The organism is Mesorhizobium sp. M1348 (assembly GCF_040317925.1).
Classification (GTDB): domain Bacteria; phylum Pseudomonadota; class Alphaproteobacteria; order Rhizobiales; family Rhizobiaceae; genus Mesorhizobium.
This window is the reverse complement of sequence record NZ_JAMYLH010000011.1, coordinates 1-57671: the sequence shown is the minus strand read 5'-3', so window position 1 is coordinate 57671 and position 57671 is coordinate 1. Positions and strand designations below refer to the sequence as shown.

Annotated in this window: 47 protein-coding genes (1 of these 47 running past the window's edge); 21 read left to right on the top strand and 26 right to left on the bottom strand. The window is 59.9% G+C overall.

The window, feature by feature from the left end; all coding sequences use genetic code 11:
• The 4 genes from NKH13_RS19365 to NKH13_RS19350 all read right to left on the bottom strand — a co-directional run.
• Positions 1–86: the start of a carbohydrate ABC transporter permease gene (locus NKH13_RS19365; RefSeq protein WP_502908344.1), read on the bottom strand. 832 nt of this gene lie to the left of the window's left edge; only the first 86 of its 918 coding nucleotides appear in the window; the start codon lies at positions 84–86; its stop codon lies beyond the left edge, outside the window.
• 19 nt (positions 87–105) lie between these two features.
• Positions 106–1197, bottom strand: a complete 1092-nt coding sequence (locus NKH13_RS19360) for an ABC transporter ATP-binding protein (protein ID WP_352913764.1) — start codon at positions 1195–1197, stop codon at positions 106–108.
• Between the two features lie 49 nt (positions 1198–1246).
• Positions 1247–2758: an arabinosylfuranosidase ArfA gene (gene arfA, locus NKH13_RS19355; RefSeq protein WP_352913761.1), complete on the bottom strand. Its 1512-nt coding sequence runs from the start codon at positions 2756–2758 to the stop codon at positions 1247–1249.
• Positions 2759–2942: 184 nt separating this feature from the next.
• Complete coding sequence (locus NKH13_RS19350) at positions 2943–3869, bottom strand: ArsR/SmtB family transcription factor (RefSeq protein WP_352913758.1); 927 nt, start codon at positions 3867–3869, stop codon at positions 2943–2945.
• Between the two features lie 249 nt (positions 3870–4118).
• Here NKH13_RS19350 and NKH13_RS19345 point away from each other — a divergent pair, with 249 nt between their 5' ends.
• Genes NKH13_RS19345 through NKH13_RS19330 form a run of 4 tightly spaced genes read left to right on the top strand, consistent with a single transcriptional unit; the run spans position 4119 to position 8148 of the window.
• Positions 4119–4997: an ABC transporter permease gene (locus NKH13_RS19345; protein WP_352913756.1), complete on the top strand. Its 879-nt coding sequence runs from the start codon at positions 4119–4121 to the stop codon at positions 4995–4997.
• Positions 4994–5815 carry an ABC transporter permease gene (locus tag NKH13_RS19340; protein WP_352913754.1) on the top strand — a complete coding sequence of 274 codons (822 nt, stop codon included), beginning with the start codon at positions 4994–4996 and terminating at the stop codon, positions 5813–5815. The genes NKH13_RS19345 and NKH13_RS19340 overlap by 4 nt, the downstream gene beginning before the upstream one ends.
• Positions 5816–5837: 22 nt before the next feature.
• Positions 5838–6980 carry an extracellular solute-binding protein gene (locus tag NKH13_RS19335; protein WP_352718041.1) on the top strand — a complete coding sequence of 381 codons (1143 nt, stop codon included), beginning with the start codon at positions 5838–5840 and terminating at the stop codon, positions 6978–6980.
• On the top strand, positions 6973–8148 hold the full coding sequence (locus NKH13_RS19330; protein ID WP_352718039.1) for an ABC transporter ATP-binding protein: 1176 nt from the start codon (positions 6973–6975) through the stop codon (positions 8146–8148). The genes NKH13_RS19335 and NKH13_RS19330 overlap by 8 nt, the downstream gene beginning before the upstream one ends.
• A gap of 19 nt (positions 8149–8167) precedes the next feature.
• On the opposite strand, the gene NKH13_RS19325 is transcribed toward NKH13_RS19330, so the two are convergent.
• The 10 genes from NKH13_RS19325 to NKH13_RS19280 form a co-directional block, all read right to left on the bottom strand.
• Complete coding sequence (locus NKH13_RS19325) at positions 8168–9145, bottom strand: branched-chain amino acid ABC transporter permease (RefSeq protein WP_352718037.1); 978 nt, start codon at positions 9143–9145, stop codon at positions 8168–8170.
• Position 9146: 1 nt separating this feature from the next.
• A complete protein-coding gene (locus NKH13_RS19320) occupies positions 9147–10034 on the bottom strand; it encodes a branched-chain amino acid ABC transporter permease (RefSeq protein ID WP_352718036.1) in 888 nt (295 codons plus the stop codon).
• 7 nt (positions 10035–10041) lie between these two features.
• Positions 10042–10752, bottom strand: a complete 711-nt coding sequence (locus NKH13_RS19315; protein WP_352718035.1) for an ABC transporter ATP-binding protein — start codon at positions 10750–10752, stop codon at positions 10042–10044.
• Complete coding sequence (locus NKH13_RS19310) at positions 10745–11518, bottom strand: ABC transporter ATP-binding protein (RefSeq protein WP_352718034.1); 774 nt, start codon at positions 11516–11518, stop codon at positions 10745–10747. Before NKH13_RS19310 ends, NKH13_RS19315 begins: the two co-directional genes overlap by 8 nt.
• Positions 11519–11529: 11 nt before the next feature.
• Positions 11530–12738, bottom strand: a complete 1209-nt coding sequence (locus NKH13_RS19305; protein ID WP_352913749.1) for an ABC transporter substrate-binding protein — start codon at positions 12736–12738, stop codon at positions 11530–11532.
• A gap of 332 nt (positions 12739–13070) precedes the next feature.
• A complete protein-coding gene (locus NKH13_RS19300; RefSeq protein WP_352913746.1) occupies positions 13071–14057 on the bottom strand; it encodes an ABC transporter ATP-binding protein in 987 nt (328 codons plus the stop codon).
• Positions 14054–15076: an ABC transporter ATP-binding protein gene (locus tag NKH13_RS19295; RefSeq protein ID WP_352913743.1), complete on the bottom strand. Its 1023-nt coding sequence runs from the start codon at positions 15074–15076 to the stop codon at positions 14054–14056. The genes NKH13_RS19300 and NKH13_RS19295 overlap by 4 nt, the downstream gene beginning before the upstream one ends.
• Positions 15066–16040, bottom strand: a complete 975-nt coding sequence (locus NKH13_RS19290) for an ABC transporter permease (protein WP_352913740.1) — start codon at positions 16038–16040, stop codon at positions 15066–15068. Before NKH13_RS19290 ends, NKH13_RS19295 begins: the two co-directional genes overlap by 11 nt.
• A complete protein-coding gene (locus NKH13_RS19285; RefSeq protein ID WP_352913737.1) occupies positions 16040–17068 on the bottom strand; it encodes an ABC transporter permease in 1029 nt (342 codons plus the stop codon). The genes NKH13_RS19290 and NKH13_RS19285 overlap by 1 nt, the downstream gene beginning before the upstream one ends.
• Positions 17069–17175: 107 nt before the next feature.
• Entirely contained in the window at positions 17176–18849 is a 1674-nt protein-coding gene (locus NKH13_RS19280) for an ABC transporter substrate-binding protein (RefSeq protein ID WP_352913734.1), read from the bottom strand.
• 299 nt (positions 18850–19148) lie between these two features.
• Here NKH13_RS19280 and NKH13_RS19275 point away from each other — a divergent pair, with 299 nt between their 5' ends.
• From NKH13_RS19275 to NKH13_RS19235, 9 genes are all read left to right on the top strand, one after another.
• Positions 19149–19874, top strand: a complete 726-nt coding sequence (locus NKH13_RS19275; protein ID WP_352913731.1) for a helix-turn-helix transcriptional regulator — start codon at positions 19149–19151, stop codon at positions 19872–19874.
• A gap of 170 nt (positions 19875–20044) precedes the next feature.
• On the top strand, positions 20045–20944 hold the full coding sequence (locus NKH13_RS19270) for a proline iminopeptidase-family hydrolase (protein ID WP_352913728.1): 900 nt from the start codon (positions 20045–20047) through the stop codon (positions 20942–20944).
• Positions 20945–21045: 101 nt separating this feature from the next.
• The gene (locus NKH13_RS19265) at positions 21046–21306 is read left to right on the top strand and encodes a hypothetical protein (RefSeq protein ID WP_352913726.1); all 261 of its coding nucleotides are present in this window, start codon (positions 21046–21048) and stop codon (positions 21304–21306) included.
• A gap of 191 nt (positions 21307–21497) precedes the next feature.
• A complete protein-coding gene (locus NKH13_RS19260) occupies positions 21498–21746 on the top strand; it encodes a hypothetical protein (RefSeq protein WP_352913723.1) in 249 nt (82 codons plus the stop codon).
• Positions 21747–22039: 293 nt separating this feature from the next.
• Positions 22040–24778: an AMP-binding protein gene (locus NKH13_RS19255; protein ID WP_502914574.1), complete on the top strand. Its 2739-nt coding sequence runs from the start codon at positions 22040–22042 to the stop codon at positions 24776–24778.
• Positions 24775–25758, top strand: a complete 984-nt coding sequence (gene nadE, locus NKH13_RS19250) for an NAD(+) synthase (RefSeq protein WP_352913966.1) — start codon at positions 24775–24777, stop codon at positions 25756–25758. Before NKH13_RS19255 ends, nadE begins: the two co-directional genes overlap by 4 nt.
• Before the next feature lie 3 nt (positions 25759–25761).
• A complete protein-coding gene (asnB, locus tag NKH13_RS19245) occupies positions 25762–27783 on the top strand; it encodes an asparagine synthase (glutamine-hydrolyzing) (protein WP_352718019.1) in 2022 nt (673 codons plus the stop codon).
• Positions 27783–29336, top strand: coding sequence for a class I adenylate-forming enzyme family protein (locus tag NKH13_RS19240; protein ID WP_352718274.1), 1554 nt, complete (start codon positions 27783–27785; stop codon positions 29334–29336). Before asnB (NKH13_RS19245) ends, NKH13_RS19240 begins: the two co-directional genes overlap by 1 nt.
• A 56-nt stretch (positions 29337–29392) precedes the next feature.
• Positions 29393–29659, top strand: coding sequence for an acyl carrier protein (locus NKH13_RS19235; RefSeq protein ID WP_292653750.1), 267 nt, complete (start codon positions 29393–29395; stop codon positions 29657–29659).
• A gap of 83 nt (positions 29660–29742) precedes the next feature.
• Here the strand turns inward: NKH13_RS19235 and NKH13_RS19230 are convergent, their stop codons facing one another.
• Positions 29743–30435, bottom strand: a complete 693-nt coding sequence (locus tag NKH13_RS19230; protein ID WP_292653749.1) for a N5-glutamine methyltransferase family protein — start codon at positions 30433–30435, stop codon at positions 29743–29745.
• Between the two features lie 406 nt (positions 30436–30841).
• Between NKH13_RS19230 and NKH13_RS19225 the strand changes: the two genes are divergently transcribed.
• Both NKH13_RS19225 and NKH13_RS19220 read left to right on the top strand, forming a co-directional pair.
• On the top strand, positions 30842–32593 hold the full coding sequence (locus NKH13_RS19225) for a type I secretion system permease/ATPase (protein WP_352718016.1): 1752 nt from the start codon (positions 30842–30844) through the stop codon (positions 32591–32593).
• A 242-nt stretch (positions 32594–32835) separates the two neighbouring features.
• Positions 32836–34134, top strand: a complete 1299-nt coding sequence (locus NKH13_RS19220; protein ID WP_352913715.1) for an HlyD family type I secretion periplasmic adaptor subunit — start codon at positions 32836–32838, stop codon at positions 34132–34134.
• A 60-nt stretch (positions 34135–34194) separates the two neighbouring features.
• On the opposite strand, the gene NKH13_RS19215 is transcribed toward NKH13_RS19220, so the two are convergent.
• From NKH13_RS19215 to NKH13_RS19190, 6 genes are all read right to left on the bottom strand, one after another.
• The gene (locus NKH13_RS19215; RefSeq protein WP_352718013.1) at positions 34195–35457 is read right to left on the bottom strand and encodes a polysaccharide biosynthesis/export family protein; all 1263 of its coding nucleotides are present in this window, start codon (positions 35455–35457) and stop codon (positions 34195–34197) included.
• Complete coding sequence (locus NKH13_RS19210; RefSeq protein ID WP_352718012.1) at positions 35444–36718, bottom strand: hypothetical protein; 1275 nt, start codon at positions 36716–36718, stop codon at positions 35444–35446. Before NKH13_RS19210 ends, NKH13_RS19215 begins: the two co-directional genes overlap by 14 nt.
• On the bottom strand, positions 36715–37719 hold the full coding sequence (locus NKH13_RS19205; RefSeq protein ID WP_352718011.1) for an SDR family NAD(P)-dependent oxidoreductase: 1005 nt from the start codon (positions 37717–37719) through the stop codon (positions 36715–36717). Before NKH13_RS19205 ends, NKH13_RS19210 begins: the two co-directional genes overlap by 4 nt.
• Positions 37720–37793: 74 nt before the next feature.
• A complete protein-coding gene (locus NKH13_RS19200) occupies positions 37794–38468 on the bottom strand; it encodes a sugar transferase (protein ID WP_352467096.1) in 675 nt (224 codons plus the stop codon).
• Entirely contained in the window at positions 38465–39601 is a 1137-nt protein-coding gene (locus tag NKH13_RS19195) for a DegT/DnrJ/EryC1/StrS family aminotransferase (RefSeq protein WP_352467095.1), read from the bottom strand. The genes NKH13_RS19200 and NKH13_RS19195 overlap by 4 nt, the downstream gene beginning before the upstream one ends.
• Positions 39602–39647: 46 nt before the next feature.
• Positions 39648–40370 (bottom strand): nucleotidyltransferase family protein, encoded by a 723-nt coding sequence (locus NKH13_RS19190; protein ID WP_023675619.1) that lies wholly within the window; start codon positions 40368–40370, stop codon positions 39648–39650.
• Between the two features lie 512 nt (positions 40371–40882).
• Here NKH13_RS19190 and NKH13_RS19185 point away from each other — a divergent pair.
• Positions 40883–41560, top strand: a complete 678-nt coding sequence (locus tag NKH13_RS19185; protein WP_352467094.1) for a LuxR C-terminal-related transcriptional regulator — start codon at positions 40883–40885, stop codon at positions 41558–41560.
• 181 nt (positions 41561–41741) lie between these two features.
• On the opposite strand, the gene NKH13_RS19180 is transcribed toward NKH13_RS19185, so the two are convergent.
• Positions 41742–43481 (bottom strand): sensor histidine kinase, encoded by a 1740-nt coding sequence (locus NKH13_RS19180; protein WP_352467093.1) that lies wholly within the window; start codon positions 43479–43481, stop codon positions 41742–41744.
• Positions 43482–43768: 287 nt separating this feature from the next.
• On the opposite strand from NKH13_RS19180, the gene NKH13_RS19175 reads away from it, so the two are divergent.
• The 5 genes from NKH13_RS19175 (at position 43769) to NKH13_RS19155 (ending at position 49721) form a co-directional block, all read left to right on the top strand.
• On the top strand, positions 43769–44479 hold the full coding sequence (locus NKH13_RS19175) for a helix-turn-helix transcriptional regulator (RefSeq protein ID WP_352467092.1): 711 nt from the start codon (positions 43769–43771) through the stop codon (positions 44477–44479).
• A 279-nt stretch (positions 44480–44758) separates the two neighbouring features.
• The gene (locus tag NKH13_RS19170) at positions 44759–45841 is read left to right on the top strand and encodes an NAD-dependent epimerase/dehydratase family protein (protein ID WP_352913963.1); all 1083 of its coding nucleotides are present in this window, start codon (positions 44759–44761) and stop codon (positions 45839–45841) included.
• Between the two features lie 445 nt (positions 45842–46286).
• Positions 46287–47537, top strand: coding sequence for a lipopolysaccharide biosynthesis protein (locus NKH13_RS19165; RefSeq protein ID WP_352913709.1), 1251 nt, complete (start codon positions 46287–46289; stop codon positions 47535–47537).
• On the top strand, positions 47534–48577 hold the full coding sequence (locus tag NKH13_RS19160; RefSeq protein ID WP_352913706.1) for a glycosyltransferase family 2 protein: 1044 nt from the start codon (positions 47534–47536) through the stop codon (positions 48575–48577). Before NKH13_RS19165 ends, NKH13_RS19160 begins: the two co-directional genes overlap by 4 nt.
• Before the next feature lie 97 nt (positions 48578–48674).
• On the top strand, positions 48675–49721 hold the full coding sequence (locus tag NKH13_RS19155; protein ID WP_352718007.1) for a class I SAM-dependent methyltransferase: 1047 nt from the start codon (positions 48675–48677) through the stop codon (positions 49719–49721).
• Positions 49722–50014: 293 nt separating this feature from the next.
• On the opposite strand, the gene NKH13_RS19150 is transcribed toward NKH13_RS19155, so the two are convergent.
• The 4 genes from NKH13_RS19150 to NKH13_RS19135 are packed head-to-tail and all read right to left on the bottom strand — an operon-like array spanning position 50015 to position 56702.
• Entirely contained in the window at positions 50015–52228 is a 2214-nt protein-coding gene (locus NKH13_RS19150; RefSeq protein ID WP_352913703.1) for a GumC family protein, read from the bottom strand.
• Between the two features lies 1 nt (position 52229).
• Positions 52230–54224 (bottom strand): asparagine synthase (glutamine-hydrolyzing), encoded by a 1995-nt coding sequence (gene asnB, locus NKH13_RS19145; protein WP_352913961.1) that lies wholly within the window; start codon positions 54222–54224, stop codon positions 52230–52232.
• Positions 54225–54228: 4 nt separating this feature from the next.
• The gene (locus NKH13_RS19140; protein WP_352718005.1) at positions 54229–55485 is read right to left on the bottom strand and encodes an O-antigen ligase family protein; all 1257 of its coding nucleotides are present in this window, start codon (positions 55483–55485) and stop codon (positions 54229–54231) included.
• Complete coding sequence (locus NKH13_RS19135) at positions 55482–56702, bottom strand: glycosyltransferase (protein ID WP_352913700.1); 1221 nt, start codon at positions 56700–56702, stop codon at positions 55482–55484. The genes NKH13_RS19140 and NKH13_RS19135 overlap by 4 nt, the downstream gene beginning before the upstream one ends.
• Positions 56703–57671: the final 969 nt, after the last annotated feature.

Below are 57671 nucleotides of genomic sequence, written 5' to 3'. Positions count from 1 at the left end.
ACGAAAATGAAATTTCGCCATTGCGGCGCATAGATGTCGGCGGTAGGGGCTCTGACGCCGACAGCAAGCGTCGCGGTCGGGGACATCGCCAGCCGGTCAGCCATCTCAGGCCTCCCTCGCATGCCAGGCGCGGCCGGTCTCGTTGAACAGATGCGATTTCTGGCCGTCGAAGGCGAGCCCGATTCTGTCGCCGACGGCGACGCGGCTGTTGCCGGAATCCGAGCCGACGATCTGCTGGCCATCGCCCAGCCGCGCGTAGATCAGGGTGCGTTCGCCGAGCCGCTCGAGCACATCGACGACGCCGTCGGCATTGCCCTGTCCGGCCGCAACGATGCGCACGTCTTCTGAACGGATGCCGAAAGTGTAGTTGCCGTCGGTCAGTTGGCTGGAGGCGATCTCGGTCTGCACCGAGACGCCGTCCGCAAACCTGGCCGTGGCGTTCTCGCCGGATTTGTCGAGCGTCGCATCGACGAAGTTCATCGCCGGCGCGCCGACGAAACCCGCGACGAATTTGGTCGCCGGGCGCTCGTAGATCTCCATCGGGGTACCGATCTGGTCGATCTTGCGATTGTTCATGACGACGATGCGGTCGGCCAGCGTCATTGCCTCGACCTGGTCGTGGGTGACGAAGATCATCGTCGATTGCAGCCGCTGGTGAAGCTGGGCAAGCTCGATGCGGGTACGGGTGCGCAACGCCGCATCGAGATTGGAGAGCGGCTCGTCGAACAGAAAGGCCTTCGGCTCCTTGACGATCGCACGGCCGATGGCGACGCGCTGGCGCTGACCGCCGGAGAGCTGGCCCGGCTTGCGATCGAGCAGATGCGGCATTTCCAGGATGCGGGCGGCTTCGTTGATGCGCGCCTCGATGACCTTGCCTGGTACGCCGATATTCGCAAGCCCGAAGGCCATGTTGTCGCGCACCGTCATATGCGGATAAAGCGCATAGGACTGGAACACCATCGCAATGCCGCGCTTGCCCGGCGGCAAATGATCGATGCGCTCGTTGTTGATGGCAATCTCGCCGCTATCGACAGCTTCGAGCCCGGCGATCATTCGAAGAAGCGTCGATTTTCCGCAACCGGACGGCCCTAGGAACACGATGAATTCGCGTGCCCTTATGGAGAGCGACAGATGCTCCAGCACCGTCATGGCACCGAACTGCTTGCTCACGTTCCTGATCTCGATATCGGCCGTCACGTCGACGCTCCTCCTCAGCGTTTGCGCTTTCTCGATGATCCGCCTGAACTCAGAGCCTCAGGCGTATGACCTGGTAGGAATAGGCCGGCAGCGACAGGCTCAGCTTGCCGCCGACGAGCGAGGCGCCCTCACCCTTCCTGGGGCCGACATTGCCAGGGTTTTCGGCCGAATTGACGGCTTTCAGATCGGCGTGTGCCATCACCTGGTGATCGACGATCTCCGCCGCGCCGAAGCCGGTGAGGTCGACCACTGTTTCGATTGCCTCGCTCGAATGGCGGTTGACGGCAAAGAAGGTGACGTGGCCGGTTTGCCTGTCGTGCACGCCGGCAACATCGACATAGGCGACGTCGCCCGCAACGGCGGATTTGTAGGTCGGGCTTTCCACCTTGAGATCCAGCGCATTGCCGCGGCCATAGCTAGAAGCAAACAGATAGGGATAAAAAATCGTCTGCCGCCATGCCGGGCCATTCGGAACGGTCATGATCGGCGCGATGACATTGACCAGTTGTGCCAGGCAGGCGATCTTGACGACATCGGAACGGCGGATGAAGGTGTTGAGGATCAGGCCGACCTGCAGCACATCCTCGAAATTATAGATGTCTTCGAGCAACGGCGGGGCGAACGGCCAACCGTCGCTGCCGCCGAGTATTTTCTTGTCCTGCTCCTTGGAATGGTACCAGACGTTCCATTCGTCGAACGAGATGTAGACCTGCTTGTTGGAGCGCTTCTTGGCCTTGATATAGTCGATGACGCCGGCGACCGAGACAATGTAGCCGTCGAGCTTTTCGCTCATGGCGAGATAGTTCGGAGCGTCGTTGGCTTCGTTGTCGAAATACATGTGCAGCGAGATGTAGTCGACCTCGTTGTAGGTATGGTCGAGAACCGTCGCTTCCCATTCAGGGTAGGTCGGCATCTTGGCATTCGAGGAGCCGCAGACCACCAGCTCGAGTGACTTGGAGAAGGCGCGCATGGCCTTGGCCGTCTCATGCGCCAGGCGGCCATACTCGTCCGCGGTCTTGTGGCCGATCTGCCAGGGGCCATCCATTTCATTGCCGAGGCACCAGAGCTTGACGTCGAACGGCTCCTTGCGGCCGTTGGCGATGCGCTTGTCGCTCCATTTACTGCCGCCGGGATGGTTGGCGTACTCCAGAAGGTTGCGGGCTTCGTCGAGGCCGCGCGAACCGAGATTGACGGCAAGCATCATCTCGGTGTTGGCGCAGGTGCACCAATCGGCAAATTCATGCAGGCCGACTTCGTTGCTTTCCGATGTGTGCCAGGCAAGGTCGAGGCGGACTGGGCGCTGTTCCTTGGGGCCAATGCCGTCTTCCCAATTGTAGGCCGAGACGAAATTGCCGCCGGGATAGCGGACGATCGGAACATTGAGTTCCCTGACGAGATCGATGACGTCCTGACGCATGCCGTTGGCGTCCGCTGTCGGATGGCCGGGCTCATAGATGCCGGTGTAAACTGCCCGCCCCAGATGCTCGATGAAGGATCCGTAGAGCCTCGGATCGATTTCCGAGACAACATAATGCGGATGAGCCGTAACGGCTGCCTTCATGCATTCCTCCCATCGATATCACAAACGATGATTTAAATCATCTTGCCCGATATCAAAGCGGGATTGGCAGCCCTTCGTCAAGCCAAAATACCCAAATGTAGGACAATTAGACGAACGCTTTGGCACAGCAGAAAGCTAGCTAATTGAAATTGCTAAGTTATCTTCAGAACCCGGTTTCATGATATCAACCAGTTTTGATCCTGAGCAGGATGTCCTGATCGTAATTTCCAAAGCCCTTGCCGAAAATGTTGATCCCGCCGGGGCGCTTGGCGTCGTCCTTGACGCCGATACGGATGCGGATTGAATGATGGCTCTTCAGATCGAGTGCGGCGAGGCCGGTTTCGGAAATCCTGAGGCCGTCGACATAGGTGCCGTCATTGGCAATTCGCCAGTTCTTCAACTTGCCGTATTGCGAGCCCTTGAGCTTCCACCAGGAGGGCGTGAAGACGCCGCGCTTGTCGCCGAAATCCCCCGGCGACGTCCAGGTGCCGACATCGACACCATTGATTGTCAGCGTAATGTCCGAGGGCCAATCGGCGCTGGTGCCCGGCACTTCCGAGGACAGCTCTATCGCCACTTCGAGTCCGGTGATCTCGGCATTGGCGAGCTTGGCATTGTTGGGGAACTGGTATTCGACAAAACCGCGCGTGAACCATAGCAGACCGGCTTTCATGCGGTCCGGATCGAGGAAAGTGTTGGGAACATCGAGCAGACCGATGATGCCGTCCGGCGAGCAAAGGCCGCAGGGCGCGGTAACCTCGAAGCCGGTGTAAAGCCCGATCGGCATCGACACTTCGATCGCGTCGTTCTTGACCGCACGATATTCGCTCTTGAACACGACGAGCACTTCTTCGGCCGTCGGATAACAGATTTTCTGACTGCCTTTCTTCGCTTTCAGATTCTCGGTGCGGATCAGCCCCGCATCCTCCAGCACCTGGATGTTTGTCGAGACGGTCGACTGCGGCAGCGACAGCACGGCGGCGATTTCGTTGACATTCATCGGCCCCTTCTCATGCAGCAGTTTCAGCATCGAGATACGCGCCGAGGAGGCAAGCCCCTTGAGCACGGCAATGCCTTCCTCAGGTTCAATCACCAGAAAATTGCGACTCATGAAATTGCCCGGCCCATGTAAAATCTATATCCGAAATTAGCCTGTATATCGGGAAATCTGATTTAATCAATGTGCAGGCGGAACGCCGGGCAATTTGTTGAATCCGGCAGGGCGAGGGTCGCGCGGTGGCCCTGCACAGAATTTGTGCAGGAGCCATATGCAGAGTGGACACCTGAACGCCGATCGCCCAATCTAGTCCGGAGCCGAGCCCGGTGATGGCGGCTTGCACATAAAGCGGTTGGACGGGTCGTGACCAAAGGGTGGAAATTATACGATCAGCGACTGGCCTGGGTCCTCGTCGCGCCTGTGCTTTTACTGCTTACCCTGCTCCTGCTGCTGCCGATCGCGATGATGACGGTCTACACGTTTTTCACCTTCGTCACCGCGGGGGTGGAGTCGGCGGTGCTGACCTTCGACAACTGGAAGGAATTCCTCACCGACAGTTACTATCACGGTTTTCTTTGGAAGACCGTTCGCGTCGGCGCCATCACCGCTGTGATCTGCGCGATCCTTGGTTATTTCCCCGCCTATTTCATCTGGGCCACGACCTTCAGGCACAAATGGCTGCTGTTGCTGCTGCTCATCGTGCCGTTCTGGATCAGCTTCACCATCCGGACGTTCTCGTGGATCCACATCCTCGGCGAACAGGGGCTGATCAACGTCCTGCTCATCAGGCTGGGCGTCATCAACGAGCCGTTGCCGATGCTCTACACCGAGGGCGCCGTCATCATGGGGCTGCTGCATTTTCTGCTGCCCTATATGATCCTGAACGTCTATGTCAGCCTGGAAAGCATCGACCGCACGCTGATCGCCGCCGCCCGCTCGATGGGCTGCACCAGCGCGCAGGCGTTCCGCGAAGTGACCCTGCCGCTATCGATGCCGGGGCTGGGCGCCGGGCTGCTGCTCTGCTTCGTGCTGGCGGCCGGCTCCTATGTGACGCCGCAGCTGCTCGGCGGAAGCCGCGACGCGCTGTTCGGCAACTTGATCTACGACACCATCATGGGGCAGCTCAACTGGCCGATGGGCGCAACGCTTTCCATCGTCCTGTTCGTCCTGCTCGGCGCGGCCGCGGCCGCTTACAGCCGCTATATGGGCCTGTCGCAGATCATGAAGGGTCTCAGTGCATGAGAGCGGATCATCCCGATCGCGAAGGCAAATGGGCGTGGCGGCTGACCGGCGCGATCACGGTGTGCGTCTATGTCTTCATGTTCGCGCCGATCATCGCCACGGTCGTGCTTTCCTTCAACGCCTCGATGTTCGGCGGCTTTCCCCTCACCGGCTTCAGCCTGCGATGGTATGAGAAGCTGCTCACCAACGAGCCGGTTCTCGACGCCTTCCGGACATCGATGTGGATTGCCCTGGTGACGGCGACGGTGACGACGCTGCTCGGCATCATGGCGGCATTGGCGCTGGTGCGCTTCGAGTTCCGTGGCAAGCAGGCGATCAACACGCTTGTCATTCTTCCCGCGCTGGTCCCCGAAACGATACTCGGCGTCGGCCTGCTGGTCATGATCAAAGCCGTCGACCAGCCGCGCAGTATGACGCTTCTGGTGCTCGGCCACATTCTGCTCACGCTCCCCTACGTGGTGCTGATCGTCCAGGCGCGCATGGTCGGCATTAAACGTTCCTATGAGGAGGCGGCACTGTCGCTCGGAGCGCCGCGTGTGTCGACATTCCGCGAAATCACGCTGCCGCTGCTCATTCCCGCAGTGCTTGCCAGTGTTCTGCTCGCTTTCACCATTTCGTTCGACAACACCTCGGCCAGCCTGTTCTGGCGGCCGGCGGGCGTCGAGACCATGCCGACGCAAATCCTTTCGATGCTGAAGATCTCGATCAGCCCCGAGGTGAACGCGCTCGGAACCGTCATGATCCTTTTGACGGTCGGCATTCCCTTGGCTGGCGGGCTCATCCTGCAAAGCCTGACCTGGTTCAAGGCAGGCAAGTGAAAATGAAAATGGGAGAATGGAAATGAAACTGACAACCACCAAACGACTGGAGAGGCTCAACGAACGCTATGCCAATGGCGACATCAGCCGGCGATCATTCCTGACGCTGACGGCCGCCGCTGCCGCCGCCACCGGGCTTTCCCTGCCCTGGATGGGACGGGCGCTGGCCGCGGTTTCGGAAGTGCGCTTCGACGGATGGGGCGGCGTGGTGCAGGAGGCGATCGACAAGTACGCGTTCCAGCCTTACACCGCCAAGTCCAAGGTCAAGGTCGTCCAGGGCACCTTTGGCGACGAGAACGAGATCATCACCAAAATCAAGACCTCGAAACCAGGCGACTTCCAGATCGTCCATTCTTCCGGCGTCAACTACTACATCAAATACGTCAATGGCGGTTTCAATTCGGAGATCAACGAGGCGAACATTCCAAACATGGCGAATGTGCTGACCGCCATGATCGAGCCGTTCCGCAAGATCACGCCGAAGCTGTCGGCAGTGCCATATGATTACGGCACCACCGGCATCGCCTACAACAACAAGGTCATCTCGCCGGAGGAAGCCAAAGAAAAGGGCGCCAACCTGCTTACCGACACGAAATATGCCGGCAAGATCGGCGGCTACGCCGATATGACGACGCGCGTCTGGTATGCGGCGCTGCAGACGAAACAGGACCCCAACAACATCCAGGATATGGATGCGGTCTGGGCCAGGGTTCGCGAGACCCGCGACCTGGCCAAGAAATTCTGGAGTTCCGGCGCGGAACTCATGGACCTCCTGTCGCGCAACGAGATCGTCGTCACCGACGCCTGGTCCGGACGTGTCGCCGCCCTGCAGCAGCAGGGCCAGCCGATCGGCTATCTCGACCCTGCCGGCTCATACGCATGGATGGAGGACATGCTGGTGCTCAAGGGATCGCCCATGGCCGAATGCGAGGAGTTGATCAACTTCATGCTGGATCCGGCCACGTCGATCGCCGTCGCCGAGGGCCAGAACTATCCGCCGTCCCTTGACCCCACCAAGGTGAAGCTGACCGATAAGATCGCCGCGCTTCCGGCCTTCGACCCGACCGGATCGATGAAGTCGCTGACCTTCGCCGATCCGCTCTACTGGGCGAAGAACGAAGACGCCTGGACCAAGCAGTGGGACAGGGTGTCGAAAGGTGCATGACGACAACAGCCACGACCATCAGCCCCGGCCGGCTTCGGCCGGGGCTGCTGGCGACCCGCTCGCCCAGAGCGAGCGGCAGCCGATAGGAAAGCCTGCGGTCGAGTTTCGCGACATTGATATTTTCTACGGCAAGTTCGCCGCTGTGCGCGATTTTTCACTGGCGATCCGCAAAGGTAGTTTCGTCACCTTGCTGGGGCCGTCCGGGTGCGGCAAGACGACGATCCTGCGATCGATCGCGGGCCTGGTCGACATCTCCAGTGGCCAGATCTCGATCGGCGGAAAGCGGGTCGACGACATCCCGATCTACAAGCGCAACATTGGTCTGGTGTTCCAGAACTACGCGCTCTTTCCGCACAAGAACGTCTTCGACAACGTCGCATTCGGCCTGAAATACCGAAACGTGCCGAAACCGGAAATCGTGCGCCGGGTCAAGAAGGCGCTGGATATGGTGCGGCTGCCCGGCAGTGAGACAAAGCTGCCCTCACAGCTTTCGGGCGGCCAGCAGCAACGCATCGCACTGGCCCGCGCCATCGTCTTCGAGCCGGAAGTACTGCTGCTGGACGAGCCCTTGTCGGCGCTCGACGCCAATATGCGCGAGGACATGCGCGTCGAGATCAAGAAAATCCAGAGGGAGACGGGCATCACCGCTATCTTCGTGACGCACGACCAGGAAGAAGCCTTGTCGATGTCCGACCACATCGTCGTGATGAACGCCGGCCTGATCGAGCAGATCGGCTCCCCCGCGCAGGTCTATGACCGGCCGGCCACCGCATTCGTCGCCAATTTCCTTGGCAAGGCCAACATGCTGCCCGGCAGCGTGACGGTGATGGACGGCAAGATGGCGATGATCGCGCTGGCCAGCGGCCATGTCGTAAAGGTGGCCGCGCCGAAGGCGCTCGCGACCGGCAGCGCGGTCACCGTCGTCGTTCGCCCGCAGAAGCTTACCGTCGGTACCGCCGGTGCTGCCAACAGGCTGGCGGGACGGATCGTCTCGACCTCCTATCTCGGCGGCAATGCGGTCTACGAGATCGACATCGGCGCCGGCACGCAGGTGCGCGCCAACACGTTGATCGACGGCCAGCCGCTGCGTGAAGGCGAAACGGTCGATGTCTGCTTCGACCCGCTGGGCTGCGTGCTTCTCGACGCGCAAGGCTTACGCATCGCCTAGCGAGGCGGAACTGAGCCGTTCAGTCTTTCGCGTCACCCTTTGGCCCGAGAAACCGCGCATAGACCTCACCGACAATACCGCGCCGGAAAACCAGCACGCAGACCATGAAGGTCAGGCCGGTGGCGATGGTCACCGGAAAACTCGAGGTGGCGAGCGTGTTTTCCAGGCCGACGACCAGACTGGCGCCGATGATCGGCCCGACCATAGTGCCGATGCCGCCGAGGAGCGTCATCAGAATCACCTCGCCCGACATCTGCCAGGTGACGTCGGTGAGCGTGGCAAACTGAAAAACGATCGCCTTGAGCGCGCCGGCCAGCCCGGCCAATGTCGCCGACATGACGAATGCCGCCAGCTTGTAATTGGCAACGGAATAGCCGAGCGAAATGGCCCGGCTCTCGTTTTCCCGGATGGAACGCAGGATCATGCCGAAAGGCGAGTTGATGATGCGCCAGATGGCGAACACGCCGATCAGGAAGACTGCCAGCACGAAATAATAGATGTTGATCGATACGTTCAGGTCGAGCATTCCAAGCAGCTTGCCACGCGGCACGCCCTGGATGCCGTCCTCACCTCCGGTGAACGGCGCCTGCACGCAGAAGAAGAAGAACATCTGCGACAGCGCCAGCGTGATCATGGCGAAATAGATGCCTTGCCGGCGGATGGCAAAGAAGCCCATCACAAGGCCGAGCAGCGCGGCTCCCAGGACACCGAGCAGGATGCCCGCTTCCGGCGGCCAGCCCCAGACCTTGACCGCGTATGCGGTGAGATAGGCCGCCCCGCCGAAGAATGTCGCATGGCCGAAGGACAACAGCCCGGTGTAGCCGAGCAGAAGGTTGAACGCGCAGGCAAACAGCGCAAAGCACAGCATCTTCATCAGGAAGATCGGATAGACGAAGAAAGGCGCCACCAGCAGCGCCAGGATGCCGAGCCCCACCAGCGTCCATTCAAGCCATACCGAACTTTTGACGCGCGTCTCGCGAAGTGAGAGTTCGGCCATCTCAGGCATCCCTTCCGAACAGGCCGGCTGGCCGGACCAGAAGCACGATCGCCATGATGACGAAGACCACCAGATTGGAGGCTTCGGGATAGAAAACCTTGGTCAGGCCTTCGGCGAGGCCAAGCATGTAACCGGTGACGATCGCCCCGAGGATCGATCCCATGCCGCCGACCACGACGACGGCGAAGACGACGATGATGAGGTCAGATCCCATCAGCGGGCTCACCTGATAGATCGGCGCGGCGAGAACCCCCGCAAGCCCGGCAAGAGCGGCGCCGAGGCCGTAGGTGAGAGTCAGCAGCAACGGCACGTTGACGCCGAAAGCCTGCACCAGGCCGGGGTTCTCCGTTGCCGCGCGCAGATAGGAGCCCAGTCTGGTCTTCTCGATCAGCGCCCAGGTGACGAAACAGACGATCATCGAGGCGACCACCACCCAGCCGCGGTAATTAGGCAGGAACATGAAGCCGAGATTGGTTCCCCCGGAGAGCAGCGGCGGCACGGAATAAGGACTTCCCGATACGCCATAGTAGTAACGGAACACCCCTTCGAGCACGAGCGCGAGGCCAAAGGTGAAAAGCAGCCCGTAGAGCGGGTCGATGTCGTAAAGCCTCGAAAGCGCCAGGCGCTCGACCACGACGCCGAAGCAGCCGACGATCAGCGGCGACAGGATCAGAGCCGGCCAGTAGCCGATGCCGAACCGGGTGAGAAGCAGGTACCCGATGAAGGCGCCGAGCATATAGAGCGCGCCGTGGGCGAAATTGATGACGCGCAACAGGCCGAATATGACAGCCAGGCCCAGGCTCAACATTGCGTAGAACGAGCCGTTGATGAGGCCGACCAGCAACTGGCCGAGGAAAGCCTGAACGGGTATTCCGAAGATCATCGTCATGGCGCCATCATACACCCAGCACTTCATGCAGCAGCGTCATACGATCCGGCAGTTCGCCGACGGGAAAGCCCGCCACGACCTTGCCGTGCTCCATCAGGTAGAAACGGTCGGTGACGCGGCTGGCAAAGCGGAAATTCTGCTCGACCAGCAGGATCGTCATGCCGCGCTTTTTCATCGTCGCCAGCACGTCGCCGATGCGCTGCACGATGACGGGAGCCAGTCCCTCGGTCGGCTCATCGAGAAGCAGCATTTTCACGCCGGTCCGCAGCATGCGCGCGATCGCCAGCATCTGCTGTTCGCCGCCCGACAGCCTGGTGCCGGGGCTGTTGCGTCGCTCCTTCAGATTGGGGAAGAGATCGAATATTTCCTCCACGCTCATGCCGCCCTCAGCGACGATCGGCGGCAAGACCAAATTCTCGTCCACGGTCAATGTTGCGAAGATGCCGCGTTCCTCCGGCACCAGGCCAATGCCTTGATGCGCGGTCCGGTGCAACGGCAGGCGCATCAGATCCTTGTCGTCGAAAAAAATCTGGCCGGTTCGCTGGCGGATCAGCCCGATAATGGCGCGCAATGTCGTGGTCTTGCCGACGCCGTTGCGCCCCAGCAACGTCACGGTTTCACCTGGAAAGACGTCCAGGTCGACGCCGTGCAGCGCATGGCTCTCGCCATACCAGGCGTTGAGGCCGCGGACTGCGAGAAGCGGCGCGGCGTCACTCATCGGCGGTGCCCATATAGGCGATCCTCACCCGCTCGTCGCGGCTGACCGTGGCGTAGTCGCCGGCGGCAAGGATTTCGCCGCGCTGCATGACGGTTATCCAGTCGCAAAGATCGGCTACAACAGTCAAATTGTGCTCGACCATCAGCACCGAGCGCTCCTTGGCGACCGAGCGGATGATGTCGGAAACCGTGCGCACATCCTCATGCCCCATGCCGGCCATCGGCTCGTCGAGCAGCAGCACTTTCGGGTCGAGCGCCAGCGTCGTGGCGATCTCGAGCACGCGTTTCCTGCCATAGGAGAGATCGGCGGCGGGCCTGTTCTTGGCATCGTCGAGGCCGACCGACCGCAAAAGCTCCTCGGCGCGCGGCGTCAATCGATCGAGCGCAGACAGCGAGCGCCAGAACTGAACGCTGAGCCCGCCCGGCCGCTGCAGCGCAACGCGCACATTGTCGAGCACGCTGAGATGTGGAAACACCGCCGAGATCTGGAACGAGCGCACCAGGCCCATCCGCGCGACCTTGGCTGGCGAGGTGCGGGTGATGTCGTGGCCGAGCAGTTCGATCCTGCCGCTGGTCGGCGGCAGGAACTTGGTGAGCAGGTTGAAGACGGTGGTCTTGCCGGCGCCGTTGGGCCCGATCAGCGCGTGGATGTTGCCGTGGTAGAGGTCGAGATCGACATTCCTGACCGCAACGAAACCGGCGAAGTCGCGCCGCAGGCCTCGGGCGGAAAGCACCACCCGCGGCTCACTCGGTTCGGGCGGTTCCATCGGTCCGCCAATCACTCGCCGGCGGTGGGACAGCCGCTCTCCTTGGGGCTCAGAAACGCCTCGTTACCGGGGATCGTGGCGAGCGGTTTGTAATAGTCCCACTCCTTGGTGCTCTCGCTCGGCGACTTGACCTGATAAAGATACATGTCGTGAACCATGTTGCCGTCGGCCTGCACTTTGCCGTTTGCCGTAAAGACGTCGTTCACTGGCATCGCATGCAATTCCTTGGCGACCGCCTCGGTTCCGTCGGTGCCGGCTTTGTCGATCGCCTTTAAATACTGGGTCACCGCCGAATAGGTGGCGGCCTGGATCATATTCGGCATGCGGTTGGTGCGCTTGAAGAACCGCTGGGCGAACTCGCGGCTCTTGTCGTCGCGATCCCAGTAGAAACCTTCGGTCAGCACCACGCCTTGCGCCGCCTCGAGGCCGAGCCCATGCACCTCGGCCAGCGTGAACAGAAGTGCTGCAAGCCGCTGACCGCCCTGCACGATACCGAATTCGGCCGCTTGCTTGGTCGAGTTGGAGGTGTCGAGGCCAGCATTCGCCAGGCCGATGACCTTGGCGCCCGACGATTGCGCCTGCAGCAGGAAGGATGAATAGTCGGTCGAGCCGAGCGGGTAACGCACCTCGCCAACCACCTTGCCGCCATGGCTCTCGACGAACTTTGCGGTCTGCTCCTTCAGCGAATAGCCGAATGCATAATCGACTGTGACGAAGAACCAGCTGTCGCCGCCTTGCTGGACGAGAGCGCCACCGGTCCCCACTGCCTGCGAATGCGTGTCGTAGGCCCAGTGGAAGCCATAGGGCGAGCACTGTTTGCCGGTAAGCTCGGTGGTCGCGGCGCCGGTGACGATGTCGATTTTCTTCTTTTCCTTGGAAATCCCTTGGACGGCGAGCGCCACCGAGGACGTTGTTAGTTCCATGATGGAATCGACCTGTTCGGTGTCATACCACTGCCGCGCAATGTTGGAGGCGATGTCCGGCTTGTTCTGGTGGTCGGCGCTGACGATCTCGACCGGCGCACCTTGCACCTTGCCGCCGAAATCCTCGACCGCCATCTTGGCGGCCTCGACCGACCACTTGCCGCCGAAATCTGCATAGACGCCCGACTGGTCGTTGAGAATGCCGATCTTGACCTTGCCGTCGGAAACCTCGGCGGCTGCGGCAGGCATCGCAGTCGCTGCAAGAAGCGCGGCCGAGACCAGGTACGATATCTTCATTGGTGACTTCCTCCCTTATGATCGACAACCGAGCAACATATCGGCGGCTGCCTGCTGCGGCACGAAAGAGTGGCCTCCCACTTTCCATCCTCTCCGGCGCAAAATCACGCAGCGCTCTACGGCCGCTTATGCCCGTCCCTCAAATCGTAGCATCGCTCGGCAACGCGAGAACAGTTACTTTAGTATTAGGCATTTGCGATGCCGGCCGCGCACCGCCGAAGCGCAACATAGCGTCGGATCGTGCGGCGTCCAGATCGGCCTCTATTCTCGCCGAAGCAACGATTACGGCTGAACGGTCCTGATCCGATATCGCTGACCGAGAATTCCCATCGTCAACCCTCGGCTGGATGATGGCACGCAACCAGGCGGCCCTCGCCAATGCTTTGGAGAAGCGGACGCTCGCTGCGGCAGATCGGGGTGGCAGCTGGGCAACGGGTGTGGAACCGGCACCCGGAGGGTGGGCTCATCGGGCTGGGCAGGTCACCCTTGAGCACCAGCCGGCCGCGCCGCGCCCGGTCGATGCTGGGTACCGGCACGGCGGAACGCAGCGCTGCGGTGTAATGATGTCTGGGCGCCGCAAAGACCTCGTCGGTCGGCCCGCTCTCCACGATCGATCCCAGATACATGACCGCCACACGGCTCGAGATCTGGCGCACGACAGAAAGGTCGTGAGCGATGAACACATAGGTCAGGTTGAACTCCTCGCGCAAGTCGGCGAGCAGATTGACGATCTGCGCCTGGATCGACACGTCGAGCGCCGAGACCGGCTCGTCGGCCACGATCAGCCGTGGCCGCAGCGCCAGCGCGCGGGCGATGCCGATACGCTGACGCTGGCCGCCGGAGAATTCGTGCGGATAGCGCGATGCGTGCTGGGGCGACAAGTCGACCCGGCGCAGAAGGTCGGCCACGCGGTCCGCCATTTCCGATGTCGAGAGGCGTTCATGGATGCGGAATGGATCGGCCAGCAGATCGCCGACCCGCCGGCGCGGATTGAGCGAAGCGCTGGGATCCTGAAAGACCATCTGCATTTGCCGCCGCAGCGGACGGAGCTGGCCCTGGGATGCGTCGCTGATATCGCGGCCCTCGAATTCCAGCGACCCCGAGCTGATTTCGGTCAGGCGCACCAGACACCGGCCAAGCGTGGACTTGCCGCAACCGGACTCACCGACGATGCCGAGCGTTTCCCCGGGCCAGATGTCGAGCGACACCGTATCGACCGCATGCACCGTCCGGCGCTGCGCCGGAAAGATCGAGCGGCCGACGCTGTAACGTTTCGACAGATCGCCGGCGCGAAGCAGCGGGCGCGGCACGGCATTCATCGTTGCATCTCCACGCCGCCAGCCCTCTGGGCAGCGAGCTGTCTGCGCGTAGGCTCCGGCAACAGGCAGGCGGCGCGATGGCTCTCGCCTTGCATGATCGGCAGTTGAACCAGACAGGCGTCGTGGCGAAAGGCGCAGCGGGGGCTGAAGGCGCAGCCTTTCGGCAGGTCGGAGAGCGACGGCGGAATCCCCGGGATGGCGGCGAGCCGGGCTGGACGTGGTCCCTCCATCGGCGGGATCGAGCCGAACAAGCCCCATGTGTAGGGATGCAGCGGCGCCCGGAACACGCTGCTCTTGCCGCCCTCCTCGACAAAGCGTCCGCCATACATCACCAGCACCCGGTCCGCGACTTCGGCGACGACGCCAAGATCATGCGTGACCAGGATCACGGCGGAGCCGAACTGGTCGCGCAGTCGTCCGATCAGTTCGAGGATCTGCGCCTGCACCGTAACATCGAGGGCTGTAGTCGGTTCATCCGCGACGAGCAGCGCCGGGTTGCAGGAGAGCGCCATGGCAATCACCGCACGCTGGCGCATGCCGCCGGAAAGCTGGTGCGGGTAGCTGTCGACGACCCGATCCGGATATGCGATGCCGACCGCATCCAGCAACTGCACCGCCCTCGCCCGCGCCGCTTTCGCCGACACCTTTTCATGCGCGCGCACCTGCTCGCCGATCTGATTGCCGATCGTATGCACTGGGGTGAGCGCCGACATCGAATCCTGGAAGATCATCGCGATCTGGCGGCCGCGAATGACATCGAGCGCACGCCGCTTGAGCCCGATCAGCTCCTGTCCCATGAAACGGATGGAACCGGAGACGATAGCGTTGGGGCTGTCGATCAGCCCCATAATGGCGAGCAAGGTCTGGCTTTTGCCCGAACCGGACTCGCCAACCACACCGACGATTTCGCGCTGCTCGACGGAGAACGAAACACCTCCCACCGCGCGCACCAGGCCCTCGTCGCTGCGGAAGGAGACGGTGAGGTCCTTGACCACCAAAAGAGGAGCATCAGCCGACATTGCGCGCTCTCGGGTCGACGATGACGAAGACGACGTCGACGACGAAGTTTGCCATCACCACGAAGAAGGCGGCGTAAATCACCGTGGCCAGGATCATCGGCAGATCGAGGGTCTGCAGCGCCTCATAGGTCAGTTTTCCGACGCCCTGCAGTCCGAAGACCACTTCGGTCAGCAGCGCGCCGCCACCGACCAGGGCACCAAAATCGAGGCCGAACATGGTAACAAATGCGACCAGCGAGGTCCTGAGGCCATGATGCAGCAGCACCCGGCGTTCGCCGATCCCCTTGGCCCGGGCGGTGCGGATGAAATCCTCCTGCATCATCTCGATCAGGCTTGCCCGCAGCACCCGGCCATAGAGGCCGACATAAAGGGTTGCCAGCGTGAACCACGGAATGACGAGCGCCTTGAACCAGCCCCAGGGGTTCTCGGTCAGGGGGATGTAGCCGAGCGGAGGAACCCAGGAAAACAGCCAGCTGTCGTGCCAGCGGCTTTGTGTCAGCAGGTTGGCGACCTCGCCCAGCCAGAAGACCGGGATCGACACGCCTATCAAGCTCAGGATCATCAGCGCCCGATCCACGAATGTACCGCGCGTTGCGCCTGCGATCACCCCGACGATCAATCCGCCGAGCACCCACAGCACTGCCGCGCCACCGACCAGCGACAGCGTTACGGGAATGGCGCTTATCACGGTCGGAATGACGCGTTGCCCGCGATTGACGAAGGAGGTGAGATCGCGGCTAACGAAAAGCCGGTTCATCATCAGCCCATATTGCACCGGCAATGGCCGGTCGAGACCGAAATCGTGGCGCACCTGGATCAACGTCTCTTGCGAAGCATTGCGGCCGGCAATGCGCGCCGATGGATCAGCGCCAGGCGTCGCAAAGAAGATCAGGAAAGCGACGACGCTGATGCCGAACATGACTAGCACCATCTGGCCAAGCCGGAAGCCGAGCGCGGCAACCACTAGACGCCCCTCGGCGAGGATTTCGGATCGAGCGCGTCGCGCACGCCATCGCCCAGAATGTTGAAGGCCAGCACCGTGATGACAATGGCTAGCCCCGGCGCCAGTGCCACGACCGGCCGCGAATAGAGCAGGCCCTGGCCGTCCTGGATGATCGTGCCCCAGCTGGCATCCGGCGGCTGCACGCCGATCGACAGGAACGACAGCGAGGATTCCGTCATCATGTTGAGCGCCAGAATCAACGGCACGAAAACGATGATGCGGGTCACCACATTGGGCATGATGTCGCGCAAAAGGATGCGCCAGGGCGACGCGCCTAGGCCGATCGCAGCGGTGACGAATTCGGCATGCATCAAGGTCAGGACATGGCCGCGGATCGGTCGCGCCACATAGGGCACATAGACGATGCCGATGATGAAGACCGGTAGCCACAGGCTGCCGGAGCGGATTTCGAATGGACCGATCTGGATGCTCTGCGCAATCAGCACGATCGACAACGAAATCGCCAACAGGAAAATCGGAAAGGCCCAGAGCACGTCGAGAATGCGCGACAGGCCGATGTCGACGATGCCGCCGAAGAAGCCGGAAACGACCCCCAGAAACGTCGCGAGGACAAGGCACAGCACGGCTGCAGCACCGGAGATCAACAGCGAATCCCGTCCGCCGTAAAACAGCCGCGCCGCGACGTCACGGCCCTGGTTGTCGGCACCGAGCATATAGGGGCCGATGCGCCAGGTCGGCCCGATCGGCGTCATGCCGAGGCCAAGGCCTTCGGTGGAGGGCTGCAGCACCGGCTGGGTCACCCCATCGACAACGATCTCGCCATTGAGATTGGTCACAAATGGATCGGTGCCGGAGACGTATCGCGCATAAAGCGGCGCCGCGAGCGAGGCGATCACGATGACGACGAGCACGGCGAAGGCAGATATTGCCGAACGATCGCCTTTCAGCTTGCGCCAAGCGGTGCGCCACGGGCCATCGGTGGCCCGGCGAACCGGGATGGCGGGCTGGTCCGCAATGACATTGACCATGAACAGGATTGCCTAGGAAAAATCGCGGCCTGGAAGATGCGCTGATCCGCCGGAAAAGGAAATGCGACGGAGAGCCAGCGGCACTCCGTCGCATTGGCTCCGGTCGGCTATTCCACCCAGGACTGGCTGACGATCCAGTAGAATTGCGGGCTGAAGGTGAAGTTCTTCAGCCTGGAAGAGATGACATCGACGCGCTTTGGCGTGAACAGGACAGCGACCGGAGCCTTGTCCGTCACGGCCTTGTCGATGGCGGTCCAGAGTGTCGCGCCCTTGGCCGGATCGGCGATGGTGGCTGCCTCTGCCTCGTCCATCGATGCGTCGATCGACTTGTCGCAGAACCCCGAAATATTGACCGAGGCGTCGGAGCCCGGCGTAAACGAGGCACAGCTGAACAAGACCTGCAGGAAATTCGACGGCGCCGGGTAATCCTGGAACCATTGCGAAATCGAAATCTGCACCTTGTTATTGGTGTTCTGGATGTAGGTGAACTGTATGTTCTGCGAGATCGGCTTGACCGACGTCTTGTAGCCAAGCTGGTTGAGCACGTCCTGCAGGTACACGCCGATCGCCTTGGAGACGGTGGTGTCCTCGGTGATGATCGTCACCTCCTGACCTGCGGTTCCCGATTCAGCGACCAATTGCTTGGCCTTGTCCATATCCGGCGCGGACCACTTCTCACCTGGATTGGCGGTGAACGGGCAATAGGCTGCGAATGACGGGAAGCCCGGCGGCAGGATCTGACAGGCCGGCTGCGCCAGATTGCTGCCGCCGAACAGCTTGACGATCGCGGCGCGGTCGATCGCGAAGTTCACGGCTTGGCGAACGCGTATGTCGTTGAACGGCGCCAGATTGGTGTTCATCGGCGCGTACCACATCGCCGTCAGCGGGTGAACCGTGACCTGCTTGGCATATTTGGTGCCGAGTTCGGCGAGACGGTCGGACGGCGGCGGATCGAACATCCAGTCCGCCTGGCCATTCTCGACCGCCGTCACCGCCGCCTCGTCGGTAAGGCCGAATTCATAGTCGATCTCGTCCGGATATCCGGCCGGCTGCGCTTCCTTGCTCCATTCCTTGAAATGAGGGTTGCGCACAATCTTCATCAGCTTGTTGGGGTCGTAGCTGGCGATCATATAGGGTCCGGTGCCCGGAATCGGATCGGTGCCGGCGTCCTTGAGCGGCGCGCTCGCCGGCAGGATCGACGCGTGTGGAACGGCCAGCTTCTGCAGGAACTCGGCATCCGGCTGGACGAGTTTGAAGGTAATGGTTCCGGCCGCATCGTCAACCGACAGGCCGCCGTCGAGGGTGCATGTCGCGGGCGCCTTCAAGCACGCATCCGCACCAACGATGCCTTTGTAGAAGGTCCCGGCCGTCGGCCCGCTGATCTTGAAGATGCGCTGGAACGAAGCCACCACGTCCTTCGTGGTGACATCCGAGCCATCCGCGAATTTGATGCCCTTGCGCAGCTTGAAGACATAGGTCTTGCCGCCGTTCTCGACCTGCGGGAGGCTTTCCGCCAGATCCGCGACGACCTGGAAGCCCGTCTTGTCCCCGGCCTTCTTGTAGGTCACCAGGCCATCGTAGAGGACATAATTGATCTGGAAATACTGCAGCGTGTAGTTGATGTGCGGATCGGCGGTGCCTGCCGCGGCATTGGCCAGCAGTCGGAGCGTGCCGCCTGGCTTGCCCTCGGCGGCCAAGGCACTGCTTGCCGGCGACATCATCGTCACGCCGAGCAAAGCCAGCCCGGGAATCAACGCTGTAAATGCTTTTTGGAGTCGCATATTTGTTCCCTCATGGAGGCGTGTCGGCTTTTGCCGCGCTGAACCCGGTGGATCGACCATCGCGCGGCTGAAAACAGTCTGGGTTTGCGAACGGCGTCCGCTACTTCGCCCAATCGCAAAAGACTACGGCGAGCGAAGCCGGACGGGATAGCTATTAAGATAGATAGGGTCGGACAGGCTTATCCCGCCTATTTGTTGAGCAGCCGGCCGACATGGCTATTTGACAAGCAATCATCAGCGGGTAAGCTTGCCGGATGCAAAGCCTTCCAGGCGATCTAGAGAGCCGGTTCCGAACTGGAATGAGCATCGACGCTGCCATGGTGGTGGCGACGGAGGTGCTGGAGCCGATCGGTTTCACTGCATTCATCTACGACTATACGCCCGTGCCGGTCAGTCACAAGGGCGAGCTTATCACGCCCTCGCTGATGGCTCTGCGCAACGTGCCGCGCGACATGCAGGATCTCTGGTGCAAGGGCGGATATTATCAGCTTGACCCGGTGCAGGAGGCCGCGCTCACCGTATCGAGACCGTTTCTCTGGTCGCACAGCGGCGTTCAGAGCACCGTCATGCAGCGCGTGCTCCAGTCCAAGCACGATCCTGTGGTCAGCTATTTGCTTGACACCAGGATGACCTGCGGCGTCACCGTACCCATTCGCCTTGCCGGCGGCGATCTCGCCACCTTCACCGCGATCCGTGCCGATCCGGAGGCCGGGTTCGAGCTCGAAGCCAGACCCTTCATCGCCGAGATCGGCGATCTGGGTCATCTGCTGCATGACTCCGTCTACGCCGGTTTCGACGCCGGAATCCGCACCTGCCAACATGTCCATCTGACGTCGCGCGAACGCCAGTGCCTGCGCCTGGCCGCTGCCGGACTGACGGCCAAGCAGGTCGCGCGTGAGATTGGCCGCGCGGTGCCTACCGCAACGCTGCACCTCAACGCGGCGACGCGAAAGCTTGGCGCGCGCAACCGCTTCCATGCCATCGCGCTCGCCGCCCATTACCGGCTGCTCGAACCGGAGCATTGAGGCTCGCGACCTGCGGGCGATCGGCCTCCTCCCGGGCAAACCCATAACCGGCAAACCTATAAATAGTGCTAGCTGTAAATGCGCCGGGCCGCTTAGTACCGTCGGCCGCAAAACAAGGCTTGGGAGGGCCCACAGTGGCTCCTGCTGCGCCATGATGCGGAGCTTGGATTGTGACGGCACATGCGATCACTGAAGGATTTAGCTACTACAACGGTTATCGCACCTGGTACCGCGTGACCGGAGACCTCGGTTCGGGCAAGCTGCCCCTGGTCGTCGCTCATGGTGGACCGGGCTGCACGCACGACTATGTGGACTCATTCAAGGAGCTTGCCGGAACCGGGCGAGCCGTCATCCACTACGATCAGATCGGTAATGGCAAATCGACCCATCTGCCGGACAAGGGCGGCGACTTCTGGACCGTCGATTTCTTCCTGGGCGAACTCGATGCGCTGCTCACCCATCTCGGCATCGACAGCCGCCACGCCCTGCTCGGCCAGTCCTGGGGCGGCATACTCTCGGCCGAGCACGCCGTGCGCCGCCCTGAGGGGCTCAGGGCATTGATCCTGGCCAATTCACTGGCCTCGATGGCGCTGTGGGTGGACGGGGCCCGGCAATTGCGCGCCGAGTTGCCAGCCGATGTTCAGAGTGCGCTCAACCGGCATGAAGCGGCGGGAACCACCGATCACCCCGAATATGTTGCGGCGACGAAGGCTTTCTACGACCGTCATGTCTGTCGCGTCGTTCCAATGCCGCCAGAGGTCGCCCGGACATTTGCTGCAATCGAGGAAGATCCGACCGTCTATCACACCATGAATGGTCCCAATGAGTTCCACGTCATCGGCACGATGCGGAACTGGACCATCGTCGACCGCCTGCATCGGATCGAGGCGCCGACCCTGGTTTTCCGCGGCTTCTACGACGAAGCGACCGAGGCCTGCGTCCAGCCCTTTCTGGATCTTATCCCGTACGTCGAAGGCCTGGTCTTCCCGAATTCCAGCCACATGCCGCATGTCGAGGAAAAGCACGACTGCCTCACCGCCGTCGGGCGCTTCCTGGCCAAATACGATTGACGTTCCAGCAACACGCCCTTCAGCCTGCGGTGGCCGAAGACGAGTGACAGTCCGCTCTCGGCAAGGTCGGCGAGCAACTCCTCGTTGCCGCCGCCGGTGCCATGACGATGCCGTCGATGCGGCGCTCCAGCACCCGGTCGATCTCGCGCGCTTCGCGTGCCGTGTTTCTCGTCGGTGTTGAACAGCAGAATATTATAGCGCTCGGCGCGCTGGTGGGCCGCGTCCTCCACTCCGCATACGAACTCGGCGAAAAAGGGGGTGGTGACGTCCGAAATCGGCGCGGCGATGGTGCCGGTCTGGGCGGCGCGCAGGCTGCGCGCTGTGCCATCCGGCCGATATCTCAGCGCGCTGAGCTGTCTTGAGCTTCTTTTGGTCTCGACGCTCAGGGCGCGCGAACCGTTGACGACAGGGGAGACCAGCGCGGTCGACGCCGAGTGCGAAGGAATTCGGTGCCTGCGGGTATGGAACGTGTGCACCCCAAATTTCGCCAAGCACGTTGCAACCGAAACCATTAGCGGCCGTTAAAGTTCGGGTGGTTTAGCGGGAGGCTTTCATGCAGACGTATCTCGTCGAGCGTATGGACGGCGACGATGTGATCTCGGTGCGCGTCGTCAACGCGCCGAGTCCGTTCAGAGCTGCGGCCATGGTGACCGATGGACATATTACCTTCCGAAAATGGGAAAAGGACTGGATCCGTGTGACTGACGAAAATCGGGGACAGATCTATGCATATTGTTTCGTCCCCGGCAGCTATTCCGACACCGAAGCATCGCCGGTATCGCCCGGGAGAAACACAGAATAGGCAATATGCCTGAATGGCGGCAAATTCCGTCTCGATCCCACCTTGGTCTTCGATCCCGCCTTGGCATGTGTGCAACAGGTGTTGCCAACTTGGCACAAACGCCAGTGCTCGCTGCGTCATGCGCACCACAGCACCCAGCGAGCCCGGAATGATTGGCTCGGCCGGCGGTTTGCGAAACAGGCGAACTGACTAACCAAGCGTCCTTAAGGGAAGATCAGGGCATCATCAGAATGATCGATGAAAAGATTGGGGCGGGGGGCGATAAGTGACCCTAATCTTAGCGTGGGCAACTCATGTCTTCGGCATATTTGGGATCAGAAATCGCGGATCAGGATCTAGCGGTGGATTGTCAGACAGCGACCTCCGATAATTGGTCAAGTGTCTCACAATACGCAATGGATCAGGGTGGTCCCGTACTGCGCCCATTTCAAAGATTGGGCGCCGATTTTACCAACATTGCCGCCTTCGAGCACCTGAGAAGTATCGTCCGCCAGTACCCCGACAAGCTTGCAATCAGCGACGGCGCCAATCGTCTGACCTATTCCCAGCTTCTCCGGTCAGTTGAGACGCTGTCCTACCAGATCGCGGCGGCCGTCCCAGACGGACAGGCGATAGGTATTCTTCAGGCCAACTCGGCCTGGTATCCCATCGCCATGCTCGCAAGCATGACGGCTGGACGGCCTTCGGTGCCACTGAACGCGCGAGATCCTAGCTCGCGGATTCTTGAAATCGTGGCCGGGGCGCGGCTCTCAGCTGTCCTGGGCGAGGGCAATGTCCGACCCGACGGTTTGCCTCACCGGGTCAGTTGGATCGATGTGTCGACCAGTGCGGCCTCGCAGGCTGGGCAAGTGCCTCAGTCTTATTCCGTATCTGTCGATGCGCCCGCCATCGTGCTTTATACGTCAGGAAGCACGGGCCGGCCCAAAGGCATCGTTAACAGCCAGCGCAGCTTGCTGTGCCGGGTCCAGCAATATGTCGATGCATGCCACATCAACTCGGATGATGTTTTCCTGCCATTGACCGGACCCGCCACAATCGCGGGGTGCCGGGAAATTCTTGCAGCCCTTCTCACCGGCGCCACCTTGCATCTGGTCGAAGTCGAAGCGATCGGCTTGCGCGCCGTTCAACGCCTGGTGCGTTCCGAAGGCGTGACAATCACCTATCTGGTGCCGGCGCTGCTTCGCGCTCTCATGGCAGACGGACCTGCTGAAGCGTTCCATTCACTTAGAGTCGCCCGGATCGGTGGCGAGAAGGTGCCCTGGACCGACATCGCCCTGCTGCGCAAGGCCGTCTCCGATACGTGCCTCATCCAGATCGGTTACTCGTCAACCGAGACCACCGGCGCGCAATGGTTCCTGCCGCGAGACTGGCCGGAGCATGGAGATTCGGTTCCAGTTGGCTGGCTGCTGCCTGGAATCACCTTCGCAATTGTCGACGAAACGGGCCGCTGCGTTCAACCGGGCCGCAGAGGAGAGCTTCTGATCAGGAGCCCGTATGTCTTGCTTGGCCATTGGGAGGACGGGGCGGTTTTCCCGGCGACATCAGACCCGGACGATCCAGGCCTTCGGATTTTCGCGACAGGTGACCTCGTTCGACTTGATAATCAAGGCCTACTGCACATCGTCGGTCGCAAGGGGCGCCAGGTAAAGATCAATGGTCGACGCGTCGAGCCAGCCGAACTCGAACGGGTGCTGCGTTGCGCACCCTCTGTTGCGGATGCTGTGGCAATCGTGGCTGCGGCGAATGAGCTGGTCGCCTTTGTTGTTCCTCGGGGCTCGGCCGAAGTGACCTTTTCGGACGAGCTTCGCCAGCTTGTCAGGACCAATCTGCCGCCGCCGCTGCGTCCCTTGCGGTTGCACACGATCGCCGAGATTCCGCGTCTGCCGAGCGGCAAAGTTGACATCACGACACTTGCAGAGATGGATCTTTCAGCCAGAGAGACAGCAGCGAGCGCGCGACCGCTCGAGCCGCGGGGCAAGCTGACGGCGCAGCAGGTCGTCCAGCGGGCATGGACCAGCATTCTCAATACGCGCGTGGCGGCAGGGCGCTGGGATGACGCCGGAGGAGATTCGCTGAAGCTGCTGCACTGCGTCATGGAAATCGAAAGCGCCATCGGGCAGGAACTCGGTCTTGAGGCCTTCACCGTCGGGATGAGCCTGGACGAAATGGTCAAGGCGGTCGTATCTGCCCAGGCAGGCGATCAAAGCGCGCGCGCCGAGAAGCACAACCCTCCCATTCTTTTTCTGTTCCCGGGATCCGTCGGCTATGGCCCGAGCCTTGCTGCCTTTGCAGCAGCGATGGGCAAGGTCACCCGCGTTGCCCCGATCAGGTATCCGGCTCTGGCTCTAATACTGCGCGGACAAAACAGCCTCGCCGACATGGCCGATGCCGCCGTCGAGCAGATCCGCCGCGCTCAACCGTCGGGTCATGTACGACTTCTCGGCCATTCGCTCGGTGGCGCTGTCGCTTTCGAAGTTGCGGCGCGGCTGCTGGCCGCCGGGCGAACCGTAAAGTTCCTCGGCATCCTCGACACCAGCCTCGTCGGCGAGCGAAGCGCCTACTTGGAGACGTTTACGCGCACATTCAATCGAATCCGGACCAACCGCGTATCTGCTTACCGGATGGCTTGCCGCGCCCTCGCGAAAGTCGCCGTGAAAATGCGGCGAGAGGCGCAACTGGTCCAGCTTCTCGATCGCTACGCTCAGGGACAGTTCAATGCGACGAGCTTTAGAACCAAACTGGAACTGCAGGAGGTTTTGCGGGCACGGGCCTTCTTCCAATGGCTGACAGAGCCGAAGCCGGCGCTGCCGATCACCGGCACCCTGTTTCGCTGTGCTCGACCCGGAATGACTCTGGCCATCGGCTGGGATCGCGTTTTCGCCCATCTGGACGTGATTCCGATCGTCGGCACCCACATCGATCTGGTCATAGAGCCTCACCTCGCCACCAACCGTCCCCTTATCGAGAAAGCGGTGGCGCAGACCTATTCGCCAACCGAGTCTCGCAAACTGGAGTACAAGTCATCGACCTGACCTCAACATTCGGCAAGGACGCGCTGGTGCTCGACGCTGGCGCTGAAGTCGATCGCATCGTCCAGATCTTGCGCCAGCAGGTCTTTGGCACGCTGCGACGTCGAGGGGTGGTTGTCGGCCTCTCAGGCGGCATCGACAGCTCAGTCGTCGCGGCGTTGTGTGTTCGCACCTTTGGGAAAGACAAGGTCCTCGGGATATTCATGCCGGAGCGCCATTCCTCCGGCGACTCGCTAAGGCTCGGCCGCACTGTTGCCGCACAGCTTGGTATCGATACGATCCTGGAGGATATAACGCCGGCCCTTGAAGCAATCGGCGCCTATAGACGGCAGATCGAAGCAATCCAGACTGTCGTTCCCGAATATGGGGACGGCTGGAAATGCAAGCTGGTGCTCGCCTCGGTTCTCGAGAGCAACGGTCTCAACATCACGCGCCTCACGGTTCAGGACCCTGAAGGCAAGACCGACACGGTGCGTCTGCCGTCGGCCGCCTACCTGCAGATCGTCGGTGCAACCAATTACAAGCAGCGCCTGCGCAAGATGACCGAATACTACCATGCCGACCGCCTCAACTACGCGGTAGCGGGCACGCCGAACCGCCTGGAGTACGACCAGGGCTTCTTCGTCAAGCAGGGCGACGGAATTGCCGACCTGATGCCAATCGTTCACCTCTACAAGACCCAGGTCTACCAGTTGGCCGAATATCTTGGGGTGGAGGAAGAGGTCCGGCGCAGACCGCCCACCACGGACACCTTCTCGCTGGCGCAGAGTCAGGAGGAGTTCTACTTCGCGCTTCCTTATTATCTGATGGATCTGTGCCTCTACGGCTTGAACCACGGGATTGCCAACGAAGACGTCGCTGAGGCCACCGGCCTCACCGTGGTGCAGGTTCAGAAGGTTTTCAAGGATATCGACAGCAAGCGGCGCGCCGCACGTTATCTTCACGCGCGGCCGTTGGTGTCCTCTTCAATGGGCGAGGGCTAGGCGATGTGCGGCATCGCCGGAATTGTGTCGCTGAGCACCGCCGCGGCGCCCCCGTCCCGGGATGCGCTGATGCGCATGGTGGGCGCGCTGGCGCATCGCGGCCCGGACGAGCGCGGCCTTTACCGGGACAGACGTGCCGGATTGGCGCATGCCCGCCTGTCCGTCATCGATCTCGCGAGCGGCCAGCAGCCACTCGCCGGCGCGGGCGACACAATGTGGATCGTCTTCAACGGCGAAATCTTCAATTACGTCGAGCTGCGACAAGACTTGGTCGCGCTCGGCTATCGCTTCCGCACACGCAGCGACACCGAGGTCATCGTCCATGCCTATCATGCCTGGGGCGAGGCCGCCTTCGAACGAATGAATGGGCAGTGGGCAGTCGCCATCTGGGACTCCGTGGCGGGTCGTCTCGTCTTGTCGCGGGATCGGTTCGGCATCTGCCCGCTGCACTTTTGCGAGCATGGCGGGCGGCTTTACTTCGCCAGCGAGGTGAAGGCCATTTTCGCGGCCGATGCGGACATACCCCGCGCCTTCGATCCAGCCGGCATCGATCAGACTTTTACACTTTGGACTGTCGCGCCGCCACAAGGCGTGTTTGGAGGAGTAAGCGAACTCACGCCGGGGCATGTCCGCATTTATGACAGCGGCGTCGTTCGCGAGCGGGCTTTTTGGAAGCCTGGCTATCCAGAGGTTGGCGCACCCGGCGATGATGAATTCAGCGGCTCGCTTGATGACGCGGTGGAGGAAGTGCGCAGCGCCCTGGAGGCCGCGACGGCGCTCAGGATAGTACGCGCCGACGTGCCGGTCGGCTGCTATTTGTCCGGCGGGCTCGACAGCTCACTGGTCACCACGCTGGGGAGACGCTTCGCGGGCGAGCGCTTCCAGACCTTCTCGCTGCGTTTTGCCGACGCCGAGTATGATGAGACGCATTTCCAGCGCCTGGTTGCCGGCGTGGCCGGCAGTGACCACCATGAGGTGGTTGTTTCGCGCAGCGATATCGCTGGCATCTTCCCTGAGGTGATCTACCACACCGAGCGGCCAATCCTTAGGACCGCGCCGGCGCCACTGTTCCTGCTCTCGAGACTGGTGCGCGAGCATGGCATCAAGGTCGTGCTGACCGGCGAAGGGGCCGACGAAATGTTCGCGGGCTACGATTTGTTCCGCGAGGGCAAGGTCCGCCGCTTCTGGGGACGCCAGCCCGCCTCGACGCGACGCTCCCGTTTGCTGGAGCGCCTCTATCCCTATCTCAGCCGCTCGCCGGTGCAGCAGCAGGCGATGGCACGCCAGTTCTTCGGGCGCGACATCCACGCCTGTGACGCGCCTGGTTTTGCGCATGGCACGCGCTGGCGTACCACAAGCGCCATCAAGCGGCTGTTTTCGGCAGACATGCGCTCCCAAACGGAGCGCCGCAACGCCGTGTCCGAGCTGCTTGCCCGCCTGCCACCGGAGTTTTCGCGATGGGGCTCTCTTGCGCAGGACCAGTATATCGAGATCCAGACGCTGATGTCGGGATACCTGCTTTCCTCACAAGGGGACAGGATGCTGATGGCTCATTCCGTCGAGGGGCGCTTCCCGTTCCTCGATCATGAACTCGTGAGGCTCGCGAATTCGCTTCCGGCCGCCTACAAGCTGCGCGTGCTCGATGAAAAGCATGTGCTGAAGCGCGTGGCGCAACCGATCGTGCCGTCGGAAATCGTCACCCGCAAGAAGCAGCCTTACCGGGCCCCCAACGCGCTTTGCTTCGTCGCAGATGGCGCTCCGGCCTATATTCGCGAGGCACTTTCGGAGCCGGCGCTGCGCGAAGCGAACGTCTTCGATCCTAAGTCGGTTACCCGGCTCCTGAGCAAGTGCCAGGCCAGCGCCGGCGGCGGCGACCTGTCCAACTCCGACAATATGGCGCTGGTCGGGGTGCTATCGACGCAGCTTCTCCATCAGCAATTTATCGCGAGCCGTCCAAGTGGGGCTCGCACGCTCAAGCTCAGCATCGATATCGACCGCGTGCATCGCGAAGAGGTGCTCGCGTGATGCATGGCGCCGTACCGCTCCTGCACGACTATCTCACCCACTCTGCCAGCCGGCTCGGCGGCAAGGTGGCCCTGGTGTGCGGCAACCAACGTGTCACCTATGGCGATCTCGATATGCGCTCGAACGCCATAGCGCATAATTTGACCGAGGCCGGAATCACACGTGGCGATCGGGTGGTGATTTTCGCCGACAACACTGTCGAGGCTGTCGTTGCGTTCTGGGCGGTGCTCAAGGCCAACGCCGTGGTGTGCATCGTCAATCCGCTCACCAAAAGCGACAAGCTTGATTATCTGCTCAACGATTGCCGCCCGACGGCATTGATCACCGACAAACACCTGCACTCGATTTTCAGGGAGCCGGCGCGGAATTGCCCATCGTTGCGCCGCATGATCGTCTCCGGACCGATCGAACGCAACGACCTGCAAGAACTGCCGCATGCTGTGCGCTGGGATACTGCGGTCGCGCCAGCCCGCAGCACGCCGCCCGCGCGCCGCTGCATCGATATCGATCTCGCTGCGATCATTTATACGTCCGGCTCGACGGGCGAACCCAAGGGCGTGATGCTGACGCACCGAAACATGATTGCCGCGTGCGCCTCGATTTCCTCATACCTGGCGCTTGCCGAAGACGAGGTGATCCTCAATGTCCTGCCGCTCGCCTTCGACTACGGTCTTTACCAGATGATCATGGCATTCGGCGCCGGCGCCCGGCTGGTGCTTGAACGCTCGTTCGCCTTCCCGGCGCAGATCCTTGGGCTGATCAAGCAAGAGAGGGTGACGGGTTTTCCCGGCGTACCGACCATCTTTGCCACACTCGGGGAGCTCAAGTCTCTCAGGGATCAGGATTTTTCGAGCATTCGCTACGTCACCAACACTGCGGCCGCCCTGCCGCTCAAGCACATTCTCCTGCTTCAGGAGCTGTTTTCTGGCGCCCGTATCTATTCGATGTACGGCCTTACCGAATGCAAGCGCTGCACTTACCTGCCACCGGACGATCTGGAGCGAAAGCCGTTGAGCGTCGGGATCGCCATCCCCAACACGGAAATGTGGATTGTCGACGAGCATGACAGGCGGGTCGGCCCCGGCGTCGTTGGTCAGCTCGTCATCCGCGGAGCGACGGTGATGAAGGGCTATTGGGGCAAGCCGGAGGCGACAGCCAGGAAGCTCAAGCCCGGCCCGCTGCCGGGTGAGCAGGTCCTGTACACGGGCGACTACTGCCGGATGGACGCCGAGGGCTACCTCTACTTTGTCGGTCGCGGCGACGAGATCATAAAATCGCGCGGAGAGAAGATAGCGCCGAAGGAGGTGGAAAACGTGCTGATGAACATTGCGGGCGTGCGGGAAGCCGCGGTCATCGGCGTTCCGGACGAGCTGCTCGGGCAAGCAGTGAAGGCGTTTGTCGTGATGGAGCAGGGAAGCATGATCGGTGAAAAGCAGTTGCAGAAAGAGTGCCAGAGACGGCTGGAAAACTTCATGGTTCCGAAGTCCATCGTCATCGTACCCAGTCTGCCGATGACCGACACGGGCAAACTCAAAAAAACGGCCCTGTCATGAGTCGGTACCAGGGCGAAGTTGATCAGCATTCATCTTTTGTACCGGAGGCGAAATCAATGTTATCTACCAAGGATAGAACCGATACCTGCAGCGAACAAATTCGCGCTTTCCTGGCCTCGAATTTCTATATAGCCGATCCGGAGAGCCTGGAGAGCGACACCTCGCTTCTCGACCAGGGCATCGTGGACTCGACGGGGGTGCTCGAGGTTATCGGCTTCATCGAGGAGACCTTCGGCATCACGGTCGAAGACAGCGAGTTGCTGCCCGAGAACCTCGATTCCATCCAGGGAATTGCGCAATACGTCATGCGCAAGAGAAACTGATTCCCGAAACCTTGCAGCTCTGTTTCAAGTCCCCGGCCGTTAAGCCGCGACAGCGTGTCTGAAGCCTGCCGCGACTGCAGTGCTTATGCCTGCGCTTTTGTGTGTCCCACAACCACCCTGCCCTCGCCCGCTGGATTGGTAACTGCCCGGATACTCTCATAAGCCTTGGAACGCTCGAGCAAACTCATGACCTGTCGGTCCTGGCCAAGCCCGACCTCGAAAAGCAGGATGCCTCCGCGCCGCAAATATCGCGGCGCCTCCTTGAGCACCCGCATATGGATGCTCAGGCCGTAGGGGCCGGCTGCGAACGCTTCACGCGGCTCGAGTTCGACCAGATGCGAACGGTCGCCCTCGAGCCGTTTTTCGGAAATGTAGGGCGGGTTGCAAACGATCACGTCGATCGTGCCGTCAAGCTCCAGGCCGGAGAAGGCGCTGAATAAGTCGCCCTGAAGCACCGTTACCCGCTCCTCCATATCAAGATGGATGACGTTGCGGCGCGCGACCTCCACGCATCCGTCGGTAAGATCGCTTGCCCACACGCGCGCGGTGGGAGCGTGGTGTGCGATGGCGCACGCCAGATTACCCGCGCCACAGCACATGTCGACAACGCGAGGTACCGGCAAGTTCAGTTGGCTCAGAACATCGAGAGCGGCCTTGCCGAGCAGTTCCGTTTCCGGCCGAGGAACAAGCGCACCGGGCGAGACCAGCAATTGCAATCCCATGAAGGTGCTGCGGCCCCTGCCATAGGCATCGGCGACATTGATCTCTTCGCTCACGACACTCGCCTTCCCGTTTTAGCCGGCGTTGGTGGCCGACAATGGCGTACCGATGAAGTGTATCTCAAAATCGTTTAACTCTCGATCGACAAAATCAAAACCCATCGCTCCCCAGACGCTTTGAAGCCTTGATGCTACGAAGATGACCATAAGCTTCTGCGCCGTGTCATGATTAGGAATATCTCCTTACTCGACCCGGTTATCCCCAGCCTGGCGAGCCAGTTGCCGAATTCTCAGCCTGGCGTCACGATTTTGCTACATTTTAATCAAAGAAGGCACGTATGTAAGCAATTCGTAATGTTCCAGCAGCGGGGCGGAGCTGCTGCTTCCCGGAAGGTTAAAGTTTGTCCCTCATCGAAAGAACCGACGAGATTGCGCGGCAATTTCGCGTCAACGAGCGCACATCATGAAGTCAACCAAAGGGCGCTCGCTCGATCTACGCTCCGCAATGTTCGGCTGTGTGCATGGCCTCGTTGGCGTAGGCGTTTTCTCCGGATTGATAAATATCCTCGCCTTGACCGGCTCCGTCTACATGCTCCAGGTCTACGACCGCGTGCTGCCTTCGCAGAGCGTGCCGACTCTTATCGGATTTACAGTCGGGATGCTGGGACTTTACGCGGCCTATGGGCTCCTCGATTTCGTGAGGCTTCGCCTGTTAGTCCGCATCGGCAGCCGCCTGCATAAAAATCTTCAGCAAAAGGCGTTCGCAGCCTCGCTTTCCCTGCCCCTCGTCGCCGGGCCGGATGCGAACCGGGTACACCCGCTTCGTGATCTGGACCAGCTACGTGGCTTTCTTTCCGGACTGGGGCCGACCGTCTTATTCGATGCTCCCTGGATACCATTTTATATGGTGGTCATCTATCTGCTGCACCCGGCGCTTGGTGTGCTGGCAACGCTCGGCGCATGCGCCGTTGTGTTTTTGACGGTGGTTGCCGAGATCATCGGCCGCAAACCCGCGGCTCGTGCATCTGAAACACTCGTAGCACAGCGGCTTCTGGCCGATTCCGGCCGCCGCAACGCAGAGGTTGTTCAGGCGATGGGCCTGTCCGCTCCGCTTAGCCGGCGCTGGAACGAGGTCAGTCATCTTTATCTGAAGAACCAGGAACGGCTTTCCGACGTCGTCGGCGCAGCGAGCTCACTGTCGAAGACGCTTCGAATGGCCTTGCAATCATGTGTGCTGGGGCTTGGTGCCTACCTTGTGATCGGGGGCGAAGCCTCGCCGGGCGTGATCATCGCATCGTCCATTTTGCTGGGCCGCTCACTGGCGCCGGTCGATGTGGCCATCGCAAACTGGAGGGGGTTTCTGGCAACCCGCAAAAGCTATTCCGAGCTGGCGGCAGCACTGGATGCTTTTGCTGGCCAGCAAGAGACAATGGAGCTGCCGCGCCCAAAGGCGGAGCTAGCGGTCGAAGAATTGACCGTCGCGCCACCAAGTCTGCAGAAGCCAACCATCTTCAATGTAAGCTTTCGCTTGGCGAGAGGCGCAGGGTTGGCGGTCGTCGGCCCGAGCGGCTCCGGCAAGACCACGCTCGTGCGCGCTTTGGTCGGGGCATGGAAGCCGCTTCGTGGCACGGTAAGATTGGACGGCGCCTCGCTCGATCAGTGGAATTCAGAACTGCTCGGCATTCATATTGGCTACCTGCCACAGGACGTTGAGCTGTTCGACGGGACGATCGCCGACAATATTTCGAGGTTCGGTGGCAAAAGCGACGCAAAAGGCGTGCTGGCAGCTGCCAAGGCTGCGGGCGTGGACAAGATGATAATGCGTCTTCCGCAGGGTTTTCAAACACGCATCGGAGAAGGCGGCGCGGCCCTTTCGGCTGGGCAGAGGCAGCTCGTCGGGCTTGCCAGGGCACTTTACGGCGATCCATTCCTCGTCGTTCTTGACGAACCAAATTCCAATCTGGATGCAGACGGCGATGCTGCTTTGGCCGGCGCAATCCTGGCAGTGCGTCAGCGCGGCGGTATCGTGATCGTCGTTGCGCATCGCCCCTCCGCTCTCGTCAACATCGATCAGGTACTCGTCCTGTCGAACGGGATGCTCCATTCGTTCGGCTCGCGTGAAGACGTTCTGGCAAATGTGATCCGGCCCTTCCCGCGTCCGGACAAGCCAAACATTGTCGTTCCGCTGCAGCACGGTGCAAGCGGGCATGCGTGAGGTATTGCTTAGTGTCTAACGTGACCATGTCGTCGTATGCTGCGGTTGGCGGCGAAGTCCAGCCGACCGGGGCGAAGCCGGAGTCGGATGGCATTCGAGCCAATCTACCCTGGGGTAATCTGGTCCGGAGCCTGGCAGCGAATTGTCGTTCCGCCGCACAAAGGTGCAGCCGGGCATATGTGAAGTATCGCTCTACTGTTACCGTGTCGTCATACGTCGCCGCCGGTGGCGAGAGCCGTTCGTTGGAGACGAAGCCAGATCCGGATGGAATCCGGGCCAATCTGCTCTTGGGCCTGGCAACCAGCTTGCTGTTGATCTTTGGCGGAGGGCTCTGGTTGGGATTGACCAAGATTGCCGGCGCGGTGATTGCGCCTGCGACTGTGGTCGTCGAAAGCAACATAAAAAAAGTCCAGCATCAAACCGGCGGCACCATCGGCGGAATCTTCGCGCAGGACGGCGATCATGTGAAGGCCGGCGACGTGTTGGTCAGGCTGGACAACACCTTGACCCGAGCAAACCTGCAGATAATCACCGAGGATCTCAATCGCGCCACCATTCGTCTGGCCCGACTGGAGGCCGAGCGCCAGGGTCTGCCGGAAATGCAGATCCCGCCCGACCTTCGGGCTCAAATGGGTGACCCGCAAGTGGCGGCACTTGTCAGTGGCGAGCGTGCCTTGTTTGAAAGTCGTGCTGCGGCGCTGGCTGGCCAGAAGGCACAATTGCAAAGCCGCGCGAAGCAGCTGGAACGTCAGATCGATGGCCTCAAATCGCAGCAGTCTGCGACGGACGAGTCTCTGGATCTGCTGACCAAGAACCTTGCAGATGTTGAATCTCTCTACGCAAAGAAGTTGGTGTCCAAGGAGAGGTTGAGCAATGTCAGCCTGGAGAAGACCCGGACTCGCGGCGAATCGGGACGCCTTGTCGCAGCGATAGCGGAGGTACAAGCTCACATCAGTGAAACGGACCTGCAGGTGCTTCAGCTCGACGAACAAATGCGGAGCGACGTGACCAACGAACTTCGCGAAACGGAAGCCAAGCAGACCGAGCTCAGCGAGCGCAAGGTGGTGGCCGAAGACGAACTCGGCAGGACAGACATTCGTGCCCCGCAATCGGGCACGGTACAAGAATCCTCGGTCCACACCGTCGGCGGCGTGATTGGCGCTGGAGAGGTGCTCATGATGATTGTGCCCGATTCCGACAACCTTGTCGTCGACGCTTCGATTCCTCCGTCGCGTATCGATGAGATTCATCCCGGACAGCAGGTGTCGATCCGCTTTCCGGCGTTCGACGCCGGCACCACACCTGCTTGCGAAGGCTCAGTCAACCGCGTCTCAGCAGATCTGATCAAGGATCAGCAACGCCAGCTTTCCTATTTTTCGGCGCGCATCGACGTCGAGAATGAAGCGACCTGCCTGACAGGAGACAAAATACTCAAACCCGGCATGCCCGCCGAAGTCCACATAAGAACCGACGAGCGCAGTGTCTGGTCCTACTTGATGAAGCCTCTTACCGATCAGTTTTCCAGAGCCTTCAGGCAGTAAAGGGGTTGCCAAACTCAACCGGCAGTGCGGCGGCCAATTGGATCGGAGCCCGGCCGATCGCTATCGGGTCGCCGCGTTTTCGAGAGCGCTGCTGAACCTGACCTCGATCGTGTCTCCCGGCATGACCTCGGTGTCTTCTTGGGCCGGCTGTTTCCGCCATTCTTCGTCGACTTTGCGAATGATCGTGACCTCGGCCTGGATCCTTTCGCCGGCAACCGGCAACGGCAGGGCGGCAGCTCCCGTAGGCTGCAACTTCTGGCTCGCGGCGCGAAGCCTTGCGCTGACGTCGGCAAGACGCACATTGGTATCCTTCAGCTCGGTCAGCAGACCGATCCTTCTTTGGTTGTCATTGCGTTCGTGCTGTCTGGCAAAATCGTCCTGCTGACGTCGTGCTCTCATTAGTTCAACCGAGGTTTCGAGTGCCCGGCTGGAAGAGAGCACCAAAGCGCGCCGGACATCGGCGAGCCGGGTATTGGTTAGATTTCCCGACTCAAACGCTTTTCTTACGCGCGCCAGCTCGTCTTCGTCCGCCTTCACCCCATCCGCTTCGGCCTGCTCGCGCTCGAGCAAGGTCTCGGTTTGTGCAGCAGCATCCTTGCCACTTTTATCGAGAAAGCTCTGCTCTTTCTGGAAATTGTCCAACGAGAGCTTCAGACCTTCTGCTTCGGCCTGCGCGATCGCCGACGCAAAACTTGCCGGCAAAGGCGACCCTTGTGGTGGCTGCATGTCGAAAGTCGACTTACCCTGAAGTTCGGCGCGGATACGAGCGCTGTGAAAATAGTCTCTCGTGTATTCCCCCCAAAGCGACTCATAATCGCGCCGCAGATCCACCGGATCGGGGCCAACCTGGTTTGCCCGGGACCGCAAAAGGCTGAAACCACCTGACACGGCGATCGCCTGCCGCACGGTCATCAGCGGGCGGTAGGCCTGCTGTCCGGGAGTGAGCACGTCGCCGGTCACATAGATCGGCCTGTACTCTGCAACCACGGCGGTCACGTCTGTCGGCTTGATGACGATCATTTGCTCCCGCCCGTCAGGCAGCCGCTGGTGGAATATCTTGGTTGGCAAGATCGTCTGCATGCGTGTCTGCAATTCGGCCGGAGTCAGGCCGCCCACCGAAACCATCCCGACTTCGGGAAGCGCGATCGTGCCGTCCATCTGGACCACCGCACGTTGCGTTCGCTCAGAGATGGAGGCAATTCCTATCTCGACGGTATCGCCCGCGGAAAGTCGATAAGCAACCCGCGCTTCCGCTGCAGCGGCCGTTTCCACGGTAGCCAGCATACCGAGCACGACAAGAAGGATTCGATTAACGAGGACCATTGGCGGCAATCTCCTTCTGGTTCGACCGCGGCTCTTCCGGCCAATCGAGACGGGTGATGAATTCGTAGACCGGCCCGCCAGGCACACCCCAGTTGCTCGACCAGATTACCTGAGAGCCGTCGGGTGACGGCGAGGCATGGGTTTCGCTCCAATAGTCGGACGGGACGTTGTGGGTTTGCGTGACCCGTCGAACCTCACCGCTGCCATCGAGGCGCAGCGCGATCACCTCTCGCGCATATGGCGCCCAGTCGGGATTGGCAGAGATCTCATCGGGATTGCCGCCATAGCTCACGAACACCCAGCCGCTCCTGTCCAGTGCCCGCACGGACGCATGCTCGGCTTCGCCAAACTTCATAAGCGAGGTGACCTTCCCGTCGACCAGTCTCCTTTTGATGACGTGATATTTGTCAGGGTCGGATTTGCTGATGCCCACGAAAACTTCGCTGCCGTCTTCATCGACCGTCATATCGCCATGGCCGGGCCGATGATGGTCCGTCCATCTCTGCCGCAACGTCCCGTCGACGGAGAAAACAGCTCGCTGTTCTGTGTCTTCCTTCACGTTCTGAAAGCACAGGATGTTCGCTCCGAGCGGGGAGATCGAGCAGGCGCTGACGGTTCCGGCAAGCTGGGCAAGATCGATGTCCGGAAATTTCCGGCGCTGCTTGAGATCATAGGCAAAGGCAACCATCGCACCATCGCCACGGATTGCGCGCACTGCTATGCGATCGCCGTTACGGCTGGGATTGCCTTTGGACGGCCCGAACTGAAGATCATGGTAATTCGGCGACACGAACAGCACGTCTTCGCGATTGGTCCGCGGCGCCCAGGTCGAAATTTTCCGGTCCTGAACGCAAATCATCAGATCGGCATTTTGCGGATGCCATTCGCATTCAGCCGATCGAGCGCGACGGAAAAGCGGGACATAGGTCTGCCCGTCGAAAAAGCACATGCCATTGCAGCCGTTGGTGATGACGAGGAGACTCTGGTCTGAATTCCACGCCTGGGAGCTGGAATAACGGTGGCTGCAAAATTTTTTCTCGCATACGACGCCATTGCCAAGAGCGCCAGGCTTGGTAATGCGCATGAAAATTGTCCCGAAGGCTGGATCCGTCGCGGGTTGGAGATAATCGGGCAGATCCATCATCACTGGCGCGACAAACTGTGTAGGCGCGCTGTCTTGCCGGCCGCCGGCCGTGGACAAATCCAACGACAAGGCAGCCGCAATCAACAGTGGAGCCAACCCACGCGGGCGAAAGGTCATGTCATGTAGCCCATTTCGTGTCGCACTCGGCCTTCGCTGAGGCGCCCTTGCCACCATCCGATGGTCCGCTCCAAGCCTTCGCGCAGGCTGGTCTGGGCGCGCCATCCAGTCTTGCTTTCGAGGAGCGAAGAATCGGCCAGCAAGGCACGCACCTCGGAATTCTGCGGCCGAAGGCGGCGCTCGTCGCGGTGAATCGGTTTCTTGCAGCCACTCAACTCGATCACCAGATCCAATACGTCCGAGATCGTCACAGCGCGCTGGCTTCCGGCATTGTAGGCATGGCCAAATTCGAGCTCGGCCGAACCTGCGGTCAAAAACGCCGCCGCAGTGTCTTCCACGAAAGTAAGATCGCGGATCGGGCTTGTGTCTCCCACCATGATCGCCGGGCATTTTTTGTCGAGAGCCTGACGTATGATGGTCGGCACGATGGCCCGCTCACTTTGGCGTGGGCCGTACGTATTGAAGGGCCGCATGATAACCACGGGGATGTCAAACGATCGGGCGTAGGACTCCGCCATCATGTCCGCACCGATCTTGGATGCCGAATATGGTGATTGTCCCTGCAACGGGTGGGATTCGCTGATAGGCATTGTCAGCGCGGTGCCATAAACCTCGCTTGTCGAGGTGTGCACCACACGCTCAGTCTCCCATTGACGCGCCGCTTCGAGGACGTTGACCGTGCCCAGGATGTTGGTTTCCACATAGGACTGGGCGGCCGCATACGAATACGGGATAGCGATCAGTGCGGCGAGATGAAACACGACCGCCTGGCCACGCACGATCCGATTAAGGAACGCGCTGTCGCGAACATCGCCGCGGATGAGGTTCAGCTGGCTTCGTATGGTGTCCGGTAAATCGTCCAGCCAGCCGTGGCTGTCGAACGAATTATAGAGAGCCACCGCCGTGACGTCGGCACCGCTACGGACGAGTGCTTCGGTGAGATGCGAACCGATGAACCCATCGGCACCCGTAACCAGAACTTTCCTGCCCTTGTATGCCATGACCCAAGCGTTCCCCCTATGACGTGAGGCACTGACTTTGCAAATCCACGAGAGCGCGGATGTCCCGCCTGCTCTCAAGTTCCGATCGGCGGCGGCGAAACGACGCCAAGCACCGCCAGCAGCCCGCGCACCATCCACACGACATCGGAGACGATTGTGCGCTGCGGATAATAGGAAAGGTCGAGCCTGGCTTTCGCAGGAAACAGAACCTCGCGGTAGAACAGTAGCGGGTCCACGGATCCCGGATAAAAATGCGCTTCATTCCGGAAGAGGACCTGGGCTGGACCCAGCAAGCCTGGCTTGTATTGTAAAATACCCTCGAAGCTCCCGCGAAAACAATCGGCGAAGACAAGGCTCTCCGGGCGGGGCCCGACGATTGCCATCTCGCCTCTGAAGACGTTCCAAAGCTGCGGCAGCTCGTCGAACTTGGTGGCGGCGAGGAACCGTCCTACCGGCGTCATGCGGCTGTCATAGGCCATGGTCAGCGCCAAGCCACCGGGATCGCATTGCACGCTGAACTTGCGGAACTTGTACATGCGGAATGGGCGAGCACCGGCCCCGACGCGGGTCTGCGTAAAGAAGATGGGCCGACCACCTTCCAGCAGCAGCGCCACGGCAATCAGCAGCATCAGCGGAGCGAAGACGATCGCCGCGGCCGCAGCAACGACGAGATCAATTGCTCGTCTCACAGACCCATGGGCGGCGCTCGAGACGTTAGGCCGGTGAATGGCTAGGTCCAGGGCATTCATGCGGCTGTTCCTGTCTGGGCGCAACTGTTAACCGCTGCGGCAAGAGCGACAACCACCGTTTCGACCAAAGGTGCTGTGACCTGCGGATGCAGCGGTACCGTCAGCTCGCGCTGCGCGAAATCTTCAGTGCGCGGTAAATGAGTACCGGGAATAAGCTCACGATAGAGCGTCATCTGGTGCACCGGCGGGTAGTGGATAGTGGTTTGTATCCCTTGCGCGCGCAGTGCGTCGATGACGTCTTGCCTGTCGGCGTAACGTGGCAAAAGGATAGGCATGATGTGGTAGGCCGACGTCCGCGGCTCGTGGAACGGGATGGTCACGGCCGGGCAATGCTTGGCTATGAGACGGCGATACAGCATGACCAGGATACGCCTGATCTCATTCCACTCCTGCAAATTTTGCAGCTGGACCAGTCCGATCGCAGCCCGCAATTCATCCATGCGATAGTTGAATCCGAGCATGGTGACATCATACTGAGGGGTGCGGCTGTTCAGCCTTTGACGTGTCCCGGTGGTCATCCCATGTCCACGCGCCTGGCGGATTGTCTCGAGCAGACCGGCATCCCTGGCGATCACAGCCCCGCCTTCCGCCGTGGTCATGTTCTTGTTGCCGTAGAAGCTGAAGGCGGCCGCGGCACCAAATGTCCCCACCTCCTTCAAGCCCGGCGCATGCGCCGCGTCCTCGACGATATGCAGCCCCCGGGCACGGGCGAACCTCTGCCATTGTTCCCGATCGGCGAGGTAGCCGGCGAAATGGACGAGAATGATTGCCTTGGTGCGGGTCGTGCATTTCGCTTCGGCTTCCACGATCGACATCAGCGGCACGTCGGCTGACTCGATGTCGACGAAGACCGGCGTCGCACCGACATAGAGGACCGCATTCGCGGTCGCCACGAAAGTCAAGGATGGCACCAGCACCTCGTCGCCCGGTCCGATACCAAGTGCGTGCAAAATGAGATGAAGTGCTGCGGTACAAGAGCTGACCGCGACGCAATCCTCCGCGCCATGCACGTCGGCAAAAGCTTGTTCGAAGGCTCGTACCTGCTCCCCCATGGTCAGCCAGCCGCTGTCGATGACCTTGGTCAAAGCAGTCTTCTCCGGCACACCCAAGATCGGGGCACTGACCAAGAGCATCACAACCTCCTAGACTGATAACTGTGGGACCGAGCTCGTGATTTCGTCATGCAGCCGTCGCAGTGACCTCGATCGACGCCGACTGGTCTTCCCAGGAAATGGTCTGTGCGTTCTGAAAGTCGTCGACGCGCCCGATATCGAGCCAGAGACCCTCATGCTTGTACACGTGCACGGTCGTGCCGTTCTGCATCATCTGCAGCATCAGGTCGTCGAACCCAAAGGGTATGCCGGATGGGATAAACTGCAGAACGTCCGGGTTCATGCAGTAAATTCCCATGCTGACCAAATGCGAGAGCGTCGGCTTTTCGCGAAAGACCTGCACGGTATTGTCGACTTCGTCGATGACGCCGAAATCCATCTTGATCAGGCGACAGGCTGTTGCGATCGTCACTGGATCGGTGTGCTTACGGTGCGCTGCTACAAATCGACTGAGGCTTAGATCCGTGAGGACATCGCCATTGAGAACGATGAATGGCTCCGTCAGTTCATCCCTGATCAAAGACAGCGGCCCGATGGTGCCAAGCGGCTCCATCTCCTGCGTATATCGAATTTTCAGGTTCCACTGCGAGCCATCTCCACACACGGTGCGGATCAAGTGGCCGAGATACCCGGTTGTAATATAGACTTCCTGAATACCGTTGCGTCGCAACCATTTCAGTAGCATCTCGAGAACCGGCCGTGCGCCGATCGGCATGAGCGGCTTCGGCAAGACCGAAGTGAAGGGGCGGAGGCGTGTTCCCATTCCTCCACATTGAATAACCGCTTTCATCCTGGTCCTCCCTTGTTCATTCGGCCTGAACGCTGTCGTCACGGGCCGGCTATCCTGCCCTGGTCAGCACCCGGGAAACGCGTTCTTGTCCCCTCAGAAGAACCGGTGAGATTTCCCGTAGAAGACCGGTGAGATTTCCCCACTGTCCCCTGATCCGGACATTGCATCTGGATGGTATGTGGCCGTCAGGGTGGATGTCGTCGTGCATTCGAATGGTAACAATTCAGCCGTTTTGCTGTTCTATGTCTTTAGACCTATAGCAGTGCTGAACGACCGACCGGTCTGTCAGCTGTCCAAAAGGTCAGAACGTATGTTCGATGACGTTCGGCGGGTTTCGCTCATAAGGGGCAAAAAAAAGAGGAGCGTTTCCCGTCATTTAAGATTATATTAGAAATCTGGCGTTTGCGGTGTTCGGGGTGCCGCAGCGTCGGCTGGATGAATCGACGAGTGGATGGCCACGACTTTCAGGCCATCACCGTTCAATCCATTCAGATAGGCGTTGGGGTAGTTCAATGTATCGAATCGTCATCGCCGACGATCACGGCTTGTATCGTCGCGGCTTGCGATTGGCACTGACCGCAGGCATTCCAGGTGTGGAGATATTTGAAGCGTCTTGTTTCGACGCGGTGCTCAGTTTGCTGGCCGAGCAATCGTTCGTGGACCTTGCGATCCTGGACCTGAATATGCCGGGCCTGTTCAATCAAGAAGTGCTCGGCGGGATTCTGTCTGCCTATCCGGACACGCGATTTGCGATCGTTTCGGGAAACGATTCGCGCTCGGAAATACTCACGGCTCTGTCGATCGGGCTTCACGGCTACATCGTAAAGTCCCAGACGGACGAAGAGGTTGTTTTGGCCGTCAACGAAATCCTCTCCGGCCGCATCTATGTTCCTGCACTTCTGTCACGCTCGGGTGCAACGCAAACAACCCACGCGCATACCCATTCCGACGACAAAAGCCCACAGAGGCGTACCGCTGGCGTCAACCTTGGCAGGCTGACCTCGAGGCAAAAGGAAGTCCTCAAGCTGATGGCGGAAGGCTATTCGAACAAGGAAATTGCGCGCGATCTGGAAATCGCGGAGGCGACCACGAAAATCCACGCTGCTGCGGTTCTGCGTGAGTTGGGGGTACGCAATCGGACCGAGGCTGCCGTTATGCTGAAGACTTGGCTTTCGAGACATGCCAGCTAGAACGCCGCGCGTCCTTTTGGACGTGCAAACGGCGTCCCAAGACTCCTCATGCATATTACTGCATATCCCAATGCCGCGGCGCAGCTTTGGGCCAACGACATTCTTGGAAGGAACCCTGCGCATCTCAAAGGCCGCTCAGCGACCCGCCTTTTGATATCTGCTTTCCGATTGGAGCACTGCACTACGAACCGATTTCCTTGCGTGACAGCCGCAGCGAATACCGCAACCCTTGGTCCGATATCTCCAGCTTGGGAGAGTGACCGACAAGCGGCGATCCATCCACTCCGATTATCATGGAACCGAAGCCATGACGGACTACGCTTGAGGTCCGCCGCCGCCCTGATTCCACCCACTCGAACACAATATCACTGCCTGTGTCTTCAGGTGCGAACGTCCAGCTTACGTCGATTCGGCCTTTTGGATCGCCAAGCGCTCCATATTTCATGGAATTGGTGGCAAGCTCGTGAACGATCATTGCAAAACTCTCGGCGGCGCCTCCCGACATCGCCACGGAAGGACCGCTGACCGATATGGCGCGTGTTCCCATATAAGGGTGCAACTCTTGCGCAACGAGATCGTTTATCGCCCCCGATACGCTGCCGTTGCGTGAAAGGAGCAGATGGGTTGCCTCGAGCGCGCGTATCCGGTCGATCAGCATTTCCTTGTATTTGGCGACGTTGTTTCCGGGAACATCGACCATCTTCACGAGCGCCGTGATCACCGCGAAAACATTGCCGAATCTATGACGCTGTTCGAGCATGATCCGCTCCCGCTTCTTTGCCGCGGCGCGCAGCAGCATGGTTTGTCGTCTCTCGCTCAGGTCGGCAGCCACTCCAAGCCGCTGTCCACCATCGTCATGTCTTTCCTCCCTTCCGCGCAGGGCAACCCAGCGGATATGTCCGTCCGGTCGGCGGACGCGTATCTCAACATCGTAATCCGTGACCGATGGTGCGGACTTTCTCGATGCCGCCAGCTTTGGCCAGTCCGCCGGATGAACGACAGCTGATAGTTCCTCTAAACGGCGGCGATTGGCGTGGGCCAGGCCGAGAATGTCCCAGAACGTGTCGGAGCCCGTGACTGTCCCGTCTTTAAGGTCGATCCGCCACGTGGCCAAGCGTCCAGCAGACAGGGCGAGGTCGAGCCATTCCTTCTGAGCCCGAAGCGCTTCGTGAGCAGCTCGTCGGTCCGAAATATCATCGACCACCACGAAGATACTCTCCGAAAGAACCCCCTCGGGCACGGACGAAGAAAGCGTTAGACGAGCCCAGAATGCCGTACCGTCCTTTCGTGACAGACGCACCTCCGAAACGAACGAAGAAATGTCATTGCCCAGCCTCGCCAGCAATTGCGCCAAGGTGTGCCGGTCGTTCGGATGGGCGAGCGTATCGAGCTGCAATTGGGCAAGCTCCTCCTCCTTGTACCCGGTCATCTCACAAAGGCGTTTGTTGGACTGCAGCAACTCGCCTTTCTCGTTGGTGTTCGCGAATCCCATGGCAGCACGTTCGAAGGCCCAACGATAGCGGCTTTCGGTCGCTTCGACGGCAGCGAGCCTGGCCTCGGCGACTTCCAGCAACTCACGCAAGTCCTGCCGAAGGCGATGGAACGTCATGGCAATCACCCCGCCCGAAACCAGAAGCAGGATTGCGCGTGCCCAATCTCCATTTGAGATCTGATCGTGTCCTCGTGCCCACAGGCCGACAGCCACCATCAGAATGGTCGCAGCGAGCGCAGGTACGCGATCTTCGAGATAGGCGATAATAATAATAGCCGGAACAAATTCCAGAAAACTGGCGCCTTGCCCAATATAGCCCGACGATTTTATTTCAAATATCAGTGTGGCAGCTAATACCGATGCAGAGGCAATATGAGTTAGCAATCTGCCTGACGGGTTCGAATTCGACCTGCGCGACTGCGAGCTCATGGACACAGACTACAACCTTCTGACTAGCCCGTCGAGACTAGAGCAAAAAACGTACAGCTTAGTACCACTGCCGGATTGCCATACCGCTATCATAGCGCGCATTTTATCGGATGCAGCGGGGCCTAAGAGCTGCCTTAGAACTGTCAGATCATACTAAGTTTTCAAGGTGGTGATGCACATATCATCCGTCAGCGCATAGAAGACTAGAATCCAGCTAAACATAGAAGACTGTCTGAATCCCGATTACTTATTTCGGGCGTGTGAAACTTTTGGGTTAGGGGTAGAAAATGAATCTGATCGATAGACAGGTCGATGCTTCTTCGAGCAATCGGTACATTGCTACGAGGACCAAGTATGATTTTGAGGCGCGGAATACGCGACCCTCTTCTGGTCACCTTCCCGATCGTGCATCGGATCCATTGGACGCAAGGCTCGGGGAACCAAAAGGCCGCAGTCTGGAATCCATAACCGGCGTGCTTGATCGCATTGGCTGTGGCTATCTCGTGCTGAATCGCGAAAGAAAAGTAGTCGAGTGGAACGCAGCCGCCCAAACCACGCTTGAGCGCCAGGGCGAAGCGGCCGACACGGCGAGCGGACTTACGGCCGCCCTGAGGCGGCTGATCGCGAATGTTCCGGGCCAATTCCTGCCGGGCTCGTTGTCCTGGGTCGTGATCCGCAGCAGGGGCGACCGGCCGGTGATACTGAACGAGAACGGCGTTATCGCTCCCGACGGAACGAGCATTGTGGCGTTGCTGGATCGGGACAACAGATCTGGGCCAAATCCTCGCACGTTGCAAAGAATGTTTGGCTTGACGAGCGCAGAAACGCACCTCGCCTTGCGCTTGGCTCAGGGCGACGCACCTTTGGAGATCGCTCGCAGCTGGCGTCTCAGCCGCACCACGATCCGTTCCCAGCTTGCCTCGCTGTTCGCCAAGACCGAAACAAAACGCCAGGCGGAACTGGTGGCCCTTCTTGGGCGTATTTCGGTCCTGCCATAAGGGCCGGTCACTTGGACACAATCGCCGGACGTCGGCATCCGCCCGGGATTTGGTTGGCGCAAGTTGGAGTGTCATGACTTGGCAGGTCGTGCACCGCATTGCGCACTCCACCAGGTTCGATGCGCCGGCGTAAATATCGGAAGCCGCAATCCCGGACCGGCAAGTCGGTACTGTCGAACGGATTCGAAAGGCGACAAGTTGGACAACGATCTATGCAGCGAGTCTGTTCTTGCCGCAGCGGAGAAGGTGGAAATCGCTCGATCGCGTTCGGACCGCGCGGTGAAGAGACTTGCACGGACCGGACCGATCGTCGTCACCGGCGCGGCAGGCTTCATTGGTTTCCACGTCGCCTTGCGGCTTTTGCGTCTGGGTGTCGAAGTCATCGGCGTCGACAATTTCACCCCCTACTACGATCCACGACTCAAGGAAGCGCGCTATGCGCGCCTCTGTGCCGAGTCCGGCTTCACTCCGATGCGAATTGATCTGGCGGATGCGGCGCGCGTCCAGTTGCTGTTTTCAGAAGTTCGACCTTCAAACTTTGTGCATCTCGCGGCTCAGGCCGGCGTGCGACATTCACTAGTTGACCCGCATGCCTATGTGCAATCGAACATAGTGGCGTTTCTCAACGTCCTTGAGGGCTGCCGGCACTTCGGTGTTAGTCACCTCGTCTACGCCTCCTCGAGCTCCGTCTACGGCTCAAATCGAACCATACCGTTTTCCGAGCATCACGGCGCCGATCATCCTGTCAGTCTGTACGCCGCAACCAAGCGTTCAAACGAATTCATGGCGCATTCATACAGTCACTTGTTCGGCTTGCCCGTGACCGGACTGCGCTTCTTCACCGTTTATGGCCCCTGGGGCAGGCCCGACATGGCGGTCTACATGTTCACGCGTGCGATTATCGAGGGGAACCCAATCGAAGTAGCCAATGCCGGCCGCGTGTGGCGAGACTTCACCTATATCGACGATATCGCTGAGGGCGTGGTTCGAGCGCTTGCTGCACCGCCGCGGCCCGATCCGCATTGGGACCCTTGCACCGCCGACCCTGCTACAAGTTCCGCGCCGTATCGCGTCTACAATATCGGCAACGACCGGCCCGAGGAGATCAACCGGCTGATTTCGATCATCGAGACCGCCCTTGGCAGCCTGGCGCTTCGCGTGGATGTGCCGTTGCCGCCTGGCGACGTTCTGGAGACACGCGCCGACGTCAGCGATCTTCGCAAGGCCGTCGGCTTCGCCCCGACGACACGGCTTGAGGACGGAGTGCAATGCTTTGTCGAATGGTACCGGGACTTTCATGGAACAGATGCCGCGGCCAGCATATGGCAACAAACGTTGATGCATGTAGAGGCCACCGTGTAATCCGCGCCTTATCGGAGCGACGGATCCACGCGTCCGCTATCCTGGTCGCGGCTGCTAGTCTGGTCAAAAGATCAAGCTGATGCCGCATAGCGTAACGACGACATTTCCGGTCATCGATGCCCGCGCGATCCTCGCAGAATCAGCTCATCGCGGCAATTCCAATGAGCGATCTCAATTCAGAGACTGCAGTTGTACTTGGCACGGAGCACAAAGAATTCGCCGCATCCGCGTTCTGCCGAACAATGTCATTCAGATGGATGATGGTGACGTTCGGGCCCCATCGTAAGCTCTGCTCAACCGCATTTTGCCTCCTCGGAATCGCGAGCTCATGTCCCAAAGCTACTTTCTGAGATCCAGGACGGTTCCTACGGTCGAGAAAATAATCACCCGTGTTCCTCCAAGCCCGATCGGCGGCATTCTTCGCGCGGCAGGAGGCGTTTCGGCCATGGCGATTGCCGGCCAGCTGACCCTCGTCGCCGCTATTCCCGTTTTGGCCCGGCTCTATTCCCCGGCAGATTTCGGGATCTTCACGATTTACCTGTCGATCGTAAACATCCTCGGTGCGATCGCAGCACTGCGTTTCGAGGCCTCCCTTTATGGGGTCAAGGACAGTGCGCAGGCATACGTGACTGTTAAGCTCATTCTCCTGGCTGTCTCGGTGACGAGTGTCCTGGCCTTTGCGGCAGGACTGCTGTGGGCGAGCATCGCTCCAGCGCGGGTTGGCCACCTCGCCTGGCTTGTTCCACTTGGGATGGGGGGCGCCGGTCTCGTCGAAGCAATGAATTGCTGGAGTCTGCGCGTAGGCCTGCTACGCGACTTTGCCCTCGGCCGCCTGATTTTGCCGGTGACCATGGCCCTGCTGCAACTAACTTTTGGGCTCGCCCATTTCGGAGGTGAGGCGATGGTGCATGCTCATATCCTGAGCCAATTCGTCTTTATCGGGATCCTCGGCTCTCGGATTCTGAGCAGGAAGGACATAGGCGGCATCGCCCGAGCGCCGTGGCGGACCGTCTTTGCCGTCGCCAGGCGAGAATACAAGTTTCCGTTGTTCGACATTCCCTCGGCCCTAGCGAGTTTTGCCATCATCAATCTTCCCGCAATACTCGTTGGTTCGCTGTTTGGCGCCGCTTTTGCCGGTTACCTGGGAGTTGCGTCGCGGCTGGTGACTGCACCCGTCACGCTGATCGCCAACCCGCTTAGCAATGTTTTTGTATCTGAGGCGAACAAAACCAGCAGTCGCGCCCATTTGCTCGGCACCGCGCACGGCCTCTTGATGCTTTCAGCCGGCGTCACTGCATTGCCAATATTAGCGCTTGGCCTAGCCGCGCCATATATCGTCGTTCCCCTCCTGGGCGCGCCCTGGGTCCCCGCCGCAGACATTATGACCGCGCTGGCGTTCATGGGTGCTACGCAGGCGTTGTCGACACCGCTTCAAGATGTCCCAGCTCTTCTGCGGCGGCAAGAGGTACGACTTCTCGTCGACGGCGCGCGGACGGCGCTTGTATTTGGCCCGCTACTCGCCGGTGCTGAGGCAGGTTGGGAACCACTCAAAGTCATTTATCTGATGGCGGCCGGGGGCGCCGTCGGGTTTGCACTGAAAACGGCGGCCTCTCTGTATCTTCTCCGCCACGACGTCGAACCAGTGGGAGCCGCCATACCAAAGCAGAGTCATCATCTCGAGGGAAAAACACCATGAAGCAATCGCAGCTTGATCAGCTTCTGACGACCGATGTGGTTGACCAACATCATCGCGCTGATGCTTCGCGACTGCGCCCTTTCATTTCAGTTGCCATCCCAACCTTTCGCCGACCGGACACGATCCGCCGGGCGATGGATAGCATTCTGAGTCAAGATTTTGCCAGTTGGGAGCTGGTCGTCAGCGACGACGAGGGCCGAGAGGGAGCGACCTGGGCAATCGTGGCCGAGTATGCACGGACCGAGCCTCGCATCCGAATTGTCGAGAACGGCCGTGGCCGGGGTCAGGTCGAGAATACCAACAACGCCATGCTCGCTTGCGTCGGAAAATGGATCAAGCTGCTCCATGACGATGACTGGCTGGCCCCAGGCGCACTCAAGACCTTTGCCGAGGTTTCAACCAAGCATCCCTCGGCTGCATTCATGACCTGTGCCGCGAACATAATCGAGGACGATCGGATGAAATTCCGATTGCCACCGCAAGGGCGACAACGGATCTCCGTCTACTCGAGCCAGCAATGCCTGACGGACCTCTATCTGGTCCGTACGACGCGGAGCCTTGGGATCATCCCGTCGACGCTGTTGATCAACCGCGACGTCATTCACGCGGGTTGCCTGATGCGCGCGCACAATTCAATCCCGGCCGGAGTCGACCAGCTGTTCTTTGTTGACCTGGCATGCCACGGAGACATGGTCGCGATAAATGACGGCTTGATCTTCTACGACGCGACGAATCACCCGAGCATCACTACAACCAAGAGCTTCGATGAAGTTGATCAAGTAACCCTTGCTGTCAAAGAGCTTAACTGGAATCTAATTCAGGATCGTAAACACCTCCCTCGCCCCGAGACTTTGTTACGGGCGCTACGGGTTGCTCGTATTCCTAGCAGATTCCACCAGCAGTCCTGGCGAGCGACGATCCAAGATGCCATGCAAATTCTTCGTCCATCAGTTATGAAAATTGCGAGCCAGCACATTCTTACTTACGTGTTCGCGATCCGCCCGAGACTGGGCCGGTTGCGTAGCCGGAGACGAATTTAGCGTGGCGGCATCGTCGAGGGCCTGCCTTGGGCCGGCTGCTACGCATTCTATACCGTCGAAGGCGGCTTTCCTTCGTCCAGGCTTCAGGGATAGCGAGATGACCATTTGTCCGGCGTGTGGCAGTGTATCAACCGCAAAATTGTTCGAAGTGACAGCAGACGAGGCCTCTCGACATTTCATCAATCCGCGTCAGGACCCCGATCGCTCTCGAAAGTTAACAAGCCACCTGTCGGATCTCTGGGGCAGTAACACTTGCGACATTCGCAAATGCGCAGATTGCGGATTCGGTTTCGCAGATCCGTTCGTCGCCGGCGGCTTTGAGTTTTATAACTTAGCCTGGGCGTACCCTTCTTATCCAACTATGAAATGGGAATATGCAAGGACAATCGAAGAGCTCGCGGGCCTGAATACTGGCGGAAAGACTGCTCTCGAGGTGGGATCGGGGTTCGGGTATTTTCTCGACCGCATCAACAACAAATTCTTCCATACTTCGGATATTTCTGCGGTCGACTACAACGAAACGGCGCGATCAGTTTTGGCGTCAAAAGGCTTCAAGACCTTTGCGAGCGATTTTCGGGAGGACAGCTTCGATTCTATGAAAGAGGCCTTCGATTTTATTTTCATGTTTCAGGTCTTCGAGCATATGGACCAAGTGGATGAGGTTTTTGCTCGCTTAAAATATCTTCTGAAGGCGCAAGGATCTGCCTTCATTGCCGTGCCAAATGAAAACAGAACGTACTATATGGAGTCTCACGGCTCGCTCGTAGACATGCCACCAAACCACATTGGCCGATGGACGAAAGAAGCCTTCGATGCCATATGTCGGCGGCACGGCTTGCAATTGAGCAAATGCGAGCGCGAGCCGTTCAATCTCGCCAAATTCCTGAAGCAAGACATCGTCCACAGCTTTTTGCGAAAGGGACAAAAACCAGGTAGTGTGAGTGAGTTCGTGCGGGCCCTGCCGCGAAGCAAAGCGCAACGAATGGCGCAAGGTTTGACTGCCCTTGCGATTTCACCGTCACGCTTGCCGGCATGGGCATACGCCATCAGGAACGCATCTACGATGGGCGGGAGCGCACTCTGGGCGAAAATCGACAAAGTCTCGTCACCTGCGCTACGGATTCATCGCCAAGCCAAGCAGTAATGAGCGGTGCGCCATGCCGCTTGCAGCGGGAAGGTGATTTTGACACCACCAGGCTGCGGGACCTGCCAAGCAGACGAAGGACGGCGTCAGGGGCGTCGCCTCAGGTGTGGGTTCCGGAATTCATGAATGCCCGTCCGGCGGCACTTCGGACCCACGCTCCGGATGGACCTCTCCGCGACAACCCCAGCTACTGGCGGATGGCCCGCGCCCAGCAGCCGATCGGCGTAGCGCCTAAAGCGGTGATTTTCAACCAGGCGGTGGCGGGAAGTACGCAACAATAAAAGCCGCGCTCGTCATGCCCTCTCCAGCAAGAGATCAGCGCTGTCCCCGAACCGGTAACCCGCGTGCTTCCTGAGATTAACCTTCGTGAGAACGCTGGCGACGGGAACCGAAGCTGGCGTATCGCCCGCAAGCAGGTCTAGAACGCCTCGCGCGATGCTGCGTCGCGTTTTCGCCCAGCGAACGGCGAAAAGAACCACGTCACCCCAGCCTGTCAGGAGTCTGGCCTCTGGTCCCTCAAGCCCCAGCGGTCCATTTATGATGACCACCCGATAGACCGAGTGCAGTTCATCTTTGAAAGGGGAGCCATCGACACTGGACAGCAAGGGCAGCAGATCCTCCGACGGTGCGAGCGCCATGAAATCGATTCCGATTGCCGACATTCCAGCTATCGCATCGTGCAGCGCACAACGGTCACTGATATAGTCTCCGAAAAAATTGTGCGGCTTACGTGCGCTGAATTCCTTCACAAACTCGCCTGTAAGGCGGCGGTCCGTGCGGTCCAGATCAATAAAGAGTACTCGCCCTCCAAGTCTGGTGGCCGCCAAGGCCATGCTCCATGCGAGCTCGGTCTTGCCATCATCCTCACCGCAGGATGTTATCAAGATTATGTTCGAGCAATCTCTCGCCCGTTGGGGCGCCGCGGCGACAAGCAGGGCCGTCACGGCGCGGCTGTATCTGGACTCCTGCTGGCCTGAAACCAGCTGCTGCAGTCGCTTCGCGTGCGTTGTGGCAGCCTGGGGTATTAGCCCGAGGCACGGAACCTTGAGCGCTGCTTCAGCTTCGGCCTCTCCGCGCAAGGTGCTATCGAAGCGTTGGCGGACAAGTATGAATATCCCCCCAATCAGGCCAAACACGACCATGCCGGGCGGAATAAGAAATATCGGCGAAAGAGTCGTTGGATTGGTAGGGGGCCACGCCGCTGAGAGAAGCCTGACTCCGGGGGATGGACTTGCAATACGCCGCGTCAAGTCTTGTTGCCGGGTCAAAAGGTCGTTGTAGCGCTGCGTCAGGATGCTGACCTGCGGCTCGAGAGCGCGCAATCCGGAAAGCCGGCCGGCTGTGTCGGCTACGACCGCATCCAGGACATCCTTGCGCTTTTGCAGCGCCGCAATCTGAGAGCGATAGATGTTGGCCTCGGCAGCGGCGCTGGCGATTTCTTGGTCAATCTGACGGTCGATCGCATCTGTGACGTCCTCATCTGTCGTGTCGTTGGCCTGGCGTGCCAAGAGATCGGCCAGCACCGGTGATCCGACGGCTTCGGCGATCGAGGCAACCGACGCGCCCCGCTTTCGCAAGTCCTGAATGTGTTGGAGTCGAGATTCCGATGCGGAGAGATCCGCTTTCGACAAGGAGATTTGCTGGGTAAGTTCGACTATCTCTTTGGCGGCATTGTCCGCTGCACCTTGGTCGACCGCGCCATGGCTCAGCCGATACCTCTCAAGACGATCGGTCGCTTCTGCGAGACTGTTTTGTGTAGCTGGAAGTCCGGCAACTATCGATTCGAGTTCCAGTCTGTCCGATGCTTGGCTTTTCCTTGCCAGATCGCCAATATACACTTGGGCGAACGTGTTGGCGATCAAGGCGGCCCGCGCCGGATCGTGATCGGTGAAGCCGACACTGATGACCCTCGATCGCAGCTCCTGGCCGATCCTTATACCCTTGCGCAGTATCTTGAGCTCAGCCGCATCTGGCTCCGCCGGAGTGCTTCGCGGCCAAATTTTGGCTAGCAGATCGGCTGTACCCGAGCGCTTCGGCGGCTCAAGGCCCGCAGGGTTAGCAGCAGAATTTTCGGTGCCAGCATCAACCTTTGTAGTACTGTTGAGAGCGTCCGTTTTGCGCAACGCTGCCACCACGCTTCGCAGATGGCTTTGCGACGAGAGCATGGTTATATGGTCGTCAATGCTGGAATCCAGCGCATCCTGAGCAGAGACCAAGCCGCCGGCAGGTCCCGCTCTGCTGGGTGCGTCGACGATCACCTGTGTGGTGGCTTCATACAGGGCAGGCCGTGCAAGACCGGCAAGCGCGGCTAATACGCCGCCGCTGACGACCATGGTCATCAGGAACCATTTTTTTCTTGCCAGGGTAACGAGGAGCTGATGGAACGGGGTTTGCGTGTCCATCTGTTCGCGTAGCTGACGTTTCATGCGCGGAGCGATTTCGCGCGCAGGCACGTGCATTTCGTTAACGTGCGGAAGGTGGATGCGGCTAACTATGGACCCTTCCATCTTAATCTCCTGTAAGTTCGGGCACGCGAGAACCCGTTGCGGGCGGCGATGGCCGCCTTGCCTCGTTGTGCCAGGCCTGGAACATCAAAGCGGGCCACAATTTGCGAGAATGGTCGTGCCTGCCATCAACGTGATCGCGCCAGCACGCATCGAGCTCCGCAAGGTCGAAAATCCCGTCTCCGGACAAGCGCATATCGGCGACAAGATCGTTTGCCCAACTGAGCAGCGGGCCTCTCAGCCAGACTGCTATTGGAACATCAAAACCCTGCTTCGGCCGCTCGATCAGCCGCTGCGGAACGTACCGGCGCAACAACTGACGAAGGATCCACTTGCCTTTGCCATTACGAACCTTCGTATTCGTCGGCAGGCTCCAGGCAAATTCGACAACACGATGATCGAGCAGCGGGCACCGCCCCTCGAGGCTATTGGCCATGCTGGCGCGGTCCAGCTTCACCAATATATCCCCGGGCAGGTATCCGGCCATATCGTCATACAAAAGCCGGGACAGCAGCCCATCAAGCCGGTGCTCGACGTGAATTGATGAGGATGGCTGGTGGAGGCTCAGGTTCTCGGTCGATGATCCCGTAAGTCGCCGATACAACTCGTCCTCATTGGCTGCAGCGAGCAGCTGAGCGAGGCGATTCAGCCGATCCCCCCGAAGCGCATGCCGTGCACCCTCCGAAAGCGGCAGCTTGCCGACGAGATCGTGACGGGCTGCACGGGCCAGTAACCCAGTGCCTGCCGCGAGCGCCCGACGCAGTGCTGACGGCAGAGTATGCTGTCGTCGCAGACGGGCCGCCATGAAGTGGCGGGCGTAGCCGGCGAAGCATTCATCGCCACCGTCGCCCGACAGAGCCACCGTAACGTGCCGGCGGGCGAGCCGCGCCACCAGCAGAGTTGGTATCTGCGATTCGTCAGCGAAAGGCTCATCCCAGATCTGCGGCAGTTCTGGAATGACGTCGCGCGCTACGGCAGCCGAAAGGTGGAGTTCGGTATGGTCGGTGCCCAGATGCCGCGCGACTTCCGCGGCGTGCGGAGCCTCATCGAACCCGCCCTCTCCGAAAGCGATCGTGAACGTGCGCACGGGCTTTTCCGATTGAGCCTGCATCAGGGCCACAACCGTCGAGCTGTCTATTCCGCCCGACAGGAAGGCCCCAAGCGGGACGTCAGCGATCATGCGCTCCCGAACGGCAAGCCGAAGCAGGCCGTCCAGTTCATCGGTGAGTTCCTCGTCGCTGCCGGCGACCTGCTCCGTCCGCCCTTTCGTGGCGGCTTCGGCCAGCGACCACCAGTGTCGAATGCGATGCGACAGGGAGGCGACACTGCGTTCCCCGGAGAACTCAGCGGCCGTTACCGACAGGACCGAACCCGGCGGCAGCTTGAATACGCCTCGCCAAATGCAGCTGTCATCCGGTACCCATCCCTTCGAAAGCATTGCCGCGGCCGCATCGATATCGAGCTCCTGGCAAAACCCTGGAAAACGGTTGATCGCCTTCAACTCGGAAGCAAAAACAAGTGCATCGCGTGTTGAGGCGACATAAAGCGGCTTTTTGCCCATTCGGTCGCGGGCGAGATGGAGCGTCCTTGTCTTAAGGTCCCATAATCCTAAAGCGAACATGCCGGCGAAACGCGTGAGTGCTTTTTCGAGGCCCCAACTCTCAACTGCGGCGAGCATGACTTCGGTATCGCTGGCGCTCCGAAAATGATGGCCTGTACTCTCCAGCTCACGGCGCAAATCACGGAAATTGTATATTTCGCCGTTGAATGTGATGACATATCGGCCGCTTTCGGAATGCATCGGCTGACAGCCAGCCTCCGACAAGTCAACGATTGCCAGCCGCCTGTGACCGAAGGCGACACCCGATTCACAGTTTACCCAGAATGCCTCGCCATCCGGCCCGCGGTGGCGAAGTGCGGCCGTCATCTGCCCTATTGCCCTGAGCGGCCTCGTGTCCGCTGAATCGGATGCAAGAAGAATTCCGGCAATACCACACATACCATTACCCCGGATTGTTGGAGATTGCAGAAACTGCTTTCGGCGTACCGGCGACAAGGCAGATGGTCAGCGCAAACCACACGATCGGGTGGCGGATGATCAGGTGCGGCATCCCGAAGATGATGATTGACACCACGAGCGCTAACAGCGCGTCGAGCTTCGCACGCCAAACCGACATGATGGCGGCGCCGACGATCCAGACCAGCGCCAGAACCGCAATGAGACCACCTTGAGTGTACAGGTCCAGGATCGTGTTGTGAGCCTCGAAGGGTCGTTCCAGAAATTGCGAGTCGAACACTGATGGGCGCTCGAGATGCGGACCTGGACCAAGGCCAAGCGATCCGGACTCGGCGCCCTTCTCCAACGCTTCGTCCCAGAGATGCACGCGGAGCGCGGCGGTTTCCGCAGTAGCCTCGCCGCCCTTGTCCTTGGTCAGGCCCTTGGCGAAGTTTTCGAGGACGCTCGCCTCCGTTACGGCATAGGGGGTTATCGCCATCGCCAACGGAAGGATACCGACAAGCAACAGGAGGACGGCTTGCCGTGAAAAGCTGATCCCGTTGCCACCGGTCTTGAGCCATGTCCTGATCCGCAGCCCGAGGAATGTCAGGCAGGTCAGGATGCTGGTGTACAAATAGGTATCGCTCTTTGTCAGCCTCCCGACATAGAAGGTCAGGAACAAGCTGGCGATCCCAAGAAACCTGCCCCATCGGTTGCTGGTGGTGGTCGCAAGATGCAAGGCTAGCGGGCCAAAGATTGCGCAGTAGAGCGCGAGCTGGTTTGGATTATGCGACCAGCCACGAAAGCGGTCCCAGTACCAGGGATCGACGCCAGCTCGGGGGATCCAGCCCCAGCCCTGTCCCAGCTGAATGGCAAGGGCCATATTCGCGATGCCCACAACCCACCAGCCAGTACGACGCAGACGGCGATCAGCCTCGGGTTCTGCAGCGGCAAGGCACGTGACGCTGACCAACAGCAGGTAGGCCATCGTATCGTGCATCAGGCCCGTCAGGTACAGAATTGTGGTCAGATAGCCGACAACGGTGCCGACCCCGAGAGCAAGCGCCATGATCGTCCAGTAGCTTGCAAGGAGTGTCAGCGCCGGCCTGGTCTCCAGGCGACCGCCGGCCAGCACGCGCGCAATCGAGAGCATGATCCAAAGCACAAGGAGTAGTTCGCCAATCCCCAAGGGCGATCCAGGAATGTCGAGTTGCACCGCATAGGTCATTGCGAGGCCGCAGGCCAGGATCGCGTCCCGGATCATCGGCGCACATCCAATCTGCTTCTCGCAGCACCCTCTCCAAACAAGATCGGAGACGCCGGTCGGGCGAGATCGCTGTGGGATTTGGCGCCAAGGATATTTTTGTACAGATCGCAATATTGGGCCACCACCCGCGGCAGCGCGAACTGCTCCCGGACAAGTTCGACAGAACGACCGCCCATGACTTTTCCGCGACTGCGGTCGGACAGGATGTCAACTATTCGAGATGCAAGGCCATCGGCGTCGTGCGGTTGGACAAGGTAGCCGTTCCATCCATCCTCGACCACTTCATTGCAGCCGGGCATCTTTGAGGCGACGATGGGCAATCCCGCCAGCCCTGCCTCGAGCAGGACGCGCGGGATTCCTTCTCGATATTGTGTGGGGAAGGCGAACACGTCGGCCATACCAAGAAGGGCTGGAACATCGCGTCGTGGGCCAAGCGCGATGACATGAGGAGCGTGTCGATCGATTTCCAACTTGTCGACTGCAAATGGACCTTCGGACTCCCAAGGGCCGACAAGCACGAAACGAGCATTAGGCCTTTTAGAAAGGACGCGGGGGACTGCTTGAAGCAGTACCGGGATGCCCTTCTGGCGGGTCAACCGGCCAACAAAAATTACGATCTCTGCTGACTGGAGCCCGAGTTCCTGGCGCATTTTCGTTGCCGGCGGAGCAAGATGCCTCGCCATGGCGAACGCATCGACGTCGATGCCAGAACTGCGGATGACTCTTCCGCTGCCGGGTTCAATCAATCGAAAGCGCTTGAAGAAAGCCTCATCGTCCCGATTCTGAAACACCGTCGCTGCCGTCCAGAAGGAGGCAAGCCATTGCAATCCGCAAAAGATTGGACGCAACGCCAGAGCCCGCGGTTCCAGCGAGGAGAATGTCCAGCCCAGGCCGTTGATCGTGCGCACGACCGGCACCGTTCCGCGCACCGAAAACGGTGCCAGCAGGTTGGGCTTGGTGTCGAAACTTTGGACGATGTCAGGCCGGAGTTCCGCAACCAATTTCCGAATCGCTCTTACGGCGGTCCACTCGCCACTGCCGCTGGCAAATCGGTCGAAACCGTAGCGGCGATGCGGAATGCCATGCCGCAAAAACGCAGCCTCATCGCCGGTCGAAACTGCAGTGACCCGGAAGCCGCTTTCGCGCAGCGACATTAGGAACGGAATTCTCAGGGCGTGATCTTCGCCTCCCACACAAACGAGATGCGGATTCATCCCGAAGCTCCCGTCCGTGCGCCGTGTTTCGGCCGCGTGAAGTAACTGCCTTTCGCATCTGCTTTCATGGTTTTGCTTCGTTACTTCTGTGCGCGTGAAAGGGTACGGTAGGAGGAGGCTTGCCTACTGTCCTCGTCTGTTTGAATGAGGTAAACCGCATTGGGATCACGGCCTTACGCATATCGCGAAGCACCTCGACAGCATCTTGTGGGTACGCGGATGAATTGCGCCTCGAACTCTAGGGAGTTGTGCCAAGCCGGACTCGCCACTGATAAGACAACCGAAGAAAGCGCTTCCGACAGTCGTGCGCTGTACGGCTGCTCTACGCTGGGATTCCTAAGCTCCCTGTCCGGGTCCGCGTGCTACCAGGCATGATGATCAGCCCCTCAGCCACAACCCCTGACGCGACTTGCCTCCTTGCGACCAGCGGATAAGCCGATTCGACCCCCTCCGATGTCGGAAACCTGATCTGCCGACCGATATCCGGCGACGAGCGCGCAGACGCCTACAACTTGTCCACAACTAATTGGTTGCGGCAATGAGACTGTGGAGGGGCTTGGCTCTCAGATTAAACGTTTGTCTGATCTCTAAATTGGCAGATGAACAGTCGAATAGAAATTTATTTCACAATTGCATTCCGCAACACGCAAGCTATTTTTTTAGACCATGAAACTACCGATCTCCAATTAAATCAGATAATCTGGATAGATATACGGACGTAAAGCGATGATATTCTTGATATCTATTGAATATCTCTATTTAGATTTCTCCTTCCGTGCGAGCGTTCCTATTGGCGATCAACCATTCTATCAGAGCCTGCAGGTATGTGATTTGGCGCTAATATACACCCTCTAGTAGGCAAGCCCCGGGGCGCTATCGAATGAGACAAAGGAATATTGGATGGCAACTCTGCACTACGCATCGGGTGGATCCGCCACCGAAATCGCAACCGCCGGCTTCAATCTGGCT

Excerpts from the sequence above, each read along its gene's own strand:
- arfA (WP_352913761.1), bottom strand. The coding sequence starts at position 2,758 with ATGAAGGCAGCCGTTACGGCTCATCCGCATTATGTTGTCTCGGAAATC.
- NKH13_RS19350 (WP_352913758.1), bottom strand. The coding sequence starts at position 3,869 with ATGAGTCGCAATTTTCTGGTGATTGAACCTGAGGAAGGCATTGCCGTG.
- NKH13_RS19340 (WP_352913754.1), top strand. The coding sequence starts at position 4,994 with ATGAGAGCGGATCATCCCGATCGCGAAGGCAAATGGGCGTGGCGGCTG.
- NKH13_RS19335 (WP_352718041.1), top strand. The coding sequence starts at position 5,838 with ATGAAACTGACAACCACCAAACGACTGGAGAGGCTCAACGAACGCTAT.
- NKH13_RS19325 (WP_352718037.1), bottom strand. The coding sequence starts at position 9,145 with ATGGCCGAACTCTCACTTCGCGAGACGCGCGTCAAAAGTTCGGTATGG.
- NKH13_RS19320 (WP_352718036.1), bottom strand. The coding sequence starts at position 10,034 with ATGACGATGATCTTCGGAATACCCGTTCAGGCTTTCCTCGGCCAGTTG.
- NKH13_RS19315 (WP_352718035.1), bottom strand. The coding sequence starts at position 10,752 with ATGAGTGACGCCGCGCCGCTTCTCGCAGTCCGCGGCCTCAACGCCTGG.
- NKH13_RS19310 (WP_352718034.1), bottom strand. The coding sequence starts at position 11,518 with ATGGAACCGCCCGAACCGAGTGAGCCGCGGGTGGTGCTTTCCGCCCGA.
- NKH13_RS19305 (WP_352913749.1), bottom strand. The coding sequence starts at position 12,738 with ATGAAGATATCGTACCTGGTCTCGGCCGCGCTTCTTGCAGCGACTGCG.
- NKH13_RS19300 (WP_352913746.1), bottom strand. The coding sequence starts at position 14,057 with ATGAATGCCGTGCCGCGCCCGCTGCTTCGCGCCGGCGATCTGTCGAAA.
- NKH13_RS19295 (WP_352913743.1), bottom strand. The coding sequence starts at position 15,076 with ATGTCGGCTGATGCTCCTCTTTTGGTGGTCAAGGACCTCACCGTCTCC.
- NKH13_RS19285 (WP_352913737.1), bottom strand. The coding sequence starts at position 17,068 with ATGGTCAATGTCATTGCGGACCAGCCCGCCATCCCGGTTCGCCGGGCC.
- NKH13_RS19280 (WP_352913734.1), bottom strand. The coding sequence starts at position 18,849 with ATGCGACTCCAAAAAGCATTTACAGCGTTGATTCCCGGGCTGGCTTTG.
- NKH13_RS19275 (WP_352913731.1), top strand. The coding sequence starts at position 19,149 with ATGAGCATCGACGCTGCCATGGTGGTGGCGACGGAGGTGCTGGAGCCG.
- NKH13_RS19265 (WP_352913726.1), top strand. The coding sequence starts at position 21,046 with ATGACGATGCCGTCGATGCGGCGCTCCAGCACCCGGTCGATCTCGCGC.
- NKH13_RS19260 (WP_352913723.1), top strand. The coding sequence starts at position 21,498 with ATGCAGACGTATCTCGTCGAGCGTATGGACGGCGACGATGTGATCTCG.
- NKH13_RS19255 (WP_502914574.1), top strand. The coding sequence starts at position 22,040 with ATGTCTTCGGCATATTTGGGATCAGAAATCGCGGATCAGGATCTAGCG.
- asnB (WP_352718019.1), top strand. The coding sequence starts at position 25,762 with ATGTGCGGCATCGCCGGAATTGTGTCGCTGAGCACCGCCGCGGCGCCC.
- NKH13_RS19240 (WP_352718274.1), top strand. The coding sequence starts at position 27,783 with ATGCATGGCGCCGTACCGCTCCTGCACGACTATCTCACCCACTCTGCC.
- NKH13_RS19235 (WP_292653750.1), top strand. The coding sequence starts at position 29,393 with ATGTTATCTACCAAGGATAGAACCGATACCTGCAGCGAACAAATTCGC.
- NKH13_RS19225 (WP_352718016.1), top strand. The coding sequence starts at position 30,842 with ATGAAGTCAACCAAAGGGCGCTCGCTCGATCTACGCTCCGCAATGTTC.
- NKH13_RS19215 (WP_352718013.1), bottom strand. The coding sequence starts at position 35,457 with ATGGTCCTCGTTAATCGAATCCTTCTTGTCGTGCTCGGTATGCTGGCT.
- NKH13_RS19210 (WP_352718012.1), bottom strand. The coding sequence starts at position 36,718 with ATGACCTTTCGCCCGCGTGGGTTGGCTCCACTGTTGATTGCGGCTGCC.
- NKH13_RS19205 (WP_352718011.1), bottom strand. The coding sequence starts at position 37,719 with ATGGCATACAAGGGCAGGAAAGTTCTGGTTACGGGTGCCGATGGGTTC.
- NKH13_RS19200 (WP_352467096.1), bottom strand. The coding sequence starts at position 38,468 with ATGAATGCCCTGGACCTAGCCATTCACCGGCCTAACGTCTCGAGCGCC.
- NKH13_RS19195 (WP_352467095.1), bottom strand. The coding sequence starts at position 39,601 with ATGCTCTTGGTCAGTGCCCCGATCTTGGGTGTGCCGGAGAAGACTGCT.
- NKH13_RS19190 (WP_023675619.1), bottom strand. The coding sequence starts at position 40,370 with ATGAAAGCGGTTATTCAATGTGGAGGAATGGGAACACGCCTCCGCCCC.
- NKH13_RS19185 (WP_352467094.1), top strand. The coding sequence starts at position 40,883 with ATGTATCGAATCGTCATCGCCGACGATCACGGCTTGTATCGTCGCGGC.
- NKH13_RS19180 (WP_352467093.1), bottom strand. The coding sequence starts at position 43,481 with ATGAGCTCGCAGTCGCGCAGGTCGAATTCGAACCCGTCAGGCAGATTG.
- NKH13_RS19175 (WP_352467092.1), top strand. The coding sequence starts at position 43,769 with ATGAATCTGATCGATAGACAGGTCGATGCTTCTTCGAGCAATCGGTAC.
- NKH13_RS19165 (WP_352913709.1), top strand. The coding sequence starts at position 46,287 with ATGGCGATTGCCGGCCAGCTGACCCTCGTCGCCGCTATTCCCGTTTTG.
- NKH13_RS19160 (WP_352913706.1), top strand. The coding sequence starts at position 47,534 with ATGAAGCAATCGCAGCTTGATCAGCTTCTGACGACCGATGTGGTTGAC.
- NKH13_RS19155 (WP_352718007.1), top strand. The coding sequence starts at position 48,675 with ATGACCATTTGTCCGGCGTGTGGCAGTGTATCAACCGCAAAATTGTTC.
- NKH13_RS19150 (WP_352913703.1), bottom strand. The coding sequence starts at position 52,228 with ATGGAAGGGTCCATAGTTAGCCGCATCCACCTTCCGCACGTTAACGAA.
- asnB (WP_352913961.1), bottom strand. The coding sequence starts at position 54,224 with ATGTGTGGTATTGCCGGAATTCTTCTTGCATCCGATTCAGCGGACACG.
- NKH13_RS19140 (WP_352718005.1), bottom strand. The coding sequence starts at position 55,485 with ATGATCCGGGACGCGATCCTGGCCTGCGGCCTCGCAATGACCTATGCG.
- NKH13_RS19135 (WP_352913700.1), bottom strand. The coding sequence starts at position 56,702 with ATGAATCCGCATCTCGTTTGTGTGGGAGGCGAAGATCACGCCCTGAGA.